The sequence below is a fragment of the Ottowia sp. genome (genome assembly GCF_047975795.1).
Taxonomy (GTDB): domain Bacteria; phylum Pseudomonadota; class Gammaproteobacteria; order Burkholderiales; family Burkholderiaceae_C; genus Ottowia.
In genome coordinates this window covers 1-40682 of record NZ_JBKEEE010000058.1, presented here as the reverse complement: position 1 = coordinate 40682, position 40682 = coordinate 1, and the positions used below count along the sequence as shown (strand labels likewise).

Annotated in this window: 33 protein-coding genes, 2 tRNA genes and 2 pseudogenes; 29 read left to right on the top strand and 8 right to left on the bottom strand. The window is 61.8% G+C overall.

Annotated elements, in window-relative coordinates; genetic code table 11:
* The 16 genes and pseudogenes from ACK5NW_RS09115 to ACK5NW_RS09040 form a co-directional block, all read left to right on the top strand.
* Positions 1–164, top strand: a pseudogene (locus ACK5NW_RS09115) (elongation factor Tu); the annotation flags it as partial.
* A 25-nt stretch (positions 165–189) separates the two neighbouring features.
* Positions 190–265: transfer RNA gene (locus tag ACK5NW_RS09110), tRNA-Trp, on the top strand.
* A 121-nt stretch (positions 266–386) separates the two neighbouring features.
* Positions 387–770, top strand: a complete 384-nt coding sequence (secE, locus tag ACK5NW_RS09105) for a preprotein translocase subunit SecE (protein ID WP_416927242.1) — start codon at positions 387–389, stop codon at positions 768–770.
* On the top strand, positions 770–1348 hold the full coding sequence (gene nusG, locus ACK5NW_RS09100) for a transcription termination/antitermination protein NusG (protein WP_416927240.1): 579 nt from the start codon (positions 770–772) through the stop codon (positions 1346–1348). The genes secE and nusG overlap by 1 nt, the downstream gene beginning before the upstream one ends.
* 127 nt (positions 1349–1475) lie before the next feature.
* Entirely contained in the window at positions 1476–1907 is a 432-nt protein-coding gene (rplK, locus tag ACK5NW_RS09095; RefSeq protein ID WP_416927238.1) for a 50S ribosomal protein L11, read from the top strand.
* The gene (gene rplA, locus ACK5NW_RS09090; RefSeq protein WP_416927236.1) at positions 1908–2603 is read left to right on the top strand and encodes a 50S ribosomal protein L1; all 696 of its coding nucleotides are present in this window, start codon (positions 1908–1910) and stop codon (positions 2601–2603) included.
* 259 nt (positions 2604–2862) lie between these two features.
* Positions 2863–3363: a 50S ribosomal protein L10 gene (gene rplJ / locus ACK5NW_RS09085; protein WP_416927234.1), complete on the top strand. Its 501-nt coding sequence runs from the start codon at positions 2863–2865 to the stop codon at positions 3361–3363.
* A 45-nt stretch (positions 3364–3408) separates the two neighbouring features.
* A complete protein-coding gene (gene rplL, locus ACK5NW_RS09080) occupies positions 3409–3786 on the top strand; it encodes a 50S ribosomal protein L7/L12 (protein ID WP_416927232.1) in 378 nt (125 codons plus the stop codon).
* Between the two features lie 292 nt (positions 3787–4078).
* Complete coding sequence (gene rpoB, locus ACK5NW_RS09075; RefSeq protein ID WP_416927230.1) at positions 4079–8191, top strand: DNA-directed RNA polymerase subunit beta; 4113 nt, start codon at positions 4079–4081, stop codon at positions 8189–8191.
* Between the two features lie 21 nt (positions 8192–8212).
* The gene (gene rpoC / locus ACK5NW_RS09070; RefSeq protein WP_416927228.1) at positions 8213–12463 is read left to right on the top strand and encodes a DNA-directed RNA polymerase subunit beta'; all 4251 of its coding nucleotides are present in this window, start codon (positions 8213–8215) and stop codon (positions 12461–12463) included.
* 83 nt (positions 12464–12546) lie between these two features.
* Complete coding sequence (locus ACK5NW_RS09065) at positions 12547–13128, top strand: hypothetical protein (protein WP_416927226.1); 582 nt, start codon at positions 12547–12549, stop codon at positions 13126–13128.
* Positions 13128–14471: a 16S rRNA (cytosine(967)-C(5))-methyltransferase RsmB gene (gene rsmB / locus ACK5NW_RS09060; protein WP_416927224.1), complete on the top strand. Its 1344-nt coding sequence runs from the start codon at positions 13128–13130 to the stop codon at positions 14469–14471. The genes ACK5NW_RS09065 and rsmB overlap by 1 nt, the downstream gene beginning before the upstream one ends.
* Positions 14461–15063 (top strand): DUF4390 domain-containing protein, encoded by a 603-nt coding sequence (locus ACK5NW_RS09055; RefSeq protein WP_416927222.1) that lies wholly within the window; start codon positions 14461–14463, stop codon positions 15061–15063. The genes rsmB and ACK5NW_RS09055 overlap by 11 nt, the downstream gene beginning before the upstream one ends.
* A complete protein-coding gene (locus ACK5NW_RS09050) occupies positions 15060–17363 on the top strand; it encodes an ATP-binding protein (RefSeq protein WP_416927220.1) in 2304 nt (767 codons plus the stop codon). The genes ACK5NW_RS09055 and ACK5NW_RS09050 overlap by 4 nt, the downstream gene beginning before the upstream one ends.
* Positions 17364–17389: 26 nt before the next feature.
* Complete coding sequence (locus tag ACK5NW_RS09045) at positions 17390–18118, top strand: response regulator (RefSeq protein ID WP_416927218.1); 729 nt, start codon at positions 17390–17392, stop codon at positions 18116–18118.
* Positions 18119–18168: 50 nt separating this feature from the next.
* A tRNA-Phe gene (locus ACK5NW_RS09040) sits at positions 18169–18244 on the top strand.
* Between the two features lie 61 nt (positions 18245–18305).
* On the opposite strand, the gene ACK5NW_RS09035 is transcribed toward ACK5NW_RS09040, so the two are convergent.
* Positions 18306–18860, bottom strand: a complete 555-nt coding sequence (locus ACK5NW_RS09035) for a tyrosine-type recombinase/integrase (protein WP_416927216.1) — start codon at positions 18858–18860, stop codon at positions 18306–18308.
* Positions 18861–19149: 289 nt separating this feature from the next.
* On the opposite strand from ACK5NW_RS09035, the gene ACK5NW_RS09030 reads away from it, so the two are divergent.
* The 6 genes from ACK5NW_RS09030 (at position 19150) to ACK5NW_RS09005 (ending at position 23614) form a co-directional block, all read left to right on the top strand.
* Positions 19150–19497: a hypothetical protein gene (locus ACK5NW_RS09030; RefSeq protein ID WP_416927214.1), complete on the top strand. Its 348-nt coding sequence runs from the start codon at positions 19150–19152 to the stop codon at positions 19495–19497.
* A complete protein-coding gene (locus ACK5NW_RS09025; protein ID WP_416927212.1) occupies positions 19421–19750 on the top strand; it encodes a hypothetical protein in 330 nt (109 codons plus the stop codon). The genes ACK5NW_RS09030 and ACK5NW_RS09025 overlap by 77 nt, the downstream gene beginning before the upstream one ends.
* Before the next feature lie 287 nt (positions 19751–20037).
* Complete coding sequence (dapF, locus tag ACK5NW_RS09020; RefSeq protein ID WP_416927210.1) at positions 20038–20952, top strand: diaminopimelate epimerase; 915 nt, start codon at positions 20038–20040, stop codon at positions 20950–20952.
* 53 nt (positions 20953–21005) lie between these two features.
* Positions 21006–21671 carry a DUF484 family protein gene (locus tag ACK5NW_RS09015; RefSeq protein ID WP_416927208.1) on the top strand — a complete coding sequence of 222 codons (666 nt, stop codon included), beginning with the start codon at positions 21006–21008 and terminating at the stop codon, positions 21669–21671.
* A 4-nt stretch (positions 21672–21675) separates the two neighbouring features.
* Positions 21676–22629, top strand: a complete 954-nt coding sequence (locus ACK5NW_RS09010; RefSeq protein ID WP_416927206.1) for a hypothetical protein — start codon at positions 21676–21678, stop codon at positions 22627–22629.
* 7 nt (positions 22630–22636) lie between these two features.
* Positions 22637–23614 (top strand): tyrosine recombinase XerC, encoded by a 978-nt coding sequence (locus ACK5NW_RS09005; protein WP_416927204.1) that lies wholly within the window; start codon positions 22637–22639, stop codon positions 23612–23614.
* Between the two features lie 37 nt (positions 23615–23651).
* Here ACK5NW_RS09005 and ACK5NW_RS09000 read toward each other — a convergent pair whose 3' ends face one another.
* From ACK5NW_RS09000 to ACK5NW_RS08980, 5 genes are all read right to left on the bottom strand, one after another.
* Positions 23652–24869: a M48 family metallopeptidase gene (locus tag ACK5NW_RS09000; protein WP_416927202.1), complete on the bottom strand. Its 1218-nt coding sequence runs from the start codon at positions 24867–24869 to the stop codon at positions 23652–23654.
* Between the two features lie 19 nt (positions 24870–24888).
* Positions 24889–25656 (bottom strand): class II glutamine amidotransferase, encoded by a 768-nt coding sequence (locus ACK5NW_RS08995; protein WP_416927200.1) that lies wholly within the window; start codon positions 25654–25656, stop codon positions 24889–24891.
* A 44-nt stretch (positions 25657–25700) separates the two neighbouring features.
* Positions 25701–27071 (bottom strand): tryptophanase, encoded by a 1371-nt coding sequence (locus tag ACK5NW_RS08990; protein ID WP_416927198.1) that lies wholly within the window; start codon positions 27069–27071, stop codon positions 25701–25703.
* Between the two features lie 107 nt (positions 27072–27178).
* Positions 27179–28684 carry a DHA2 family efflux MFS transporter permease subunit gene (locus ACK5NW_RS08985; RefSeq protein ID WP_416927196.1) on the bottom strand — a complete coding sequence of 502 codons (1506 nt, stop codon included), beginning with the start codon at positions 28682–28684 and terminating at the stop codon, positions 27179–27181.
* A 112-nt stretch (positions 28685–28796) separates the two neighbouring features.
* Positions 28797–29063: a cysteine-rich CWC family protein gene (locus ACK5NW_RS08980; protein ID WP_416927194.1), complete on the bottom strand. Its 267-nt coding sequence runs from the start codon at positions 29061–29063 to the stop codon at positions 28797–28799.
* Between the two features lie 90 nt (positions 29064–29153).
* Between ACK5NW_RS08980 and ACK5NW_RS08975 the strand changes: the two genes are divergently transcribed.
* The 5 genes and pseudogenes from ACK5NW_RS08975 to ACK5NW_RS08955 all read left to right on the top strand — a co-directional run bounded on the left by ACK5NW_RS08975 (position 29154) and on the right by ACK5NW_RS08955 (position 34166).
* A complete protein-coding gene (locus ACK5NW_RS08975) occupies positions 29154–29531 on the top strand; it encodes a TraR/DksA family transcriptional regulator (protein ID WP_416927192.1) in 378 nt (125 codons plus the stop codon).
* Between the two features lie 261 nt (positions 29532–29792).
* Positions 29793–30266 carry a (2Fe-2S)-binding protein gene (locus ACK5NW_RS08970; RefSeq protein WP_416927190.1) on the top strand — a complete coding sequence of 158 codons (474 nt, stop codon included), beginning with the start codon at positions 29793–29795 and terminating at the stop codon, positions 30264–30266.
* Positions 30263–32554 (top strand): annotated as a pseudogene (locus ACK5NW_RS08965) (molybdopterin cofactor-binding domain-containing protein). Before ACK5NW_RS08970 ends, ACK5NW_RS08965 begins: the two are co-directional and overlap by 4 nt.
* A 6-nt stretch (positions 32555–32560) precedes the next feature.
* Positions 32561–33163 carry a nucleotidyltransferase family protein gene (locus ACK5NW_RS08960; RefSeq protein WP_416927188.1) on the top strand — a complete coding sequence of 201 codons (603 nt, stop codon included), beginning with the start codon at positions 32561–32563 and terminating at the stop codon, positions 33161–33163.
* A complete protein-coding gene (locus tag ACK5NW_RS08955) occupies positions 33150–34166 on the top strand; it encodes an XdhC family protein (RefSeq protein ID WP_416927186.1) in 1017 nt (338 codons plus the stop codon). The genes ACK5NW_RS08960 and ACK5NW_RS08955 overlap by 14 nt, the downstream gene beginning before the upstream one ends.
* 2 nt (positions 34167–34168) lie before the next feature.
* On the opposite strand, the gene ACK5NW_RS08950 is transcribed toward ACK5NW_RS08955, so the two are convergent.
* The gene (locus ACK5NW_RS08950; RefSeq protein WP_416927184.1) at positions 34169–36400 is read right to left on the bottom strand and encodes a malate synthase G; all 2232 of its coding nucleotides are present in this window, start codon (positions 36398–36400) and stop codon (positions 34169–34171) included.
* Positions 36401–36738: 338 nt separating this feature from the next.
* Between ACK5NW_RS08950 and ACK5NW_RS08945 the strand changes: the two genes are divergently transcribed.
* Both ACK5NW_RS08945 and ACK5NW_RS08940 read left to right on the top strand, forming a co-directional pair.
* The gene (locus tag ACK5NW_RS08945) at positions 36739–37497 is read left to right on the top strand and encodes a hypothetical protein (protein ID WP_416927182.1); all 759 of its coding nucleotides are present in this window, start codon (positions 36739–36741) and stop codon (positions 37495–37497) included.
* A gap of 111 nt (positions 37498–37608) precedes the next feature.
* Positions 37609–39552 (top strand): acyl CoA:acetate/3-ketoacid CoA transferase, encoded by a 1944-nt coding sequence (locus tag ACK5NW_RS08940; RefSeq protein WP_416927180.1) that lies wholly within the window; start codon positions 37609–37611, stop codon positions 39550–39552.
* A gap of 62 nt (positions 39553–39614) precedes the next feature.
* Here ACK5NW_RS08940 and ACK5NW_RS08935 read toward each other — a convergent pair whose 3' ends face one another.
* Complete coding sequence (locus ACK5NW_RS08935) at positions 39615–40280, bottom strand: hypothetical protein (RefSeq protein ID WP_416927178.1); 666 nt, start codon at positions 40278–40280, stop codon at positions 39615–39617.
* Positions 40281–40682 lie beyond the last annotated feature (402 nt).

The following is a 40682-nucleotide window of genomic DNA, read 5'->3' as shown; positions in this document are numbered from 1 at the left end:
GCATTGAGCTGCCCAAGGACAAAGAGATGGTCATGCCTGGCGACAACGTGAGCATCACTGTGAAGCTGATTGCTCCGATCGCCATGGAAGAAGGCTTGCGCTTTGCCATCCGCGAAGGCGGTCGCACCGTGGGTGCGGGTGTGGTGGCCAAGATCATCGAGTGATCTTGATTCGCTTGGAATTGGCTTTAGGGGTATAGCTCAACTGGCAGAGCGTCGGTCTCCAAAACCGAAGGTTGGGGGTTCGATTCCCTCTGCCCCTGCCACCCGAAAGGGTGGTGTCAATTCTGAAGTAGGTCCGCCAAGGACTTGGCGGGCTTGTGTGTTCTAAAGGTTTGGTGTTTCAGCGCTTGCGCTGGAGGCCATTGAATTTGAAATTTGCCCAACATGGCTAGCACTCAAGTTGAGACTGTAAGTTCCGGTGCCGATAAGGCAAAGCTGGCTGCCGTCGTGCTGTTGGTGGCTGGTGCCGTGACGGCGTATTACCTGCTGGCTCCGCAGGGTGCGGTGGCGCAATGGGGTGGTTTGGCTGCGGGCCTGGTGCTGGCGGTGGTGGTGTTCTTTGCCTCCGAGGCTGGTAAGCGGCTGGTGGGTTTTGGTCGTGACGCCTGGCGCGAGATGGCCAAGGTCGTGTGGCCTACGCGCAAGGAAACCATGCAAACCACGGCCTTTGTGTTTGCGTTTGCTGTGGTGATGGCGCTGTTTCTGTGGGGTACTGACAAGACCTTGGAGTGGGTGTTGTATGACCTGGTTTTGGGTTGGAGGCGCTGATGACCGATGCTGTGAATTCGCCAGAAATGGCTGCTTCTACCAATCCTGATTTGAAGTGGTATGTGGTGCATGCCTATTCGGGCATGGAAAAGGCGGTCGAGCGTAATATTCAAGAGCGCATCAATCGCGCAGGCATGCAGTCGAAGTTTGGCCGCATCATGGTTCCGACGGAAGAGGTCGTTGAGCTTAAAAATGGCGTCAAACGTACCACCGAGCGCAAGTTCTTCCCGGGCTATGTGCTGGTCGAAATGGTGATGGACGATGACACCTGGCACCTGGTCAAGCAAACCAACAAGGTGACTGGCTTTGTGGGGGGGGCGAAGAACCGCCCGGCACCGATCTCGGAAGACGATGTCATGAAAATCGTCAACCAGATGCAGGAGGGCACAGACAAGCCGCGCCACAAGGTTGAGTTTGAAGTGGGCGAGTACGTTCGCGTCAAGGACGGTCCGTTTACCGATTTCAACGGCACGGTTGAAGAGGTCAACTACGAGAAAAGCAAGCTGCGCGTGTCGGTCACTATTTTTGGGCGTGCTACACCGGTAGAGTTGGAGTTCGCTCAGGTCGAAAAGGCTTGAGCTATTGATTTTGTGGCCGTTGACGCTTTCCGGCTCCGCGTCAACGGTTGGTCTTTATAGAGTCGTATTGCCCCGGGGAGTCTGGGTTCGCTGAACTTCAGGCGCACGTACCCGCAAGGAGAAAAGCATGGCGAAGAAAATCGTCGGCTTCATCAAGCTGCAAGTGCCAGCTGGTAAAGCCAATCCATCCCCGCCCATTGGCCCTGCACTGGGTCAGCGCGGCTTGAACATCATGGAGTTCTGCAAGGCGTTCAACGCCCAGACCCAGGGCGTTGAGCCTGGCCTGCCGTTGCCGGTGGTGATTACTGCCTTTGCGGACAAAAGCTTTACCTTCATCATCAAGACGCCGCCGGCGACCACGTTGATCAAAAAGGCCATCAAGCTGGATAAAGGCTCGCCCAAGCCGCATACCGACAAGGTGGGCAAGATTACCCGCGCTCAGTTGGAAGAAATTGCCAAAACCAAGATGAAAGACATGACGGCTGCCGACCTGGATGCTGCCGTGCGCACCATTGCGGGTTCTGCGCGCTCGATGGGCGTGACTGTGGAGGGCGTGTAAATGGCCAAGTTGATGAAAAAAGCCAAAGCCCAGCAGGGCAAGGTCGATACGACCAAGCTGTATCCTTTGGGTGAGGCGCTGGCACTGGTCAAGGAATTTGCGACGGCCAAATTCGATGAATCCATCGACGTGGCTGTGCAACTGGGCATTGATGCCAAGAAATCGGATCAGGTGGTGCGCGGCGCGGTTGTGCTGCCTAACGGCACGGGCAAAACCAGCCGCGTGGCCGTGTTTGCGCAAGGCGCTAAAGCTGAAGAGGCCAAGGCGGCCGGTGCCGACGTGGTGGGCATGGACGATCTGGCTGCCCAGGTCAAAGCGGGCGATATGCCGTTTGATGTGGTGATTGCCGCCCCAGACGCTATGCGCGTGGTGGGGACGCTGGGCCAGATTTTGGGCCCGCGCGGATTGATGCCGAACCCCAAGGTCGGCACGGTGACCCCCGATGTGGCCACGGCGGTGAAGAATGCCAAGGCTGGTCAGGTGCAGTTTCGGGTTGACAAGGCGGGCATCGTGCACGGCACGATTGGCCGTCGCTCGTTCGAGGCCGACAAGCTGCAAGGCAACCTGGCGGCGCTGATCGAGGCGTTGAACAAGGCCAAACCGGCCACCAGCAAAGGTGTTTACCTGCGCAAGGTGGCGGTGTCCAGCACGATGGGTGTGGGCGTTCGCGTCGACACGCAAAGCATCGCTGCTTGACGTGAACGAAATTCGGGTGTGCGTCTGAGAAGGCGTCCGCTCGGTGTGGTGGGCTGGCGTGTCGTTAAGGCGATGCCAGGCCATCCAAGACCGCTGGTGCAAGGCGTCGGCTTTGCTTAATGACCCAAGTTGTTTTTGGGGGCCAGCGCAGATGGCGAACCCGCTGAAGATGGTTTGAAAATCCTGAACAGCAGGTCGCTGCAAGAAGGCGCGTCGAATGGGGTCGAATCCCGGACGGCGCATTTTGAAGGAGTAGACCTTGAGTCTCAATCGCAGTGAGAAAGCAGCGGTCATTCAAGAAGTGACCGACCTCGCCGCAAAAGCTCAAACGCTCGTGATGGCGGAATACCGTGGCATCACGGTGGCTGACATGACCAAACTGCGCACCGAAGCGCGCAGCAACGGCGTGGCGCTGAGTGTGTTGAAAAACACCTTGGCGCGCCGTGCTGTGGCTGGTAGCGGTTTTGAAGTCGCCGCCGAGCAGATGACTGGCCCGCTGATCTATGGGTTCTCCGAAGACGCCGTGGCCGCCGCGAGAGTGGTGGCCGATTTTGCGAAAACCAACGACAAGCTGGTGATTCGCGGCGGTGTTTACGGCGGCAAAACCCTGGATGCCAACGGCGTCAAGCAATTGGCCAGCATTCCTACCAAGGAAGTGCTGTTGGCCCAGTTGTGTGGCTTGCTCATGTCGCCCATGTCCCGCACCGCGGTGGTGCTGGGCGCGCTGGCGGCAAAAAAAGGCGAAGGTGCCGCCGCTTGAGTGCGCGTGGTGTTTTGAAAAGCATTAACTGTTTAGGTAATTCAAATGGCATTTGATAAAGACGCATTTTTGACCGCGCTGGATGGCATGACGGTCATGGAACTCAACGACCTGGTGAAGGCCATCGAAGAGAAGTTTGGCGTGAGCGCAGCGGCCATGGCCGCGCCTGCTGCCGGTGGCGGCGGCGGTGGTGGTGCAGCGGCTGAAGAAAAAACCGAGTTCGATGTGGTGCTGGCCGAAGCGGGCAGCAACAAAGTGGCGGTCATCAAGGCTGTGCGCGAGATCACCGGCTTGGGCTTGAAAGAAGCCAAAGACATGGTGGACGGCGCGCCCAAGAGCATCAAGGAAGGCGTGGCCAAGGCTGACGCCGAAGCGGCTGTCAAGAAGTTGGTGGAAGCTGGCGCCAAGGCCGAACTCAAGTAAATCGAACGCGGGGGCTGCGCTCAAACGTCAACCCCCCGATTTACAGGCTGGTGCAAGCGACCAGCCTTTTGCGCTTTCAGAGCGCACCTGAAAGAGTCGCTACCTAAGTGCAGCGATGCTTTCAAGTGTTTTCTGATTCCGACTGCAGAAAACCACTTGGTTCGGGCCATGTGCAACGCATGGTCGTCCGCCATGGGCTGGTAGTGGCCAGCCGCCAAGCTTTTTCAGGCCCTGGGCCTGATGCCAAAGTCGCCATATGTCCAGGACCCCCAAGTCATTGCCCGGAGATCACATGGCCTATACCTTTACCGAACGCAAGCGCATCCGCAAGAGCTTCGGCACCCGCGAAAGCGTGCTTGAAATTCCGTACCTGCTGCAAATGCAAAAGGATGCTTACACCGCCTTTTTGCAAGCTGACACTGCACCCAAAAAACGTCAGCACGAAGGCTTGCAAGCCGCCTTTGAGTCGGCGTTCCCGATCGTCTCCCACAACGGTTATGTGGAGATGAAATTCATCGAATACACGCTGGCCAAGCCTGCGTTTGACGTGCGCGAATGCCAGACCCGCGGGCTGACCTATTCGTCGGCCGTGCGCGCGCGCGTGCAACTCATCATTTATGACCGCGAATCGTCCACGTCGCAGGCCAAGGTGGTCAAAGAGGTGAAAGAGCAAGAGGTCTACATGGGCGAGGTACCGCTCATGACGGACAAAGGCTCGTTCATCGTCAATGGCACCGAGCGGGTGATCGTGTCGCAGTTGCACCGCTCGCCCGGCGTGTTCTTCGAGCACGACAAGGGCAAAACACACAGCTCAGGCAAGCTGCTGTTCTCGGCCCGCATCATTCCCTACCGTGGCTCGTGGCTGGATTTTGAGTTTGACCCGAAAGACATTCTGTTTTTCCGTGTTGACCGTCGCCGCAAGATGCCGGTCACGATTTTGCTGAAGGCCATTGGCCTGAATGCTGAGCAAATCCTGGCGAACTTCTTCGTCAACGACAACTTCCGCTTGATGGACAGTGGTGCGCAAATGGAGCTGGTGCCCGACCGTCTGAAAGGTGAGGTGGCGCGCTTTGACATTACTGACAAGTCCGGCAAGGTCATCGTTGCCAAAGACAAACGGATTACCGCGCGCCATACCCGCGAGCTGGAGCAATCGGGCACCACGCACATCAGCGTGCCTGAAGACTTCCTGCTGGGCCGTGTGGTGGCCAAAGACATTGTGGATCCCGACACAGGCGAAGTGCTGGTCAAGGTGAACGACGAGCTGACTGAGGCGCTGCTCGAAAAGCTGCGCGAAAGCGGCGTGCAGGACGTGCCATGCATCTTCACCAACGAGCTGGATCAGGGCGCGTATATCTCACAAACCCTGCGCGCGGACGAAACTGCCGATGAACTGGCTGCGCGCGTGGCCATCTACCGCATGATGCGCCCTGGCGAGCCGCCGACCGAAGATGCGGTGCAGGCGCTGTTTCAGCGCTTGTTCTACAACCCGGACACGTACGACCTGTCGCGCGTGGGCCGCATGAAGTTCAATGCCAAGGTGGGCCGCGAGGAATCCACTGGCCCCATGGTGTTGTCGAACGAAGACATCCTGGCGGTCGTCAAGATTCTGGTCGAGCTGCGCAACGGCCGTGGCGAAGTGGACGATATCGATCACCTGGGCAACCGCCGCGTGCGCTGCGTGGGTGAGTTGGCCGAAAACCAGTACCGCACGGGCCTTGCGCGCATTGAAAAAGCCGTGAAAGAGCGCCTGGGCCAGGCCGAGCAAGACCCGCTGATGCCGCATGACCTGATCAACTCCAAGCCAATTTCTGCGGCGTTGAAAGAGTTCTTCGGTGCGTCGCAGCTGAGCCAGTTCATGGATCAGACCAACCCATTGGCCGAGATCACGCACAAGCGCCGTGTGTCGGCCCTCGGCCCCGGTGGCTTGACGCGTGAGCGCGCGGGCTTTGAAGTGCGTGACGTGCACGTCACGCACTATGGCCGCGTGTGCCCGATTGAAACGCCTGAAGGCCCCAACATTGGCCTGATCAACTCGCTGGCGCTGTATGCGCGTCTGAACGAATACGGCTTTATCGAAACGCCGTACCGCCGTGTGATCGATGGCAAGGTGACCAACGAAATGGATTACCTGTCGGCCATTGAAGAAGGCAAGTACGTGATCGCACAGGCCAACGCGGTGCTGGATCAAGAAGGGCGCCTGACCGGCGATTTGGTTTCGGCGCGTGAGCAGGGTGAATCGGTGCTGGTCAGTGCAGACCGTATTCAGTACATGGACGTGTCGCCCGCGCAGATCGTGTCGGTGGCCGCGTCACTGGTGCCGTTTCTTGAGCACGATGACGCCAACCGCGCCTTGATGGGTGCCAACATGTCGCGCCAGGCCGTGCCCGTGCTTCGTCCAGAAAAGCCGCTGGTTGGTACCGGTATCGAGCGCGTGGCCGCAGTCGATTCCGGCACCGTGGTGACGGCGCGCCGCGGCGGTGTGGTGGATTACGTGGATGCCAGCCGCATCGTGATTCGCGTCAACGATGCTGAAGCCGTGGCCGGTGAAGTGGGCGTGGACATCTACAACCTCATCAAATACCAGCGTTCCAACCAGAACACCAACATTCATCAGCGGCCCATCGTCCAGCGCGGTGACAAGCTGACCAAGGGCGATGTGATTGCCGACGGTGCTTCGACTGATTTGGGCGAGATTGCGATTGGCCAGAACATGTTGATCGCCTTCATGCCCTGGAACGGCTACAACTTCGAGGATTCGATCCTGATCAGCGAACGCGTGGTGGCTGATGACCGCTATACCTCCATCCACATCGAAGAGCTGGTGGTGATGGCGCGCGACACCAAGCTGGGCGCTGAAGAGATTACACGCGACATCCCCAACCTGTCTGAGCAGCAGCTCAACCGGCTGGACGAGTCCGGCATCATCTACGTGGGTGCCGAGGTGCAGCCCGGCGACACGCTGGTCGGCAAGGTCACGCCGAAAGGCGAAACCACGCTGACGCCTGAGGAAAAACTGCTGCGCGCCATCTTTGGCGAGAAGGCGTCCGACGTGAAAGACACTTCGCTGCGCGTAGACCAAGGCTCGCAGGGCACGGTGATCGACGTGCAGGTGTTCACCCGCGAGGGCATTCAGCGTGACAAGCGTGCGCAGCAAATTATTGATGACGAGCTGAAGCGCTACCGCCTGGACTTGAACGATCAGTTGCGCATCGTTGAAGCCGACGCGTTCGACCGCATCGAGAAGCTGCTCAATGGCAAGGCGGCCAACGGTGGCCCCAACCGCATTGCCAAGGGCACCAAAATCGACAAGGCGTATTTGGCCTCGGTGGACAAGTACCACTGGTTCGACATCCGCCCTGCCGACGATGACGTGGCGGCGCAGCTAGAGAGCATCAAAGCATCGATCGAGCAGCAGCGTCACAGTTTTGATCTGGCGTTTGAAGAAAAGCGCAAGAAGCTCACGCAAGGCGATGAACTGCCTGCGGGCGTGCTCAAAATGGTCAAAGTCTACTTGGCCGTCAAGCGCCGCCTGCAACCCGGCGACAAGATGGCGGGCCGTCACGGCAACAAGGGTGTGGTGTCCAAGATCGTTCCTGTCGAAGACATGCCCTACATGGCCGACGGCACACCGGCCGACATCGTGCTGAACCCGTTGGGCGTGCCTTCGCGCATGAACGTCGGGCAGGTGCTGGAAGTGCATCTGGGCTGGGCTGGCAAAGGCATTGGCCAGCGCATCAACGACATGCTTGAAGAAGAAAACCGGGTCGCCAAGCTGCGCAGTTATCTGGAAGAGCTGTACAACAGCACCGGGCGCAAAGAAGAGCTGGCCAAGTTCTCTGACGCGCAATTGCTGGAAATGGCGGGCAACTTGAGGTCAGGCATGCCGTTTGCCACGCCGGTGTTCGACGGCGCTTCGGAAGAAGAAATCCGCGCCATGCTGAAGCTGGCCTACCCGGAAGACGTGGCCAAGGCCAAGGGACTGACACCCACGCGCACGCAAGCCTATCTGTACGACGGCCGCACCGGCGATGCTTTCGAGCGGCCCACCACCATCGGCTACATGCACTTCTTGAAGCTGCACCACCTGGTGGACGACAAGATGCATGCGCGCTCCACTGGCCCGTACTCGCTGGTCACCCAGCAGCCGCTGGGCGGCAAGGCACAGTTTGGTGGTCAGCGTTTCGGCGAGATGGAGGTCTGGGCGCTGGAAGCCTATGGTGCTTCGTACACGCTGCAAGAGATGCTCACCGTCAAATCCGACGACGTGCAAGGTCGTACCAAGGTGTACGAAAGCATCGTCAAGGGCGAGCATTCCATCGACGCGGGCATGCCCGAGTCGTTCAATGTGTTGGTTAAAGAAATCCGCTCTCTTGGTCTCGATATCGAGCTTGAGCGCTCTTAATTTGATAGGGAAAGAGTTCATATGAAATCGCTACTCGACCTGTTCAAGCAATTCACGCCGGATGAGCACTTTGACGCCATCCGCATCGGTCTGGCTTCGCCCGAGAAGATCCGTTCGTGGTCTTTCGGCGAGGTGAAAAAACCCGAGACCATCAACTACCGCACCTTCAAGCCTGAGCGTGACGGCCTGTTCTGCGCCAAGATTTTTGGCCCGATCAAGGACTACGAGTGTCTGTGCGGCAAGTACAAGCGCCTCAAGCACCGTGGCGTGATCTGCGAGAAGTGCGGTGTGGAAGTCACACAGACCAAGGTGCGCCGCGAGCGCATGGGCCATATCGACCTGGCCGCTCCTTGCGCGCACATCTGGTTTTTGAAGTCGCTGCCATCGCGCCTGGGCATGGTGCTGGACATGACGCTGCGCGACATCGAGCGCGTGCTGTACTTTGAAGCTTACGTGGTGACCGACCCCGGCATGACGCCGCTGAAAAAATTCAGCATCATGAGCGAGGACGACTACGACGCCAAACGCAAAGAGTACGGCGATGAATTCGTGGCTCGCATGGGCGCTGAGGGCATCAAGGAGCTTCTGGAAGGTATTGACCTTGAGGTCGAAATCGAGAAACTGCGTGGCGACCTCACAGGGTCTGAAGTCAAGGTCAAGAAAAACGCCAAACGCCTGAAGGTGCTGGAAGCGTTCAAGCGCTCAGGCATCAAGCCTGGCTGGATGGTGCTGGAAGTGCTGCCGGTGCTACCGCCCGATCTGCGCCCGCTGGTGCCGCTGGATGGTGGACGTTTTGCCACATCAGACCTGAATGATTTGTACCGTCGCGTCATCAACCGCAATTCGCGCCTCAAGCGTTTGCTGGAGTTGAACGCGCCCGAAATCATTGCGCGCAACGAAAAGCGCATGCTGCAAGAAGCCGTGGACAGCCTGCTGGACAACGGTCGCCGCGGTAAGGCCATGACCGGTGCCAACAAGCGCGCCCTGAAGTCGCTGGCCGACATGATCAAAGGCAAGGGCGGGCGCTTCCGCCAGAACCTGCTGGGCAAGCGCGTCGACTACTCGGGCCGTTCGGTCATTACCGTGGGGCCAACGCTCAAGCTGCACCAGTGCGGCCTGCCCAAGCAAATGGCGCTGGAGTTGTTCAAGCCCTTCATCTTCGCGCGCTTGGAGGCGATGGGCATCGCCACCACCATCAAGGCGGCCAAAAAAGAGGTCGAGGCCGGCACGCCGGTTGTGTGGGACATTCTGGAAGAGGTCATTACCGAGCACCCGGTGCTGCTCAACCGTGCGCCCACGCTGCACCGTCTGGGCATTCAGGCGTTCGAGCCGATCCTGATCGAGGGCAAGGCGATTCAGTTGCACCCTCTGGTCTGCGCGGCTTTCAACGCCGACTTCGACGGCGACCAGATGGCCGTGCACGTGCCGCTGTCGGTCGAGGCGCAGATGGAAGCGCGCACGCTGATGCTGGCGTCGAACAACGTGCTGTTCCCGGCTTCGGGCGAGCCGTCCATCGTGCCATCGCAGGACGTGGTGCTGGGCCTGTACTACACCACGCGCGAGCGCATCAGCGGCAAGGGCGAAGGACTGGTGTTTGCCGACGTGGGCGAAGTGCAGCGCGCACTGGACGCCGAAGTGGTGGAGCTGACGGCCAAAATCAGCGTGCGCCTGACCGAGTGGGCCAAGAGCAAGGACACGGATGAGTTTGAAGCCAGCACGTCTTTGGTGGAAACCACCGTCGGACGCGCCTTGTTGTCAGAGATTCTGCCCAAGGGCCTGCCCTTTGCACTGATGAACAAGGCGCTGAAGAAAAAGGAAATCTCGCGCCTGATCAACGCCTCGTTCCGCAAATGCGGCTTGAAAGAGACTGTGGTGTTCGCCGACAAGCTGTTGCAAAACGGCTTCCGCCTGGCCACGCGCGCCGGTATCTCGATCGCGATCGAGGACATGCTGGTGCCCAAGGAAAAGCATGCCATCATCGAGCGCGCTGAAAAAGAGGTCAAAGAGATCGAGCAGCAGTACGTCTCTGGCCTGGTGACTTCGGGCGAGCGCTACAACAAGGTGGTGGACATTTGGGGCAAGGCCGGTGACGAAGTGTCCAAGGTCATGATGGCCCAGCTGGCCAAGCAAAAAACCACCGACCGCAATGGCCAGGAAGTGGATCAGGAGTCGTTCAACTCCATCTACATGATGGCCGATTCCGGCGCGCGTGGCTCGGCGGCGCAGATTCGCCAGTTGGCGGGCATGCGTGGCCTAATGGCCAAGCCGGATGGCTCGATCATCGAAACACCCATCACGGCCAACTTCCGTGAAGGCCTGAACGTGTTGCAGTACTTCATCTCCACGCACGGTGCCCGCAAAGGCCTGGCCGACACGGCGCTGAAAACAGCCAACTCGGGCTACCTGACGCGTCGCCTGGTCGACGTGACGCAGGATCTGGTGGTGACCGAGGACGATTGCGGCACCAGCGATGGCTCGCTGATGCGCGCCATCGTCGAAGGTGGCGAGGTGATCGAATCCTTGCGCGAGCGGATTTTGGGCCGCACGGCGGCGGAAGATTTGGTGAATCCAGAGACCCAGGACACCGTGGTCAAAGCCGGTCAAATGCTGGACGAAGAAACCATTGACGAGCTGGAAAACGCTGGCATCGACGAAGTGCGCGTGCGCACGGCGCTGACCTGTGGTACCCGCTTTGGCCTGTGCGCCAAGTGCTATGGGCGCGACTTGGGCCGCGGCGGCCTGGTCAACATGGGCGAAGCGGTGGGCGTGATTGCCGCGCAATCGATTGGCGAGCCGGGCACGCAGTTGACCATGCGCACCTTCCACATCGGTGGAGCGGCTTCGCGCGCGGCGGTGGCCTCCAGCGTGGAAGCCAAATCCAATGGTGCCATTGGCTTTAACGCCACCATGCGTTACGTGACCAACAGCAAGGGCGAGCAGGTGGTGATTTCGCGCTCGGGCGAGATCGTGCTGCACGACGAACATGGTCGCGAGCGCGAGCGCCACAAGGTGCCTTACGGTGCCACCTTGACAGTGAAGGCCGATCAGCAGATCAAGGCCGGCACCGTGCTGGCCAACTGGGATCCGCTGACCCGCCCCATCATCACCGAGTTTGCCGGTCAGGTGAAGTTCGAGAACATCGAAGAGGGCCTGACGGTTGCCAAGCAGGTGGACGACGTGACGGGCCTGTCGACCCTGGTGGTGATCGATCCCAAGCGCCGTGGCTCGGCCAAGATCGTGCGCCCGCAGGTCAAGCTGGTGGACGCCACGGGCAACGAGGTCAAGATCCCTGGCACCGATCATTCGGTGACCATTGGCTTCCAGGTGGGCGCGCTGATTCAGGTGCGCGATGGCCAGGATGTCGGCCCCGGCGAGGTGCTGGCGCGCATTCCGGTCGAAGGTCAGAAAACCCGCGACATCACCGGTGGTCTGCCGCGTGTGGCCGAGCTGTTTGAGGCCCGCTCGCCCAAGGACAAGGGCGTACTGGCCGAGATGACCGGCACGGTATCGTTCGGCAAGGAAACCAAAGGCAAGATCCGCCTGCAAATCACCGATCCGGAGGGCAAGGTCTGGGAAGAGCTGATCCCGAAGGAGAAAAACATCCTGGTGCACGAAGGCCAGGTGGTCAACAAGGGCGAGAGCATTGTTGACGGTCCGGCCGATCCGCAAGACATCCTGCGCCTGCTGGGCATGGAAGAGCTGGCGCGCTACATCGTTGACGAGGTGCAGGACGTGTACCGTCTGCAAGGCGTGAAGATCAACGACAAACACATCGAAGTGATCGTGCGCCAGATGCTGCGCCGCGTGGTGGTGGACAACCCAGGTGACTCCAGCTACATCCAGGGCGAACAGGTCGAGCGCAGCGAGATGTTGGACACCAACGACGCCCTGCGCGCCGATGGCAAAGTGCCTGCCACCTATAACAACCTGCTGCTGGGCATCACCAAGGCGTCGCTGTCGACCGACAGCTTCATCTCGGCGGCGTCGTTCCAGGAAACCACACGCGTGTTGACCGAAGCGGCCATCATGGGCAAGCGCGACGACTTGCGTGGGTTGAAAGAAAACGTCATTGTTGGCCGTCTGATCCCCGCCGGAACGGGCTTGGCTTACCACCAGGCGCGCAAGGTCAAAGACCAGATGGACGAGGCCGAACGCCGCGCCATTGCTGACGCTGAGGCGGCTGAGCTGGCCGGTGACGCAGAGGCCGAAGCAGAAGAGGGGCATGCGGCAGAGGACGTGGCGGGCAGCCATGAAGGGCCAGTGACGGAGTAAGAGTAAAGCTCTGTATTGGATAGCGCCCGTACCGCCAGTTTTCTAGCGGTACGGGCGTTTTTTATTCATGAATGCGGAGGCGTATGAACACATCGCTTTGGTGGTGGCTGATACCGGTCGTTCTGTTCTTCTGGGCCGTGGGCGCATACAACCGTCTGGTGCGTTTGCGTGCTGCCGTGGGCAAGGCTTTTGCCGTTTTTGATGAGCAGTTGGTGCGGCAGGTGGTATGGATCCAGGGCTGCCTTCCCGAGGCCATGCGCGGTGGGTTGCAGACCTCGCCCATCGAGCTGGACGACCCGGTGACGGCCGCCTGGGCGCGCCTGCACGCTACCAGCGATCAGGTGGTGGTGGCCTTGGCCAAATTGCGTGGACATCCGATGGACGGCGCGGGCATGGCCGCTCTGGTGCTGGCGCACGAGGCCATGCGCACGGCCTGGGCGGGCGCGCTGGCCGAAGCCATTGCCGAAGATGCTGTGCCGTCAGCGCAGCGTCTGCAAGAGCGTTGGATGCGCCTGCTGCACCAGTCCTTGCCTTTGCGTGCGGCTTTCAATGAGGCGGTGCAAAGCTACAACCAGGGCATTGGGCAGTTTCCAGCGTGGCTGCTGGCGCGGGTGTTTGGCTTCAAACCGGCGGGGGCGCTGGCGCGCCTGGCAGAGCCGCGCTGATGGTGGCCTCAAGCACACAACGGCACAACACCCCTGCGCTGCACGTGCAGTTGCAGCAGGCCAGCCGCATGGTACATGGCGTGCGGCAAGGGCGATCGCTGACGTCGCAGTTGTCGGCGGTTGAAAGTGGCTTGCGGCCTGGCGTGCAGGCGTTGACTTTTCATGCCTTGCGATGGTTAGGGCTGGCCGAAGGCGTACGCGATCAACTGGTGCGCCGCGCGCCACCTGCCGAGCTGGATGCCTTGTTGTGCACGGCGCTGACATTGATGGTGACTGATGAAAATGAGCAGGCTTATTCGGCCTTCACGCTGGTCAACCAGACGGTAGAGGCGGCCAAGCGTCATACGGCTACCAAACCCGGGGCCGCCATGATCAATGCATGCTTGCGCCGTTTTCTGCGCGAGCGGGATGCGTTGATTCACAACGCGCTGGCGCACGACCCGGTGGCGCGCTGGAATCACCCCGCGTGGTGGATCAAGCGCTTGCAGGCCGATCATCCTGGAGCATGGCAAACGGTGCTTGAAGCTGCGCAGCACCCCGCCCCCATGGTGCTGAGGGTGAATGCGCAGCGCATGGGCGTGCAGGCCTACCGCGATCAATTGGCGCGCGATGATGTGGCAGCGACGGTGATCGGGCCATATGCGATCCAGTTGGACAGCCCACGTCCGGTTCAGGACTTGCCTGGGTTTGCGCAAGGCGATGTGTCCGTGCAATCTGCCGCGGCGCAGCGGGCCGCCCCGTTGCTGTTGCATGGCATGGCCGACAAGCCCTTGCGCATTCTGGATGCGTGCGCTGCGCCTGGTGGCAAGACGGCGCATTTGCTGGAAATATCGCCGCACGCCCACGTGACGGCGCTGGAGATTGACCCGGCCCGCAGTGGCCGTATTGAGGAGAATCTGAGCCGTCTGGGCTTGCAGGCTGATGTGCGCGTGGCCGACGCAGCCGATCCTTCAAGTTGGTGGGATGGACAGCCTTTTGATGCCATCATGCTCGATGCGCCTTGCAGCGCTTCGGGCATTGTGGGGCGGCACCCCGACGTACGCTGGCTGCGCCGTCCGACCGATATTCAGGCGCTGGCCGGGCAGCAGAATCGGCTTTTGCAGGCGCTGTGGCCGCTGTTGGCCCCGGGCGGGCGGTTGCTGTACTGCACCTGTTCGGTGTTTCGCCAGGAAGGGGAAAATCAGATCAAAACGTTTGTTGCGCACCACAGTGATGCCGTTTTGCAGCCGTCGCCGGGCCATTTGTTACCCTCAATCGTTACAAAGCCCTCGGGGCTTGGGGACAATGAACAACGTGACGACGACGGCTTTTATTACGCGTTGTTGGCTCAATGTGCGGTTTAAACAGGCGCTGATTCGTGGTTTGACGGCGCTGATTTTTGCGTTGCCCATCGCCGCCGCACATGCCAACACCCGCGTGGAACTGACGGAACTGCAAGTAGAGCGTGCAGACGGCGCACTGTATTTGTCGGCCCAGTTGCACTTCAGTTTGCCAGCGACAGTTGAAGATGCGCTGAACAAAGGTATTCCCATTTATTTCGTGGCCAGTGCCGAAACCGTGCGCGAGCGCTGGTACTGGTACGACCGCGAGATCGCTTCGGCACACCGCTACATGCGCGTCACCTACCAGCCATTGACGCGCCGCTGGCGCCTGAACCTGTCGCCAGAACCCTTGGTTAATGCGGGCCTGGGTGTGACGTTTACGCAGTATTTCGACACCTTGGCTGAGGCGCTGGCTTCGATCCAGCGCATGGCACGCTGGCGCATTGCTGCGCTGTCTGACCTTGACCCAGCGGCGCGCCAATCGGTCAAGTTTCGGTTCAGGCTGGATGCCAGCCAGTTGCCGCGCACCTTTCAGATGGGCGCTGTGGGTGAGTCGGACTGGGCGCTGTCGATCGAGCGGCAAATCGATCTGACCACAGAGGCGGCCCGATGACAGACCCGGCAGCGCCGCCTTCGGCGGGGGGGCATACGCTGCGCCGACGTCTGGGCCGTTGGGCCATGACGGTGGGTGTGGGCGGCCTAGTTCTGGGCGGCCTGACGCTGTTGTTTTTGCTGACGCAGGCCACCAACAATCGCTTGCTGTACGAGCGGTATTACGCCCAATTGTTCGCGGTGAACATGGTGGTTGCAGGCGTGTTGGTGCTGGTGATTGCCTGGGGTATTTATCGCCTTATTTCGCGCCTGCGCAAGGGCAAGTTTGGCAGCCATCTGCTGATCAAGTTGGCCGCTATTTTTGGCTTGGTCGGGGTGTTGCCGGGCTTGTTGATCTACGTGGTTTCTTATCAATTTGTCTCGCGCTCGATCGAGTCCTGGTTCGATGTCAAGGTCGAAGGTGCCCTGGCATCGGGACTGACGCTGGCGCGCACCTCGCTGGATACCCAGGCACGGGACTTTGGCAACCAGTTGCGCTCGGCTTCCAGTCAGTTGACGAATGTGCCGGATGCCTTGGTGGCAGTGCCGCTGGAGCAGTTGCGCGTGCAATTGGGGGCCACTGATGTGGCTTTGTGGTCAGGCTCTGGCCGCTTGGTAGCCAGTGTGGGGCAATCGCGCTTTCAACTGCTGCCAGAGCGACCCAGTGCGCAGATGCTGCGAACCTTGCGGTCACAAGGCGTCGCGACTCAGATTGAGGGACTGGACGATGCCGCCAGCGTGGATGTGGCGGACAGTCCGCAGGCGCGCATCCGGGCTGTGGTCACCGTGAATGCACGGGCCATCGGTCTGATGGACGAACAACGCTTGCTGCAAGCTGTGCAGCCCTTGCCGACCAATTTGGTGATCGATGCCTTGGCGGTGCAAGACGCCAACCGTGAGTATCAGGAGCGCGCCTTGGGGCGCGAGGGCTTGCGCCGCATGTACCTGGCGACACTGACGCTGAGTCTGTTTCTTTCGGTGTTTGGCGCGGTTTTGCTGGCGGTGACTTTGGGCAAGCAGCTTGCCACGCCGCTGCTGATGCTGGCCGATGGCATGCGGCAAGTGGCGGCAGGGGATTTGCGCCCTAAAGTGATTTTGCAAGGGCGTGATGAGCTGGTGGGGCTGACGCGCTCGTTTGCCGACATGACGGATCAATTGGCCGAAGCGCGCGCGACGGCCAATTCCAGCCTGCATGAACTGGAACAGGCGCGCTCAGGGCTGCAAACCATTTTGGACAATTTGACCTCAGGCGTGATCGTGCTGGATCGGGATGGACGTATTCAGTCGTCCAATCCTGGTGCCACGCGCATCTTGCGCGCGCCAGTGGCTGCCCACTCAGGCCACCCTATGAGGGCGCTGTCAGGTGCTGAAACATTTGCTGCTGAAGTTGAGTCAGAGTTTGCAGATTTTGAGAGCGCAAGGTCTGAGCATGGCCTGGATCACTGGCAGAAGTCGTTTGAACTCTATGGCCAAGGCGAGGCCGGTTTGAGCACCGATGCCGTGTATCTGGTCGCGCGTGGTGCCAGCCTGCCCGGCAGGTTGCGGTTGCTGGTGTTTGATGACATTTCTGAGATTGTGTCGGCCCAGCGTGCGCAGGCGTGGGGCGAGGTGGCACGCCGTCTGGCACACGAAATCAAAAACCCGCTCACCCCCATCCAATTGTCGGCCGAGCGCCTGGAGCGCAAGCTGGCCGGCAAGCTGGATGGCCCAGAACAGGCGGTACTGGCCAAGTCGGTGCAAACCATCGTCGATCAAGTCGATGCTATGAAACGCCTGGTCAACGAGTTCCGTGATTACGCACGCCTGCCATCGGCCGATCTGAAGCCGGTGGATCTGAACGCCCTGGCTTCAGAAATACTGCACCTTTATGGCGAGGGAGAAGGCGACAGCACCCCGGTTCGGCTGGAGTGTGATCCGGGCTGCCCACCCATCATGGGCGACGCCCAGCAGTTGCGGCAAGTGATCCATAACCTGGTTCAAAATGGCATGGATGCTTCGGAACACCAGCCCTCCTCAAGCGAAAGCGATGCAGCCGTGATCGTGCGAACGCAGTGGCTGGAGGATAGCCAGCGCGTGCGCCTGAGCGTGCTTGATCATGGACATGGTTTTGCTGACAGTATTCTGAAACGGGTATTTGAGCCTTATGTCACAACCAAAGCCAAGGGCACAGGATTAGGCTTGGCCGTCGTCAAAAAAATTGCGGAAGAACACGGCGCGCGCATTGATGTATCGAACCGTATCGTGAATGGAATTATGGTGGGTGCGCAAGTGTCGTTATCATTCGAGCCTGTGCCCGCCACGCACCGCTTGCGTGCCGCATAAGCAAAGCGAAGGAAGAAAATCTCCAAATGGCCAACATACTCGTAGTGGACGATGAACTCGGTATCCGTGATCTCCTGTCCGAGATCCTGAACGACGAAGGTCACACTGTCGAGCTTGCTGAAAACGCCGCCCAGGCCAGAGCAGCACGGCAAAACAACTGCCCCGATCTGGTGCTGCTGGACATCTGGATGCCCGACACCGACGGCGTGACCTTGCTCAAAGAGTGGCGGGGCACCGGTCAATTGACCATGCCGGTCATCATGATGAGCGGGCACGCCACCATCGATACGGCGGTCGAAGCCACACGCATCGGTGCGCAATCGTTTCTGGAAAAACCGATCACGTTGCAAAAGCTGCTCAAGTCGGTGGATCAGGCACTGGCGCGCGAATCGGCTGCGGCGCGCAAGCAACCCGCTGATGCGGTTGAGCCTCAGCGGGTTGGTATTGGTGTTGGCATGGCTGTGCATTCGCCTGACCTGACGGTTGAAGCCGCCATGACCGGAGGGCAGCCCTTGCCCTCCGTGGTGGATCTGGGCCCGCAAGGCCAGCAGATGTTTGAACTCGACAAGCCCTTGCGTGACGCACGCGACGCCTTTGAAAAAGCCTATTTTGAATTTCATCTGGCCAAAGAAGGCGGCTCCATGACCCGCGTGGCCGAAAAAACCGGACTGGAACGCACACACCTGTATCGCAAGCTCAAGCAGCTTGGGGTGGATCTGGCGCGGGGCCGCCGTGGAGGCAATGCTTCCTCGTGAGAAAAAGTCAAACCTTTGACTATTCGCCGTGCTAGAATGCGCCGCTTCACGGCCCGGTAGCTCAGTTGGTAGAGCAGCGGATTGAAAATCCGCGTGTCGGTGGTTCGATTCCGCCCCAGGCCACCAAAATGCATCAAAGAAATCAACGGGTTACGCTAAACGGCGTAGCCCGTTTTTCTTTGTGGTGTCAACCAAGTGTCAACCGCGCCAACGGATTGAGCGTCTTGGCCTCTTGCAGGTGTTCGGGCGACAGGTGGGCATAGCGCATCGTCATCGTGACGTTGGCGTGGCCCAGGATGCGTTGCAAGGTCAGAATGTTGCCGCCGTTGATCATGAAGTGGCTGGCGAATGTGTGGCGCAGCACATGCGTCATCTGCCCGTCGGGCAAGTTCAGCCCGGCTCGCTCCACGCCCTCGCGGAACGCCGAAATGCTGTAACCGAAGATGCGGCCCATCTGGCCGTTTTCCTTGGCGTGTGCGCGAATATCGTCTTCGAGGGCTTCATCAATCGGAACGGCCCGCGTCTTGCCGGACTTCGTGCGGGCGTATTCGATCATCCCGTTCCTGACCTGGGTTTCCCGCAGTTCCTCGGCCTCGCTCCACCTGGCCCCGGTGGCCAGGCAAATGCGGCTGATGAGCCGGACGTGTGGGTTTCTGGAAACGGTGAGCGCGGGTCGTATCTTCGGTGAATCGATGTTCGTTCTCGCGTCCTGGAAAGCAATCGGCCTTTGCGCACCAGCCATGCCACCAGAGCCCATGTAGCGGTCAGACAGTCCGGGGGACTGTCTGAGGGTTGCCGTAGCGTGAAGAAAACCGGCCTGAGCCGGTTTTTAGCGTATCCGGCAAGCCAGCATGGGCGACGCGGTGACTCTGCCCGATGTTGGGGCAGTTGAAGTGGCACCATCCGTACTCAAAGTTAGCACACATGCGACACGGTCAAAGTGCTACACTGGTGATCGTTCGGCACTAAATTAGTGCGTCACTATTCGCGCAGTCCCGGGCGCGTCCGGGCGTATTTATGAGGTTCAACCCATGAATGCATTGACATCTGAAGTAAAGACCAGTCTCAAGGTGATTGGCGCAAACGGCCAGATTTCCCTAGGCAAAGGCTACGCCGGACGCCAAGTTCTTGTCGAAGAACGGGAGCCAGGGGTCTGGTTTGTTCGCACTGCCATCGTCATTCCTGAAAACGAGCGATGGCTTCATCAACCTCAAAGCGAGGCCGATTTGCAGGCCGCGATGCAGTGGGCAGCGAAGAACAAGCCGCAGGCAACAGACCTAGATACACTTTTTGGTGGACTGAATGACAGCGATCTCCCAGTCAAACCCGCTCGTAAAGCTCGACCTCAACAACCCAAAGTTTCAAGAAAACCTGCTTGATCTTGAAAAGGTGGAGCGCAACCGAGTGTTGGACACCCTCAAAAAGCTGCGAAAAATGACTTGGGATCAGGTCTATCGCGATCAAGGCTTGAAGTGGGAGAAGATCACGAGCGTACGGCCCACCAAAGGCATAGATGCGATCTACTCACTTCGGATCACGCAAGCCAGAAGAGCGACTGCCATGCGCGAAGGTGACTTCATGCGTTTCTTGACCATTGCGCCGGACCATGATGCAACCTATGGCAAGAAGTAGGCGTCAACCAAGTGTCAACGCCATAGCAAAACAATGCGGATGCAATGCGGGCTTCGGCACCTTCGCTTCCTCGTACTGAGAGACAAAGCGGCTACAATGCAGGTTCAGGCGTGGGATTGAAAATCCGCGTGTCGGTGGTTCGATTCCGCCCCAGGCCACCACCATTCAGCGCCCAACTGTTCTCGGTTGGGCGTTTTCGCTTCTGGGTTTGCCGAGGGATGCCGGTCTGTGGTGCTTGTCCCGGACAGTCGTGAAGGAGCGCGAAGGATCAAGGCGATAATTCCGCTATGCGCATTCGGTTTACCAAGATGCAGGGCGCGGGCAACGATTTTGTGGTGCTCGATGAAACGGCGGGCTTGCTGTCTTTGTCGGCGGCGCATTACCGTTGGCTGGCCGATCGCCACTTTGGCGTGGGAGCGGACCAGATTCTGAGCGTGCGCGCTGCGCCCACGCCCGATGTGGATTTTGAATACGTGATCCACAACGCCGATGGCGGCGAAGTCGGGCACTGCGGCAATGGCGCGCGCGCCTTTGTGCGGTATGTGCGCGAGCACGGCCTGACCGACAAGCGCACCGTGCGCGTGCGCATTCAGCGCGGCGTGATTGAATTGACCGAGCAGCCTGATGGCGGTATTACCGTCGACATGGGCGCGCCGCAGTTCGACTTGCCCGAAGTGCCTTTTCACCCCGGCGATATGCAACCACTGCCTTATGGCGCATGGCAATTGTGGCCGCTGGAATTGCCTGAAACCTACCAACCCAATCAGGCTTTGGCGCTGGATGGGCAGGCGCATGCAGCCATGGTTCATACAGCGGTTTTGTCAATGGGTAACCCACACGCTGTCACTTTGGTGGACGATGTGGACGTCGCCCCAGTGCTGACCCAAGGGCCGCTGATCGAGCGTCACGCGGCGTTCCCGCAGCGGGTGAATGCGGGCTTCATGCAAATTGTCGATCGCAGTCATGTGCGTCTGCGCGTGTACGAGCGCGGCGCGGGCGAAACCCTGGCTTGTGGCACCGGCGCTTGCGCTGCGGTGGTGGCGGGCATTCGCCTGGGTGCGCTGGATGCGCAGGTCGAGGTGCAAACGCGCGGTGGCATCTTGCATATTGGCTGGGCAGGTGGCATTGCCGACCATGTGCACATGACCGGCCCGGCCGAAACCGTGTTTGAAGGCAGCGTCGAGTTGCCTGATCACCTTTGATTCACCCCATTAATTTTGCTGAACCAGCAGCCCTGAGCGAGACCATGTAAGCCATGAACCCCATCACCGAAGAAGACATCGCCCAGTTTCTGATCCACACCCCTGAATTTTTTGAGCGCCATGCCCAGTTGCTGACCGCCGTGCAACTGACCAGCCACCACGGCGGGCGGGCCGTGAGCCTGCAAGAGCGCCAGGCCGAAATGCTGCGCGACAAGATCAAGGTGCTGGAGCTGCGCCTGATGGAGATGATGCGCCACGGCAACGAAAACATGCTGATTGCCGACCGGCTGCTGCGCTGGTCGCGCCAGGTGTTCAAGGTGGCGCGGCCGGTCGATTTACCTGCTGTGATGGTCAGCGAAATCAAGAGCCAGTTCAACGTGCCGCAAGTGGCCATCAAGCTGTGGGACGTGGCCGAGGTGTACGCCGAAGAGCCGTTTGCCCAGGGGGCCAGCGACGACGTGAAAAGCCTGGCCAGCTCGCTCACGGCTCCGTATTGCGGTGTGAACGCCGGTTTTGACGCCGTGCAATGGCTGGACGACCCGCAGGCTGTGGCCTCGCTGGCTTTGATTCCGCTGCGCACCCATATGTCGACCCCCGCCTTCGGGCTGCTGGTGCTGGCATCGCCCGACAGCCAGCGTTATCAGGACGGCATGGCCACCGATTTTCTGGAACGCATTGCCGAGCTGGCCAGCGCAGCGCTGTCGCGGGTGCGGGATTGAGGTGGTGCTGAAAGTGTTGCGCTGGAGTCGGCTTGGGCTGCTGGGCACGGTCGTGTTCATGTTTTGGGCCGTACAAGCCCAAACGGCACCGGTTTGCCCGATCGTGACGGTGGAGCAAGTCGCGCGCGCGTTACCGGGTTACAGCAACTGGGTGCTGGCTGACGCAGGCCCCGGCGGCTGTACTTTTGATGGCAAAACCCGAGCCAGCGGGAAAACCCAAGGTGCCAGGATAAGTTTTATCCAAGAATATTTCGATCAGCCAGCGCAGGCGGCCGAGCAATTGGCATCACTGCGCACGCCTTTGGCCAAAGCCGGATACAAGCTGACCCCGCTGGCCTTGAAAGGCGCACTACCAAGCAGTTTTTCCTGCCGCATGGACTCTGGAGAAGGTGCGCGCGCGCGCTCGACGCTGTTTTGGGAAGTTCAGGTGGATGCGGCCATCCTCAGTGCCATGCTGATGGCCCCTGACCGTGTCAAAGGGCTTGATCACACCGCGCTGTCCAGCATGCTGCAAAGTGCCGTGGCAGCCACGGCACTGCCTGAAGCGCGCGCCCAGGCCAGCCGGTGCGAGGGTATCGACGAAGCACTGGTGGCGCGAATGCTGGGCGGCCAGCGGCTGAAGGTGCGGCAAATGGGCGGCAGCCACTGCATGGCCAGCAACGAACGGGACGATGTGCTGACCGTGCACGCCACCCGCACCTTTGTGGATGGTTTGAATTTGGGCGATGGACTGCTTGAAAGAGCGGGGGCGGACTGCAAGGGCCAGCAGGCGTCTGCGCTGGATGGCGATGCCCGGCTCAGTCATGCGTGCACCGACGGTGACAAGCGCGCCGAGCTGGCGATCAAGACCCGTGACCACTTGATCACCTACACCCTGATCCTGTCAGGGCGAAAAGAACCCGCCGAGGCGCAGCGAACTATGTTGCTGGAACTGGGGCAGCAGCGTCTGGCGAAGTAAGCAGGGTATGCGCGCGACCCCGCCGCCCAATGATGCAGACACCGCGCTGATCGAGCGCTATCTGGAGCACGTGCGCATCGAAAAACGCCTGGCCGACCGCACGGTCACGCTGTACAGCCTGGATCTGGCCAGGCTGGCGCGGTGGGCCGCTGAGGCCCGTGTGGCACTGCCTGCGGTGCAAAACCACCACGTGCGCCGGTGGGCCGCGCAGATGCACGCCAGCGGCCGCAGCGGGCGCGGCATTGCGCTCATCTTGTCCGGCTGGCGCGGGTTTTATGCCTGGCTGGGGCGGCAGGGCTTGATCAGCGCCAATCCGGTGCAAGACGTGCGCGCGCCGCGCCAGCCGCGCCCGCTGCCCAAGGCGCTGGGCGTGGACGAGGCGGTGCAACTGGCCGAGCATGTGTCTGAAGCCGACGATCCGTGGCTGGAGGCGCGCGACGCTGCCATGGTCGAGCTGCTGTACGGCAGCGGTCTGCGCGTGGGCGAGCTGGTGGGGTTGAATGTGGCCGCCAGTGATGGCGCACAACGTGCCGGGCGCGGCTGGATCGACTTGCCAGCCACCGAGGTGCAGGTGCAAGGCAAAGGCGGCAAGCGCCGCACCGTGCCACTGGGCCGTCAGGCAGTGGCCGCGCTACAGCGCTGGCTGGCCGTGAGAAGCCAGAGCGAGGCGGTGCTGCACGCCGACAGTGAGGATGCCGTGCAAGCCTTGTTCATCGGGCGGCGCGGCACGCGGCTGACAGCGCAGTCCATTTGGCAACGTTTGAAGCGGCGCAGCCTGCAAGCCGGGTTGGCCACGCCGGTACACCCGCACATGCTGCGCCACTCGTTCGCCAGCCATGTGTTGCAGTCCAGCAGCGATTTGCGCGCCGTGCAGGAGTTGCTGGGCCACGCCAACATCGGCACCACGCAGGTCTATACCCGGCTTGATTTTCAGCACTTGGCCAAGGCGTATGACGCGGCGCACCCACGGGCCAAGCGCAAATAGCGACAACGCGCCGCGCAGTGCCTGATGGCCATGTGGATCAGCAGCCTTCGGGCGTGCCTGCCTTCAGCCGTGCGGCGCGGCCTGCGGTGTCGGGGTGGGTGCTGAACCAGTCGGCTTCAGGCTCGCGCTCATGCGGCGGGCGCGTGACGGCGGGTTGACTGGCTGACGGGGTTGTGGTCTTGGGTGCTGATGCGGGTGCCGATGCTGGTGTGCTGGCGCTGCCATGAGGTTCAGTTGCGCGGCGCATTTCTGCGGCCATGCGAAAGTCGATACCCAGCAGCAAATCGGCCATGGGCGCGGTGGGCAACTGGGCCTGGCGCATCAGGGCGATGGCGTAGCAGTCGGATTCGGTTTCGTGGCTGCGGCTGTAGGCCAGCCCCGTCAGCAGCGATGCGCCGCTGCTGACCAGGGTGGACACGTCGCCCAGCGCCACACCCAGGCCGATGTTCAGCACGCCTTGTTCGACCACCATGCGCGTGCTGTGACGGTGCATCACATGACCGACTTCGTGCGCCAGCACGCCCACCAGTGCGTCGTCGCCGGTGTGGGGGATGTTGGCGGCCTGCTCGACCATGTCGTCCGTCATCACCACCGTGCCACCGGGCAAGGCAAAGGCGTTCGGCCCTATGCCCGATCGAAATTGCAGCGTGAGCTTGGGTTGATAGCCGGCGTAGCGCCGATGCTCTGGGCCAATGTGTGCGGTCAGTTGGTCAAAGCGGGCACGCAGCGCGGCTTGTCGTTCTTGGGGCAGTCGGCTGGGTTTGAGCCAGCGCTCGTCCATTTGCGCCATCACCTTGTCGCTTAAGGACTGCTCCCACGACAGCGGCACATGCCGCGTGATTTGCGTGGCGGCCCACGGCGTGCCCCAGCGGTAAAACGCCCAGATGGCCCCGCCCGCCAGCAGCAACACGGCCAGCAGTACCCGCCAGTGGGTTTGCATGCGTTCGGTCAAGTCAGGGCGATGGCCGGCCTGGGCCAGTGCGGCCTGCCAGCGTGCCACGTCCTGCACCTGCACGCTGCCGTGATCGCCCAGATCGACCACCACGCGCGGCGGTGCGTTGCCTTTTGACCAGCGCTCAGGCCAGCCGACCTGGCGAGATGTCAGGGTCAGCACTTCGCGCGTGCCATCCAGTGCGTGCAGACTCAGTTGCGGGCCGCGGGGCGATGCGGTCAGCGTCAGCCGGGCTGGGCGTGGGCGCGAACTGCGGCCGTCGAACCAGTGCGCGTTCAGCGTCGAAGAGGCGGCGGCAGGCATGATCGGATGATGAATGAATTCAAGCCGCCAGAGGCGTGCCATCCATAAACACGCGCAATTCGCCCGATTCAAATGGGGTCCATTGCTCGTCGCTGGTCAGCGGCGTGGTGGCGACCACCGCCACACGGTCACTGGGCGTGGTGTGCTCGGCAAAGTTGACGGACAGGTCTTCATCGGCCAGGCGGGCGCGGGCAAAAGGGTGCTGACGCACGACGTGGCACAGCTTGGTGGTAGCGTGCGCCCACAGCGCTTCGCCGTTGGACAGCAAAAAGTTGAAAGTGCCGTGGCGCGCCACCTGCGGGGACAGCTCGCGCAAGGTGCGGGTCAGTTCCTCGACCGGTGGCACGCTGGCGTGGGCTTTGGCCAGCTCTTGCATCAGCCAGCAGAACGCCTGTTCGCTGTCGGTGGTGCCCACGGGTTTGAAGTGGCCGTGCAGCGTGGGGGCGTAGCCGTGCAGGTCACCGTTGTGGGCAAACACCCAGTAGCGGCCCCACAGCTCGCGCACGAAGGGGTGGCAGTTTTCCAGCATGACCGCGCCATAGGTGGCTTTACGGATGTGAGAAATGACGTTTTTGCTTTTGATCGGGTAGCGCTGGATCAGCTCGGCCACGGGGGAGTCGCAGGCGGGTTCTTTGTCGATGAACAGGCGCGCGCCGCGTCCTTCAAAAAAGGCGATGCCCCAGCCGTCGGCGTGGTGGTCGGTGCGGCCGCCACGCTGCGCAAAACCGGCGAACGAAAACGTCACGTCGGTCGGCGTGTTGCAGTTCATCCCAAGCAGTTGGCACATGGGGCCAGAGTATGCACCGGCAGCGGCGTGGCGTGCGTCTGCCCTCAAGCCCAGGCGAAATGGGCGGTGAAGTGGCGCAAAAACTTGGGCTGCTTGGTGATGCGCACGCCGCGAATTTGGCCCGCCTGGGCTTTTACATCGGCAATCACCTCGGCGGCGTAGTCAAAGTGGCTTTGCGTGTACATGCGGCGCGGAAAGGCCAGGCGCACCAGTTCCATGCTGTGGTACGACTCTTGTCCATCCTCGCCACGCTTGCCGAACATGACCGAGCCGATTTCCACCCCCCGGATGCCGCCTTCCAGGTACAGCGCGTTGCACAGCGCCCAGGCCGGGTAGTGCGCCACCGGCATGTCCGGCAGCACGGTGCGCGCGTCGATGTACACCGCGTGGCCGCCAGTGGGTTGCACAAAGCCCACGCCCGCAGCTTGCAGCCGCTCGCCCAGGTATTCGGCGGTGCGCAGGCGGTAACGCAGATAGTCTTCGTCCAGCCCCTCCATCAGGCCCACGGCCAGGGCTTCCAGATCGCGCCCGGCCATGCCGCCGTAGGTGGGAAAGCCTTCCATCATGATCAAGTCGTTGCGCACTTCATCCAGCCATTCGTCGCTGCGCAGCACGATGAAGCCGCCGATGTTGACCATGCCGTCTTTTTTTGCGCTCATGGTCGCGCCGTCGGCGTAAGAGAACATCTCGCGCGCAATGTCGATCACGGGCGTGTTTTCGTAACCCGGCTCGCGCAGCTTGATGAACATGGCGTTTTCGGCAAAGCGGCAGACGTCCATGATGAACGGTTTGTCGTATTGCTTGAGCAGTTGGGCATAGGCGCGGATGTTGGCCATGGACACCGGTTGCCCGCCGCCGGTGTTGTTGGTCACGGTGAGCATGCCAAACGGAATGCGGTGGCCTTGCGTGCGCAAGACTTCTTCAGCGCGTTGCAAATCAATGTTGCCCTTGAACGGGTGCGGCGTGGCTGGTTGCAGGCCCTCGGCAATCACCAGATCCAACGCCTCGACGCCCATGTATTCCAGATTGCCGCGGGTGGTGTCGAAGTGGCAGTTGTTGGGCACCAGATCACCCTTTTTGCACACGGCGGTGAACAGCACTTTTTCGGCTGCGCGGCCTTGGTGGGTCGGCACGAAGTGCGGCATACCGGTGATGTCTTGCACTACTTTTTGCAGGCGGTAGAAACTGCGCGCACCGGCGTAGCTTTCATCGCCTTCCATGATGGCGGCCCACTGGCGTGCCGACATCGCGCCGGTGCCCGAATCAGTCAGCCAGTCGATCAGCACGTCTTCGGCGCGCAGCAAAAACACGTTCAGGTGTGCGGCCTCCAGCAGTTGTTCGCGCTCGGCGCGGGTGGTGACGCGAATGGGTTCGACGCTTTTGATGCGAAACGGCTCGATCAAGGTGCGGGGCATGGGGCTTGTCTCCTGCGAGTGGTTTTGTAAATGGCGCAGGTTGCCATGCACGCTGGGGGCGTGGTGTCGGTTATTTCCAACAAGACGCCAACAAGACGCCGTGCGTTTCAAGACGGCGGCGTCAAGCGCCGCGCCGCCAGCATGGCCAGCGCGCACAGCGCGGCCAGCATCAAAAACACCTCGTCAAACGCGGCCAGTCGTGCGCCAGGGCGTGCGGTATCGGCCAGCGAAGTGCCGTGCGCAGCCAGGCGCCATTCCAGCACGATGCCGCACAGGCTGACGCCCGCTGCGCCGCCCAGCATGCGCACGAAGTTGATGGCGCTGGAGCCTTGGGCCAGCAGCGCCTTGTCCAGCCCGCGCAGCGCCCCCAGGTTGAGCGAGGGCAGGATGAAGCCCAACCCAATGCGCCCCACCACCGTAAAGCCCATCAGCCACCACAGGCTGGTGTGCATGTCCATCATCACCATCAGCGCAAACGACAGGGCCAGCAGCGCCAGCCCCATGTTGACCAGCTCGCCCGGCGGGCGCACATCGGCCAGGCGACCCACCACCGCAATCGCCACGGCCAGCGCCAGCCCAGCCGGCAGCAAGATGGTACCCACGCTGGCCGCCGACAGCCCCAGCGCCATTTGCATGTACACCGGCAGCAGGTAGGTTGATCCAAACAGCGCCGTGCCATAAATCAGCGCCACCAGCGCGCCCATGGCAAAGGGCCGCCAGGCAAACAGTTGCAGGTTCATCAGCGGCGTTTGGCCGCGCCCAGCGCGCCTGCGCTGCCAGCCCACAAAGCTCAAGCTTGCCAGCACGGCCACCCCCAGCAATGGCGCGGCTTGCCAGGCCGGGCCGCTGCGCAGCGCAACCAGGCCATTGAGCAGACTGAGGGTGCCCAGCGATCCCAAGGCCAGCCCCACCCAGTCCAGTGATTCGGCCCGGTTGGCCGCCATGCCACCGGGGCCGGTGGTGGGTACAAAATGGCGCGCCATCCATAGGCAGACCAGGCAAAACGGCACCACCATGAAGAAGATGGAGCGCCAGTCAAACCAGTCCACCAGCAGGCCGCCGATCGACGGCCCGATGGCCGGTGCCAGCACCACGCCCATGCCAAACAAGCTGCTGGCGCGGCCCTGCTCGTGTGGCTCAAACGCCCGCATGATGATGATGGCCGGAATCGGCTGCACCACCCCTGCGGCCAGTCCTTCGGCCACCCGCGCGGCCAGCACCAGCTCAAACGTTTGCGCCACGCCGCCCAGCACGCCACCGGCCATCAGCAGCCACATGCAGCCCGAATACGTGGCGCGATAGCCAAAGCGCGCCAGCAGCCAGGGCGTGGTCAGCATGGCCACGGTGCTGGCCACCATGAAGCCACTGGTGACCCACTGCGCGCGCTCTTGGCCCAGTGCGAACTGGTGCGACAGCCCCGGAATCGCCACGTTCACCACCGTGGCCGACATGATGGACGCCATGGTGCCCACCATCACCGCCATCAGCAGCAGCCAGCGGTAGCGTGCGCCGTAACGTGCGTTCAGCGCCGCCAGTGAACCGGGGCCGGATGCCGGTAAAGCGTGGGAAGAAGGGTTGGACAAAGGGGTGTGCGAAGGGTTGGGATCGGTCATGGGCCAGCGGTGAGCCGGTACATCGATGGGGCAAACACCTGCGCTCAGGCGGCCAAGCATAGCGGGCTTGCCGCGCCTGTGCTGGCCGCCTTTGAATACGCTCTCAGACTGCTTAGGCTGGTCGGTTCGGCGTTGAGGGCGCTTGAGGCAGTGTGGCTTGCGCGCCCGCACAAACCGCGCACAGGCAGGCTTGGCCACGTGCTGGGGCAGGCACGCGCGCCAGCGCTTCGGGCGCAACGTGGGCGGTCATGCACCAGCATGCACCGGCGGCACTGCCAGTGCCCGCACCAGCGCCAGCAGGTGCAGTCATGGCGCAAGCGTTGGCACTGCCGCACAAAGGGCAGCGGGCAGGGTCAAGGGCGGGGTTGGCAGAGGTCATCCGGGTGGTATTCTGCGGGATGTTCAGCGGGACGAGTGCGTGGCGCGCAGTGCGCCGCATCCGCTGCAAGTCAATCAGGAGTTGATAACCATGACCCAGGCACTGACCGCGCCCCAGTTGAAAGAACTCAAAGACCTGTTGCAGGCGCGCCGCCGGGAATTTGAAGACCAGATGGCGCAAAACCGCGCCAACATGGCGCCGGCGGAGAACACTGCCGGCAGCGTGTCGCAAGACGAGAACACGCGCCTGGCCAACCAGACGCGCGAAGTCGACGCTGTCCTGAGCGCCATGGACGCGCAAGAGCTGGCCCGCATCGACCGCGCACTCGAAGCCATGGATGAAGGCACGTATGGCGAATGCGAAGAATGCGGTTGCAAGATTCCGTTTGAACGCCTGAAGGTCGAGCCGATGACGCAGCACTGCGTCAAGTGCAAAGAGGCGCTGGAAAAGCAGAACAGCCGAGCCTGATTGCGCTGCTTCAGCAATGCAAAACGCCACCTCGCAGGGTGGCGTTTTTATTGGCTGGGCGGAACTATGGCAAGAAGGCGCGGCGGCATAGACTGTTATTCACGAGACAGTGCGCTGTTGCGCTGGCAAGGAAAAGCTTGAACCATTCTGACCTGAGTTTGTCGAAGGGTTTCGCCCACATGGCGGGTGCAGTCATCGCCTGCCCTGCTGGCACCAATGACATCAACCATCAGAAGATCAACCCACATCCAAAAATTGACCATGACAGCACTTCAAATCAACGGCCAGACTGTCAACATCGATGCGCCAGACGATATGCCCCTGCTGTGGGTGCTGCGTGACGAGCTGGGCATGACCGGCACCAAATTTGGTTGCGGCATGGCGCTGTGCGGTGCGTGTACCGTGCATGTCGATGGTGCGCCCATTCGTTCCTGCGCAACGCCAATCTCGGCTGTCAAGGGGCACGCCGTGTCCACCATCGAAGGCATGCAGGCTGACCAGGTGGGGCAGGTGGTGCAGCAAGCCTGGGTGGACAACAACGTGGCCCAGTGCGGCTACTGTCAGGCGGGCCAGATCATGTCTGCCGTCAACCTGCTCAAGACCGCCCCCAAGCCCAGCGAGCAGCAAATCGACGAGGCCATGAGCGGCAACATCTGCCGCTGTGGTACCTACCCGCGCATTCGCGCCGCCATTCAACAGGCCGCTGGCCGCCTTGCGCAAGGCGGCCAGTCATGACCGCTGTCGCACCACTGACCCGCCGCAGCCTGCTGCAAGCCAGCCTGGGCGCACTGACATTGGCCGTCACCGCTGATGGCCTGGTCAGCGTGGCATGGGCGGCGGATTCATCCGCCAAAAAATACGGTGCCGACAGCATGCCGGGCGGCGCGGTCGATGATCCGCTGGTGTTTGTCTCCATCGCCACCGATGGCACGGTCACCATCGTGGCGCACCGGGCCGAAATGGGCACCGGCGTGCGCACCAGCTTGCCCATGGTGGTGGCCGACGAGATGGAAGCCCAATGGGATCGTGTGAAAGTGGTTCAGGCCGAGGCCAATCAGGTGCGTTACGGCAACCAGAACGTGGACGGTTCGCGCAGCGTGCGCCACTTTCTAATGCCCATGCGGCGTGTCGGCGCGGCTGCCCGGCACATGCTGGAAGCAGCAGCGGCGGCGCGCTGGGCAGTGCCGGTGTCTGAGGTCAAGGCCATGCAGCACGAGGTGTTGCACCAGCGCACGGGACGCCGCCTGGGCTATGGCGAGCTGGCCGCTGATGCCGCCAGGCAGCCCGTGCCCAAGGCCGAAGCGCTCCAACTGAAGGCGCACGCGGATTTTCGCTACATCGGCAAAAGCCAGGTGCGGTTGGTTGACCTGGAGGCCATTGGCAAGGGCCAGGCCACCTATGGCATGGACGTGCGCTTGCCCGGCATGGTCTATGCCGTCGTAGCCCGTCCGCCCGTGGTGGGCGGCAAGCTGCGCCGGTTCAACGGCACCAAGGCGCTGGCCGTGCCTGGTGTGCTGAAGGTGGTTGAAATTCCCGCCTTTGAAGGTGCACCGGCCTTTCAGCCCCTGGGCGGTGTGGCGGTGGTGGCGCGCAACACCTGGGCAGCGCAGCGGGGCCGTGAAGCGCTGGAGATCGAGTGGGACGACGGCCCCAATGGCAGTTACGACTCCAAAGCCTACCGGCAGACGCTGGAAGCTGCGTCGCGCCAGCCCGGCAAGGTGATGCGCAATCAAGGCGATACCTTGCAAGCCTGGGCCAAAGCGGCAGAGGCGGAGCGCTTGAGCGCCGAATACTATGCGCCGCACCTGGCCCATGCGCCGATGGAGCCACCGGTAGCCACGGTACAGATCAAAGGCGGACGGGCCGAGGTCTGGACGTCCGTACAGAACCCGCCTGCGGCGCAGGCTGCGGTGGCCGCACGCCTGAAACTGAAGCCCGAGGACGTCAAGGTCAACGTGCTGCTGCTGGGTGGCGCTTTTGGGCGCAAGGCCAAGCCCGATTTTGTGGACGAGGCCGCCATCGTTGCGCAGGCCATGCCCGAAGGCACGCCGGTCAAGCTGGTGTGGACGCGCGATGACGACATCCACCACGACTACCTGCACACGGTGGCGGTGGAGCGGCTGGAGGCCGTGATTGACCCACAGGGGCAAGTGCAATCCTGGTTGCACCGCAGTGCCGCGCCCACCATCGGGTCGCTGTTCGTGGTGGGGGCCAACAGCCAGCGGCTGAGCGAGCTGGCCCAGTCGGGCATCAACATGCCTTACCAGATACCGAACGTGCGTGTTGAGTCTGCGGAGGTTGATGCCCATGCGCGCATCGGCTGGTTTCGTTCGGTGTTCAACATTCCGCACGCTTTCGCGGCGCAGTGCTTCATTGCCGAGCTGGCGCACCGCGCGGGCAAAGACCACCGGCAGTTTGCGCTGGACTTGATTGGCCCGCCCCGGTAGATCGACCCCCGCACGATGGCCGACACCTGGAACTACACCGAATCCCCCGAGCGCTATCCCTACGACACGGGCCGCTTGCGCGGTGTGATCGAAGCCGCGTGCAAGGGTGCTCGCTGGGGGCGCACGCTGCCCAAAGGCCGTGGCCTGGGCCTGGCTTTCAGCTACAGCTTCATGAGCTATGCCGCGACGGTGATGGAAGTGGCGGTGGGCGAGCAAGGCGAAGTGCGTGTGATGGCGGTAGACATGGCACTGGATTGCGGCCCGCAGATCAACCCCGAGCGCATTCGCGCCCAAATGGAAGGTGCCGCCATCATGGGGATCGGCCTGGCGCTGATGAGCGAAATCGACTTTGAGAACGGGCGCGTCAGACAAAGCAATTTTCACGATTACGAAGTGCTGCGCCACCAGGCTTCGCCGCGTGTCATTCGCACCCATCTGGTGGGTGGCGACCACAGCCTGCCGCCTGGCGGCGTGGGTGAGCCGCCGTTGCCGCCCGTGGCACCAGCGCTGTGCAACGCCATTTTTGCCGCCACCGGCAAGCGCGTGCGCAGCTTGCCGGTGCGTCAGGTCACTTAGGGCCACATGCCAAGGCATGACTCACCAACGGTCATCGTGCTGGCTGCTGGGCGTGGCGAGCGGTTTGCGCGTTCGGGTGGTGTGGCACACAAGCTTGATGCGCTGTTGGGTGGCTTGCCTGTGCTGGAGCATGTGCTGCGCAGCGTGGCGGCATCAGGTCTGCCTTGTCATGTCGTGCGCCCTGCAAAGGGCCTGTTTACGCAGACTGACGGCATGGGCGACTCCATCGCGCGGGGTGTCGCCGCTACGGCCGATGCCGCGGGCTGGCTGATCCTGCCGGGCGATTTGCCGCTGGTGCGCCCGCAAAGTCTGCTGGCGGTGGCGCAGGGCCTGGTTATGCATCCGGTGGTGGTGCCGCTTTGGCATGGACGGCAGGGCCATCCGGTTGGCTTCAGCCAGGCATCTCGTGCGGCGTTGATGGCGCTGGGCGGCGATGTGGGTGCGGCTGCCATCGTGCGCGCGCACCGGCAAGCAGAGACGTTGCTGGCGCTGCATCTGGACGATGCGGGTATCGCCACGGACGTCGATACGTTGAACGATTTGGCGCAAGCCGAAGCCATGTTCGCGGCCCGCACCGCGCCACAGAAAGCACGGCATGGAAAGTGTTGACGTGCATGTGCTGCGTACCGCACGCGACTGGCACGCCGACGGACACCGGCTGATGCTGGCCACGGTGGTGAAAACCTGGGGGTCGTCGCCCCGACCAGTCGGCTCCATGATGGCGTTGCGTGAAGATGGCCGCTGCGTCGGTTCGGTCTCGGGTGGCTGCATCGAGGACGATTTGGTGCATCGATATGCCCGCGCATACGGCGGTGCGGGCATGCCGCGTTCAGCACCCGCGCTGGTGCGCTACGGGGTCACGGCAGACGAGGCGCACCGCTTTGGCTTGCCTTGCGGCGGCACGCTGGAGCTGCTGCTGGAGTTCGACCCCGAATTCAAGCCACTGGATGCGCTGGTGCGGCGACTGGAGTCCGGCCAACTGGTGCAGCGCACGGTCGATTGTGCTTCTGGTGCTGTGGTGTTGGCTGCCGCGCCCATGTCTGCGGCGCTGTGCTTCGATGGTGCTGTTTTGACCAGCACGCTGGGGCCGCAGTACCGCATGCTGCTCATCGGTGCGGGTGTGCTGGCTGAATATGTGGCGACGATGGCTTTGTTCAACGGCTTTGCGGTGACGGTGTGTGACCCGCGTGTGACGCACCACAGCACATGGTCGGTGCCGGGCGTTCAGGTGACGGCCGACATGCCCGACGACGCAGTGCGTGCGATGGCCCCCGATGCGCGCACAGGCATCGTGGCGTTGAGTCACGACCCCAAGCTGGACGATCTGGCCTTGCTGGAGGCGCTGGGCGGCCCTGCGTTTTATGTGGGTGCCATTGGCTCACGCCGCAATGCAGCAGCACGTCGCCAACGCTTCATAGATCACTTCGGGGAGTCAGAGGTATCGCTACAGCGGCTGCGTTCCCCGGTGGGCTTGTACATTGGCAGCAAGACCCCGGCTGAGATCGCAGTCAGCGTGATGGCCGAAGTGCTGGCGGCGAAGAATGGGGTGGTGCTGGCCCCGACGTTGAGTGCCGGGGTTGTCAAGTCTGCGATTGAAACCCCGTCAGGCTGACATCAAGCTCCTGCCTTGACCTTTTGCCGCCAGGCGTGCAGCAGCGGCTCGGTATAGCCGCTGGGCTGGGCCGTGCCCTTGAAGACCAGATCGCACGCGGCCTGGTAGGCGGCAGATTGGTCAAAGCGCCGGGCCATCTTGCGGTAAGCCTTGTCGCCCGCGTTTTGCTGATCAACCAGCGTGGCCATGCGCCGCAGCGTGGCGCGCACCTGGCCTTCGCTGACCACGCCATGCGCCAGCCAGTTGGCCATGTGCTGGCTGGAGATACGCAGCGTGGCGCGGTCTTCCATCAGGCCGATGCCGTGGATGTCGGGCACCTTGGAGCAGCCCACGCCCTGGTCGACCCAGCGCACCACGTAGCCCAGAATGCCCTGGGCGTTGTTGTCCAGCTCTTGCTGTTTTTCAGCCGCCGTCCACTTGGCCTCGGGCACCACCGGCACGCTGAGCAGGCTGGCCAACAATGCATCGCGTTGTGCTGCCGGATCGATCTTGGCCTGCTCGGCTTCCATCTGCTTTTGCACGTCGCTGACCAGCACTTGGTGGTAGTGCATGGCGTGCAGCGTGGCACCGGTGGGGCTGGGCACCCAGGCGGTGTTGGCACCGGCCTTGGGGTGGCCGATCTTCTGCGCCATCATCTCGGCCATCAAATCGGGCATGGCCCACATGCCTTTGCCGATCTGCGCCTTGCCACGCAGGCCGCAGGCTAAGCCGGTGAGCACGTTGTTGCGCTCGTAAGCCTGAATCCAGGCGCTGGTTTTCATGTCGCCCTTGCGGTAGACCGGGCCGGCGGCCATGCAGGTGTGCATCTCGTCGCCGGTGCGATCCAAAAAGCCGGTGTTGATGAAGGCCACGCGCGCCTTGGCGGCGTCGATGCAGGCGGCCAGGTTGACGCTGGTGCGCCGCTCTTCGTCCATGATGCCCAGCTTGACGGTGTTGGGTTTTAAGCCCAGCACCTGCTCGACGCGGCCAAACAGCTCACTGGCAAAAGCCACTTCGGTTGGGCCGTGCATCTTGGGCTTGACGATATAGACGCTGCCGGTGCGCGAGTTGCGGATGCCGCCAGCACCTAGGCGCTTCAGATCGTGCATGGCAATGGCGGTGGTGATGGCCGCGTCCATGATGCCCTCGGGAATCTCTTTGAGCGAGCCGTCGGCGGCCTTGTACAGGATGGCCGGGTTGGTCATCAGGTGGCCCACATTGCGCACGAACATCAGCGAGCGGCCGTGCAGCTTGACCTTGACCTTGCCCTTGCCCTTGCCTTTGGCTGCGGTGTACACGCGGTCAGGGTTCAGCCCGCGCGTCATGGCCTGGCCGCCTTTGTCGAACGATTCGGTCAGCGTGCCGCGCAAAATGCCCAGCCAGTTGCGGTAGCCCAGCACCTTGTCTTCGGCGTCCACGGCGGCCACTGAATCTTCCAGATCGAGGATGGTTGAAACGGCCGCCTCGACCACCACGTCGGCCACGCCCGCCGGGTCGGTTTTGCCGATGGGCGAGTCGGGGTTGATGATGATGTCCAGGTGCAAACCGTGGTGCACCAGCAGCACGCTGGCGGGCGACTTGGCATCGCCCGTGTAGCCCACCAACTGCTGTCTATCGGCCAGTTTGCTGGATTTGCCGCCCTTGAGCTTCACCACCAGTTCGCCGTCTTTGATGCGGTAGCCCACCGAATCGCCGTGCGAGCCTTTTTTGAGCGGTGCAGTGCGGTCCAGCATGTGGCGCGCCCATTCGATCACCTTGGCACCGCGCCGGGGGTTGTAGCCCTTGCCTTTTTCCAACCCTTTGGTTTCGGCGATCACGTCGGTGCCGTACAGCGCGTCGTACAGGCTGCCCCAGCGCGCGTTGGCGGCGTTCAGCGCGTAGCGCGCGTTCAGAATCGGCACCACCAATTGCGGCCCGGCCTGTTTGGCCAGTTCAGCATCCACGTTGGCGGTGGTCACCTTCACCTTCTTGGGCGGCGGCACCAGGTAGCCAATGCCTTCCAAAAAGGCGCGGTAGGCGCGCATGTCTTGGATAGGGCCGGGGTTGGCGCTGTGCCACTTGTCCAGCTCGGCTTGCAGGCGATCGCGCTCGGCCAGCAGAGCGGCGTTTTTTGGGGCCAGATCGGTGACGATGGCAGAAAAGCCTTTCCAGAATGCTGCCGGGGTGATCTTCAGATCAGGCAGCACCTCAGCGCTGACGAAGTCGTACAACGCGGTGGCAACCTTCAGGTCGTAGGCGGTGGTGCGTGCGGTCATGGCGATCCTTGTACAAAAAATGGCTAAAAGAAAAACGCAAAGAAATAAAGGCGCTGCCACGGCGCGCCTGATGCCTTCAATGTATTCGATTTGTTCGGGGCGATAAAGCGCGTGTATTCCGCCAATACATAGTGCACTGATGCTCCTCGGCGAGAAACTGCGTGGGCCAGTGCAGGCGCAGCGCGTGCCGCTTGTCGTTCGGACAACACCACCCATCCATCAAGGATGTGTGTCGAGATAGATGGCGACAGGTTTGATAGTAGGTAGAGGTTACTATAAAACGCAAGTTGTCGTTTTCGGGTGACCGTGCGTGGCTTTCAAATCAGGGAGAGAAACAGATGAGAACAGGTTTTTCGCATCAACGAATTGGCGGCTGGGTTCGGGCATTGGCAGCCATGTTCTTTTTGCTGGCAGGGATGGTCGGCATGACGCAAGCCCAAACTACGTACGAAGTGGATTTGAGTGTGCCCTTTGATACGCCAACGCTTTTGGGCGGCAGCGGCATCACCTATACGCTGACTTTGGCCAGTGCGCAAGACAGCGGTGTTGTGCCGTTGACGGGGTTTTTTGCCTCCAACACTGCCCGGTGGTCGAACGGAGACTTTGTGCTGACCAGCGACGGCACATCACCGACCGCCCCGCATCATGGATTTACGGTGATTTTTTCAGCACCCGGCACGATCACCGTGACCAACATCGATGATGCCAGTCGCAATGGGGGTGGTATGTGGGTGGATCGGTGGCGACTCACGGGAGACGCGGGCACCTGGTCTTACGTCAATGCTGGACAAATAGATGTCACGGCCACGCCAACTGGCACCAGCATCTCTGGAACGCAAATGGAGCTGGATTGGGTGAACGGAACTGCCTTTAACAGCCCATGGGGCAGTGTCTCGCTGGCGGGTGGCAGTGCCATCACTATTCGCACGATCACTACTGCCTCCAAAAGCGGTGGCAAGCTTTTGTTTACCACCGCTGCTGCCACGGCCACTGCGGGGGCGCATGCCGTGCCGACGATGGACGGGCTGGCGCTGTCCCTGCTGGCGATGCTGATGGGGGCCGCTGGCGCTGGATGGCTGGCTCGGCGACGGGACTGAAAAACCATAAAACCGGTGTTTGATGCGAGCGGGCGCGTGTCAAAATCATTCAGGTGCATATCGTTCGCGCTATGCTGACGCTTCTCACCACTTCGCCGGAGTTTCAGCGTCATGCCTGCGCCCATCGACGCCCACTACAGCGGCCATAGTCCGCACAAGAACAAGATCGTCAGTGCCGCCGAGGCGGTGCAACTGATTCACGATGGAGACACGGTTGCCACCGGCGGTTTTGTCGGCATTGGTTTTGCCGAAGGCGTGGCGGTGGCGCTGCAAGAGCGCTTCAACGCCACCCAGCACCCGCGTGATCTGACGCTGGTCTATGCCGCCGGGCAGGGCGATGGCGGCTCGCGTGGGTTGAACCATCTGGGCCATGCGGGTTTGCTGAAACGGGTGATTGGCGGTCACTGGGGGTTGGTGCCCAAAGTGCAAAAGCTGGCTGTGGAAGGGCGGATCGAGGCATGGAACCTGCCGCAGGGCGTCATCACCCATTTGTTCCGTGACATTGCGGCGGGCAAGCCCGGCACGTTGACGCGCGTGGGGCTGGACACATTTGTAGATCCGCGCCACGGTGGCGGCAAGCTGAACGCGCGCACCACTGAGGATCTGGTGCGGCTGATGCCCATCGACGGGCAGGACTACCTGTTTTACAAAGCCTTCCCCATCCACGTGGGCATTATCCGCGCCACCACGGCCGATGCCGATGGCAACCTGACCATGGAGCGCGAGGCGCTGACGCTGGAGGCGCTGGCCATTGCCATGGCGGCGCGCAACTCAGGTGGGGTGGTGATTGCGCAGGTAGAGCGCGTGGCCGAGCGCGGCAGCCTGCATCCGCGCCAGGTCAAGGTGCCGGGCGTGCTGGTCGATGCGGTGGTAGTGGCCGATGACCCGGCGCACCACCAGCAAACCTTTGCCGAGCCGTACAACCCGGCCTTTGCCGCCGAAATCCGCGTGCCCGTCGATCGCCTGCCCGCCATGCCGCTGACCGAACGCAAGGTCATCGCCCGCCGCGCCGCGCTGGAGCTGCGCGCGCACCAGGTGGTCAACCTGGGGATTGGCATGCCCGAGGGCGTGGCCAGCGTGGCGGCAGAAGAGAAGATCATCGACCTGCTCACGCTGACGGCCGAGCCTGGCGTGGTAGGCGGCATTCCGGCCGGGGGACTGAATTTTGGCGCGGCCATCAACCCGCAGGCCATCATCGATCAGCCTTACCAGTTTGATTTTTACGACGGCGGCGGGTTGGACATCGCTATTTTGGGTCTTGCCCAGGCCGACCAGCACGGCAATCTGAATGTCAGCCAATTTGGCTCCCGGCTGGCGGGCGCTGGCGGTTTTATCAACATCAGCCAGAACGCCAAAACGGTCGTATTCGTGGGTACCTTCACGGCGGCAGGGCTGGATATGGCGGTGCAAGGTGGGCGGTTGCGTATGGCCCGCGAAGGCGGTGAGCGCAAGTTTGTTTGCGAGGTGGAACACCGCACCTTCAGCGGCGCTGAGGCCGTGCGCCGCGGTCAGCGCGTGCTGTTCGTGACCGAGCGCGCCGTGTTCCGGCTGGTGCCTGCCGAAGACGGTAACGGCCAAGGTGGCGGTGCGCTGGAGCTGATCGAAATCGCCCCTGGCATGGATTTGCAGCGCGACGTGCTGGCGCACATGGCGTTTGCGCCCCGCATCGCCCTCGGGCTGCGCACCATGGACGAACGCCTGTTTTTGCCGGAACCCCTGGGGCTGCGCGCACAACTGCTCGAGCGCCCCTTGTCTGAGCGCACCCACCTCGACCGCAACGCAGGTGTGCTGCACATCGACTTTTCGGGCTTGCAGGTGAATTCAGATGCCACCATCGACGCTATCGAGCGCGCTGTGCACGCCTTGCTGGAGCCAGTGGACACACGGGTGGACGTGGTGGTGAACTACGACCACTTCAGCATCGCGCTAGAACTGGCCGATGCATACGCCGCCATGGTGCACCGCCTGAGCGAGCGGTTTTACCGCCGCGTTACGCGTTACGGCACCACGGGCTTTCTGAAATCGCGCCTGAAAGGCGCTTCGGGCACTGGTTGATATTTTTTTAATAGCTTGCTGTGCGTGTTGGATAGGCGATATTGGCCAATTTAGCCTGAAAATTATTCCAGCGGCTGGCGCACCGGTGGTGCCACCATCCACAAGGCGGGGATCAACAAAAACGCCACTTGTGTCATGGCTTCCATGCTGTTACCTTTGGCGCTGCTCCAGGCCCAGGCCGCTGCAATCAGCAGCAGCGCGCCATGCACCCACAACGCCCAGCGGCTGCACTGCATCAGCAGCCAGCCCACTGCGCCGCATCCGAGCGCGCAATACAGGTAATACAGCCCACCCCGACCATAAAGCAGCGTGGCCATCGCGCCAAACAGGATCAGCGCGGCCCAGGCGATCATCACCATGCCAACCAGGCGGGGTGGGCCGTCCTGCTGGGCGCGCTCGTTATCGTGGCGGGCGATCATCTCCAGTTGGTCAATCATGTGTTGCTGTGCCGTCGCTGATGCCGATCCCGGTGCGGCCGCAGCCGTCTGAGGTAAAAGTGGCGCGGCCAAGTTGTTGGCAGAAGTCGCCGATCGGGGGGGGGATGGAGGGGCATCGATCAACGTGGTGCGCAGCGTGGGCACTCGGACGTTGGGTGGTGGCGTGGCGGATGCGGATGAAGACTTGGCTGCCGTAGTTGGCGGAATCACTTCAGCGGTGCACATACGTGCTTCCAACTCAGCGCGCGCGCGTCGGCTGCCGCGTGCAGCCAGCTTTTGCAACTGGGTCAAACTCAGCTTGCGGACATCAACCGATGGTCTAGAAGAAGATGAAGAGGGCATAAAACAAGTCGACCGGATACCCCGGCCACGCGTGCATCATGGCACAGCAGCCAAGCAAATCAGCCCCTACTGTCGAGGCTAAACCGAATTGGGCGCGGCAAGCTGCGGATAATTCCCGCTTGTTTGCCGCTGCTGCCCAGCGGCAAACACCGTTTTGCCAGCCTGGGTTTGGGCTGCAACGCTAAGAGCGTGTTCAACGTCTTAGCGTGAGGGGTGTGGGATGCGAATCAGGATGGGCTGCAAGGCGCAAACCGCAGCGATACCTGGCGGTATCGCGAGGATTTGCAACGCAGCAGACCGCCCGAGGCCGCGCCCACACACCCGCGCAGAGACTTTGAACACGCTCTAACA

Bases quoted from the DNA above. Each gene is read 5' to 3' on its own strand.
- secE (WP_416927242.1), top strand. From the start codon at position 387: ATGGCTAGCACTCAAGTTGAGACTGTAAGTTCCGGTGCCGATAAGGCA.
- nusG (WP_416927240.1), top strand. From the start codon at position 770: ATGACCGATGCTGTGAATTCGCCAGAAATGGCTGCTTCTACCAATCCT.
- rplK (WP_416927238.1), top strand. From the start codon at position 1,476: ATGGCGAAGAAAATCGTCGGCTTCATCAAGCTGCAAGTGCCAGCTGGT.
- rplA (WP_416927236.1), top strand. From the start codon at position 1,908: ATGGCCAAGTTGATGAAAAAAGCCAAAGCCCAGCAGGGCAAGGTCGAT.
- rplL (WP_416927232.1), top strand. From the start codon at position 3,409: ATGGCATTTGATAAAGACGCATTTTTGACCGCGCTGGATGGCATGACG.
- rpoB (WP_416927230.1), top strand. From the start codon at position 4,079: ATGGCCTATACCTTTACCGAACGCAAGCGCATCCGCAAGAGCTTCGGC.
- rpoC (WP_416927228.1), top strand. From the start codon at position 8,213: ATGAAATCGCTACTCGACCTGTTCAAGCAATTCACGCCGGATGAGCAC.
- ACK5NW_RS09065 (WP_416927226.1), top strand. From the start codon at position 12,547: ATGAACACATCGCTTTGGTGGTGGCTGATACCGGTCGTTCTGTTCTTC.
- rsmB (WP_416927224.1), top strand. From the start codon at position 13,128: ATGGTGGCCTCAAGCACACAACGGCACAACACCCCTGCGCTGCACGTG.
- ACK5NW_RS09050 (WP_416927220.1), top strand. From the start codon at position 15,060: ATGACAGACCCGGCAGCGCCGCCTTCGGCGGGGGGGCATACGCTGCGC.
- ACK5NW_RS09045 (WP_416927218.1), top strand. From the start codon at position 17,390: ATGGCCAACATACTCGTAGTGGACGATGAACTCGGTATCCGTGATCTC.
- ACK5NW_RS09035 (WP_416927216.1), bottom strand. From the start codon at position 18,860: ATGGCTGGTGCGCAAAGGCCGATTGCTTTCCAGGACGCGAGAACGAAC.
- ACK5NW_RS09030 (WP_416927214.1), top strand. From the start codon at position 19,150: ATGAATGCATTGACATCTGAAGTAAAGACCAGTCTCAAGGTGATTGGC.
- ACK5NW_RS09025 (WP_416927212.1), top strand. From the start codon at position 19,421: ATGACAGCGATCTCCCAGTCAAACCCGCTCGTAAAGCTCGACCTCAAC.
- dapF (WP_416927210.1), top strand. From the start codon at position 20,038: ATGCGCATTCGGTTTACCAAGATGCAGGGCGCGGGCAACGATTTTGTG.
- ACK5NW_RS09015 (WP_416927208.1), top strand. From the start codon at position 21,006: ATGAACCCCATCACCGAAGAAGACATCGCCCAGTTTCTGATCCACACC.
- ACK5NW_RS09005 (WP_416927204.1), top strand. From the start codon at position 22,637: ATGCGCGCGACCCCGCCGCCCAATGATGCAGACACCGCGCTGATCGAG.
- ACK5NW_RS09000 (WP_416927202.1), bottom strand. From the start codon at position 24,869: ATGCCTGCCGCCGCCTCTTCGACGCTGAACGCGCACTGGTTCGACGGC.
- ACK5NW_RS08995 (WP_416927200.1), bottom strand. From the start codon at position 25,656: ATGTGCCAACTGCTTGGGATGAACTGCAACACGCCGACCGACGTGACG.
- ACK5NW_RS08990 (WP_416927198.1), bottom strand. From the start codon at position 27,071: ATGCCCCGCACCTTGATCGAGCCGTTTCGCATCAAAAGCGTCGAACCC.
- ACK5NW_RS08985 (WP_416927196.1), bottom strand. From the start codon at position 28,684: ATGACCGATCCCAACCCTTCGCACACCCCTTTGTCCAACCCTTCTTCC.
- ACK5NW_RS08980 (WP_416927194.1), bottom strand. From the start codon at position 29,063: ATGACCTCTGCCAACCCCGCCCTTGACCCTGCCCGCTGCCCTTTGTGC.
- ACK5NW_RS08975 (WP_416927192.1), top strand. From the start codon at position 29,154: ATGACCCAGGCACTGACCGCGCCCCAGTTGAAAGAACTCAAAGACCTG.
- ACK5NW_RS08970 (WP_416927190.1), top strand. From the start codon at position 29,793: ATGACAGCACTTCAAATCAACGGCCAGACTGTCAACATCGATGCGCCA.
- ACK5NW_RS08960 (WP_416927188.1), top strand. From the start codon at position 32,561: ATGCCAAGGCATGACTCACCAACGGTCATCGTGCTGGCTGCTGGGCGT.
- ACK5NW_RS08955 (WP_416927186.1), top strand. From the start codon at position 33,150: ATGGAAAGTGTTGACGTGCATGTGCTGCGTACCGCACGCGACTGGCAC.
- ACK5NW_RS08950 (WP_416927184.1), bottom strand. From the start codon at position 36,400: ATGACCGCACGCACCACCGCCTACGACCTGAAGGTTGCCACCGCGTTG.
- ACK5NW_RS08945 (WP_416927182.1), top strand. From the start codon at position 36,739: ATGAGAACAGGTTTTTCGCATCAACGAATTGGCGGCTGGGTTCGGGCA.
- ACK5NW_RS08940 (WP_416927180.1), top strand. From the start codon at position 37,609: ATGCCTGCGCCCATCGACGCCCACTACAGCGGCCATAGTCCGCACAAG.